Annotated in this window: 59 protein-coding genes and 1 tRNA gene (2 of these 60 running past the window's edge); 40 read left to right on the top strand and 20 right to left on the bottom strand. The window is 63.0% G+C overall.

The features are described from left to right. Together FJ940_RS08490 and FJ940_RS08485 are read left to right on the top strand one after the other, a co-directional pair. Positions 1–226, top strand: the 3' end of a protein-coding gene (locus FJ940_RS08490) for a GntR family transcriptional regulator (protein WP_140547575.1). It extends 440 nt beyond the left edge of the window; 226 of the gene's 666 nt are visible here — the last part of the coding sequence; its start codon lies beyond the left edge, outside the window; the stop codon is at positions 224–226. Between the two features lie 130 nt (positions 227–356). After that, a complete protein-coding gene (locus FJ940_RS08485; RefSeq protein WP_246670991.1) occupies positions 357–590 on the top strand; it encodes a DUF982 domain-containing protein in 234 nt (77 codons plus the stop codon). Between the two features lie 27 nt (positions 591–617). Here the strand turns inward: FJ940_RS08485 and FJ940_RS08480 are convergent, their stop codons facing one another. Together FJ940_RS08480 and FJ940_RS08475 are read right to left on the bottom strand one after the other, a co-directional pair. Then, a complete protein-coding gene (locus tag FJ940_RS08480) occupies positions 618–764 on the bottom strand; it encodes a hypothetical protein (protein WP_140494066.1) in 147 nt (48 codons plus the stop codon). A gap of 80 nt (positions 765–844) precedes the next feature. After that, positions 845–1888, bottom strand: coding sequence for an aldo/keto reductase (locus FJ940_RS08475; protein WP_140560568.1), 1044 nt, complete (start codon positions 1886–1888; stop codon positions 845–847). Between the two features lie 239 nt (positions 1889–2127). Here FJ940_RS08475 and ppk2 point away from each other — a divergent pair, with 239 nt between their 5' ends. Then, positions 2128–3048, top strand: a complete 921-nt coding sequence (gene ppk2, locus FJ940_RS08470; RefSeq protein ID WP_140656126.1) for a polyphosphate kinase 2 — start codon at positions 2128–2130, stop codon at positions 3046–3048. Between the two features lie 90 nt (positions 3049–3138). On the opposite strand, the gene FJ940_RS08465 is transcribed toward ppk2, so the two are convergent. From FJ940_RS08465 to FJ940_RS08455, 3 genes are all read right to left on the bottom strand, one after another. After that, complete coding sequence (locus FJ940_RS08465) at positions 3139–3786, bottom strand: dihydrofolate reductase family protein (protein ID WP_140494060.1); 648 nt, start codon at positions 3784–3786, stop codon at positions 3139–3141. A gap of 243 nt (positions 3787–4029) precedes the next feature. Further along, a complete protein-coding gene (gene hemB / locus FJ940_RS08460; protein ID WP_140494058.1) occupies positions 4030–5061 on the bottom strand; it encodes a porphobilinogen synthase in 1032 nt (343 codons plus the stop codon). Between the two features lie 88 nt (positions 5062–5149). Then, positions 5150–5980: a DUF2066 domain-containing protein gene (locus FJ940_RS08455; protein WP_140494056.1), complete on the bottom strand. Its 831-nt coding sequence runs from the start codon at positions 5978–5980 to the stop codon at positions 5150–5152. Between the two features lie 193 nt (positions 5981–6173). On the opposite strand from FJ940_RS08455, the gene FJ940_RS08450 reads away from it, so the two are divergent. The 13 genes from FJ940_RS08450 (at position 6174) to FJ940_RS08390 (ending at position 18772) form a co-directional block, all read left to right on the top strand. Next, positions 6174–7217, top strand: a complete 1044-nt coding sequence (locus FJ940_RS08450; RefSeq protein ID WP_140494054.1) for an enoyl-CoA hydratase/isomerase family protein — start codon at positions 6174–6176, stop codon at positions 7215–7217. Further along, positions 7214–7636, top strand: coding sequence for a DUF6163 family protein (locus FJ940_RS08445; protein WP_140494052.1), 423 nt, complete (start codon positions 7214–7216; stop codon positions 7634–7636). Before FJ940_RS08450 ends, FJ940_RS08445 begins: the two co-directional genes overlap by 4 nt. A 237-nt stretch (positions 7637–7873) precedes the next feature. Further along, the gene (locus FJ940_RS08440) at positions 7874–8389 is read left to right on the top strand and encodes a winged helix DNA-binding protein (RefSeq protein WP_013896002.1); all 516 of its coding nucleotides are present in this window, start codon (positions 7874–7876) and stop codon (positions 8387–8389) included. A 349-nt stretch (positions 8390–8738) separates the two neighbouring features. Beyond that, the gene (locus FJ940_RS08435) at positions 8739–9992 is read left to right on the top strand and encodes a murein L,D-transpeptidase (RefSeq protein WP_140494050.1); all 1254 of its coding nucleotides are present in this window, start codon (positions 8739–8741) and stop codon (positions 9990–9992) included. 163 nt (positions 9993–10155) lie between these two features. Beyond that, positions 10156–11796, top strand: a complete 1641-nt coding sequence (locus FJ940_RS08430; protein ID WP_140494048.1) for a Na+/H+ antiporter — start codon at positions 10156–10158, stop codon at positions 11794–11796. Positions 11797–11977: 181 nt separating this feature from the next. Beyond that, a complete protein-coding gene (glyA, locus tag FJ940_RS08425; RefSeq protein ID WP_140494046.1) occupies positions 11978–13291 on the top strand; it encodes a serine hydroxymethyltransferase in 1314 nt (437 codons plus the stop codon). A gap of 81 nt (positions 13292–13372) precedes the next feature. Further along, positions 13373–13957 carry a hypothetical protein gene (locus FJ940_RS08420; RefSeq protein ID WP_140494043.1) on the top strand — a complete coding sequence of 195 codons (585 nt, stop codon included), beginning with the start codon at positions 13373–13375 and terminating at the stop codon, positions 13955–13957. 139 nt (positions 13958–14096) lie between these two features. Next, positions 14097–14576 carry a transcriptional regulator NrdR gene (gene nrdR, locus FJ940_RS08415; RefSeq protein ID WP_010915593.1) on the top strand — a complete coding sequence of 160 codons (480 nt, stop codon included), beginning with the start codon at positions 14097–14099 and terminating at the stop codon, positions 14574–14576. Further along, positions 14573–15703, top strand: coding sequence for a bifunctional diaminohydroxyphosphoribosylaminopyrimidine deaminase/5-amino-6-(5-phosphoribosylamino)uracil reductase RibD (ribD, locus tag FJ940_RS08410; RefSeq protein WP_181165168.1), 1131 nt, complete (start codon positions 14573–14575; stop codon positions 15701–15703). The genes nrdR and ribD overlap by 4 nt, the downstream gene beginning before the upstream one ends. Before the next feature lie 11 nt (positions 15704–15714). Continuing rightward, on the top strand, positions 15715–16332 hold the full coding sequence (locus tag FJ940_RS08405) for a riboflavin synthase (RefSeq protein ID WP_140515697.1): 618 nt from the start codon (positions 15715–15717) through the stop codon (positions 16330–16332). Between the two features lie 237 nt (positions 16333–16569). Then, a complete protein-coding gene (gene ribH / locus FJ940_RS08400; protein ID WP_140494037.1) occupies positions 16570–17064 on the top strand; it encodes a 6,7-dimethyl-8-ribityllumazine synthase in 495 nt (164 codons plus the stop codon). Next, the gene (gene nusB, locus FJ940_RS08395) at positions 17061–17561 is read left to right on the top strand and encodes a transcription antitermination factor NusB (protein ID WP_140521777.1); all 501 of its coding nucleotides are present in this window, start codon (positions 17061–17063) and stop codon (positions 17559–17561) included. The genes ribH and nusB overlap by 4 nt, the downstream gene beginning before the upstream one ends. Then, complete coding sequence (locus tag FJ940_RS08390; RefSeq protein WP_140494033.1) at positions 17558–18772, top strand: MFS transporter; 1215 nt, start codon at positions 17558–17560, stop codon at positions 18770–18772. The genes nusB and FJ940_RS08390 overlap by 4 nt, the downstream gene beginning before the upstream one ends. A gap of 14 nt (positions 18773–18786) precedes the next feature. Here the strand turns inward: FJ940_RS08390 and FJ940_RS08385 are convergent, their stop codons facing one another. After that, on the bottom strand, positions 18787–19359 hold the full coding sequence (locus FJ940_RS08385; RefSeq protein WP_140494031.1) for an NADPH-dependent FMN reductase: 573 nt from the start codon (positions 19357–19359) through the stop codon (positions 18787–18789). Between FJ940_RS08385 and FJ940_RS28415 the strand changes: the two genes are divergently transcribed. The 5 genes from FJ940_RS28415 (at position 19276) to FJ940_RS08365 (ending at position 23418) form a co-directional block, all read left to right on the top strand. Beyond that, positions 19276–19485 (top strand): hypothetical protein, encoded by a 210-nt coding sequence (locus FJ940_RS28415; RefSeq protein WP_181165181.1) that lies wholly within the window; start codon positions 19276–19278, stop codon positions 19483–19485. The genes FJ940_RS08385 and FJ940_RS28415 overlap by 84 nt on opposite strands. Before the next feature lie 79 nt (positions 19486–19564). Further along, entirely contained in the window at positions 19565–20476 is a 912-nt protein-coding gene (locus tag FJ940_RS08380) for an ABC transporter substrate-binding protein (RefSeq protein WP_140494029.1), read from the top strand. A gap of 97 nt (positions 20477–20573) precedes the next feature. Beyond that, positions 20574–21737 (top strand): ABC transporter permease, encoded by a 1164-nt coding sequence (locus FJ940_RS08375; protein WP_140656123.1) that lies wholly within the window; start codon positions 20574–20576, stop codon positions 21735–21737. Further along, entirely contained in the window at positions 21734–22672 is a 939-nt protein-coding gene (locus FJ940_RS08370; RefSeq protein ID WP_140656120.1) for an ABC transporter ATP-binding protein, read from the top strand. The genes FJ940_RS08375 and FJ940_RS08370 overlap by 4 nt, the downstream gene beginning before the upstream one ends. Beyond that, positions 22669–23418: an ABC transporter permease gene (locus tag FJ940_RS08365; RefSeq protein WP_140494023.1), complete on the top strand. Its 750-nt coding sequence runs from the start codon at positions 22669–22671 to the stop codon at positions 23416–23418. Before FJ940_RS08370 ends, FJ940_RS08365 begins: the two co-directional genes overlap by 4 nt. A 25-nt stretch (positions 23419–23443) precedes the next feature. Here FJ940_RS08365 and FJ940_RS08360 read toward each other — a convergent pair whose 3' ends face one another. Then, positions 23444–23776, bottom strand: coding sequence for a hypothetical protein (locus tag FJ940_RS08360; protein ID WP_246670992.1), 333 nt, complete (start codon positions 23774–23776; stop codon positions 23444–23446). Between FJ940_RS08360 and FJ940_RS08355 the strand changes: the two genes are divergently transcribed. Together FJ940_RS08355 and FJ940_RS08350 are read left to right on the top strand one after the other, a co-directional pair. Further along, complete coding sequence (locus FJ940_RS08355) at positions 23757–24257, top strand: DUF2165 domain-containing protein (RefSeq protein ID WP_140494019.1); 501 nt, start codon at positions 23757–23759, stop codon at positions 24255–24257. The two genes, FJ940_RS08360 and FJ940_RS08355, sit on opposite strands and share 20 nt — an antisense overlap. A 230-nt stretch (positions 24258–24487) precedes the next feature. Next, positions 24488–26629, top strand: a complete 2142-nt coding sequence (locus FJ940_RS08350) for a sodium-translocating pyrophosphatase (protein ID WP_140521791.1) — start codon at positions 24488–24490, stop codon at positions 26627–26629. Between the two features lie 243 nt (positions 26630–26872). On the opposite strand, the gene FJ940_RS08345 is transcribed toward FJ940_RS08350, so the two are convergent. After that, entirely contained in the window at positions 26873–27388 is a 516-nt protein-coding gene (locus FJ940_RS08345; protein WP_140656117.1) for an outer membrane protein assembly factor BamE, read from the bottom strand. A 114-nt stretch (positions 27389–27502) separates the two neighbouring features. Here FJ940_RS08345 and FJ940_RS08340 point away from each other — a divergent pair, with 114 nt between their 5' ends. The 7 genes from FJ940_RS08340 (at position 27503) to FJ940_RS08310 (ending at position 32358) form a co-directional block, all read left to right on the top strand. After that, positions 27503–28051 carry a ubiquinol-cytochrome C chaperone family protein gene (locus tag FJ940_RS08340; protein ID WP_140494013.1) on the top strand — a complete coding sequence of 183 codons (549 nt, stop codon included), beginning with the start codon at positions 27503–27505 and terminating at the stop codon, positions 28049–28051. After that, complete coding sequence (locus FJ940_RS08335; protein WP_140515709.1) at positions 28048–28596, top strand: DUF177 domain-containing protein; 549 nt, start codon at positions 28048–28050, stop codon at positions 28594–28596. The genes FJ940_RS08340 and FJ940_RS08335 overlap by 4 nt, the downstream gene beginning before the upstream one ends. Before the next feature lie 119 nt (positions 28597–28715). After that, positions 28716–29786 (top strand): phosphate acyltransferase PlsX, encoded by a 1071-nt coding sequence (gene plsX / locus FJ940_RS08330; protein WP_140494009.1) that lies wholly within the window; start codon positions 28716–28718, stop codon positions 29784–29786. A 9-nt stretch (positions 29787–29795) separates the two neighbouring features. Further along, positions 29796–30767: a beta-ketoacyl-ACP synthase III gene (locus FJ940_RS08325; protein ID WP_140494008.1), complete on the top strand. Its 972-nt coding sequence runs from the start codon at positions 29796–29798 to the stop codon at positions 30765–30767. A 100-nt stretch (positions 30768–30867) separates the two neighbouring features. Beyond that, positions 30868–31191, top strand: coding sequence for an integration host factor subunit alpha (locus FJ940_RS08320; protein ID WP_140494007.1), 324 nt, complete (start codon positions 30868–30870; stop codon positions 31189–31191). A gap of 224 nt (positions 31192–31415) precedes the next feature. Then, positions 31416–31955 carry a MerR family transcriptional regulator gene (locus tag FJ940_RS08315; protein WP_140494005.1) on the top strand — a complete coding sequence of 180 codons (540 nt, stop codon included), beginning with the start codon at positions 31416–31418 and terminating at the stop codon, positions 31953–31955. 100 nt (positions 31956–32055) lie between these two features. After that, positions 32056–32358: a hypothetical protein gene (locus tag FJ940_RS08310; RefSeq protein WP_140515713.1), complete on the top strand. Its 303-nt coding sequence runs from the start codon at positions 32056–32058 to the stop codon at positions 32356–32358. Positions 32359–32640: 282 nt separating this feature from the next. Here FJ940_RS08310 and FJ940_RS08305 read toward each other — a convergent pair whose 3' ends face one another. After that, positions 32641–32823 (bottom strand): hypothetical protein, encoded by a 183-nt coding sequence (locus tag FJ940_RS08305; protein WP_140521795.1) that lies wholly within the window; start codon positions 32821–32823, stop codon positions 32641–32643. A gap of 220 nt (positions 32824–33043) precedes the next feature. After that, entirely contained in the window at positions 33044–33655 is a 612-nt protein-coding gene (locus FJ940_RS08300) for a hypothetical protein (protein ID WP_140521797.1), read from the bottom strand. Between the two features lie 285 nt (positions 33656–33940). Here FJ940_RS08300 and FJ940_RS08295 point away from each other — a divergent pair, with 285 nt between their 5' ends. Further along, positions 33941–34225: a helix-turn-helix transcriptional regulator gene (locus FJ940_RS08295; protein ID WP_140656114.1), complete on the top strand. Its 285-nt coding sequence runs from the start codon at positions 33941–33943 to the stop codon at positions 34223–34225. 138 nt (positions 34226–34363) lie between these two features. Beyond that, positions 34364–34825 carry a YbaK/EbsC family protein gene (locus tag FJ940_RS08290; RefSeq protein WP_140521801.1) on the top strand — a complete coding sequence of 154 codons (462 nt, stop codon included), beginning with the start codon at positions 34364–34366 and terminating at the stop codon, positions 34823–34825. A gap of 46 nt (positions 34826–34871) precedes the next feature. Here FJ940_RS08290 and FJ940_RS08285 read toward each other — a convergent pair. After that, positions 34872–34948, bottom strand: a tRNA-Pro gene (locus FJ940_RS08285). 389 nt (positions 34949–35337) lie between these two features. On the opposite strand from FJ940_RS08285, the gene FJ940_RS08280 reads away from it, so the two are divergent. From FJ940_RS08280 to FJ940_RS08270, 3 genes are all read left to right on the top strand, one after another. Then, positions 35338–36735, top strand: a complete 1398-nt coding sequence (locus FJ940_RS08280) for a cytochrome B6 (RefSeq protein WP_140521803.1) — start codon at positions 35338–35340, stop codon at positions 36733–36735. 23 nt (positions 36736–36758) lie between these two features. After that, complete coding sequence (locus FJ940_RS08275; RefSeq protein ID WP_140521805.1) at positions 36759–37361, top strand: DUF4142 domain-containing protein; 603 nt, start codon at positions 36759–36761, stop codon at positions 37359–37361. Between the two features lie 117 nt (positions 37362–37478). Continuing rightward, on the top strand, positions 37479–37988 hold the full coding sequence (locus FJ940_RS08270; RefSeq protein WP_140493990.1) for a DUF892 family protein: 510 nt from the start codon (positions 37479–37481) through the stop codon (positions 37986–37988). Between the two features lie 80 nt (positions 37989–38068). Here the strand turns inward: FJ940_RS08270 and FJ940_RS08265 are convergent, their stop codons facing one another. The 4 genes from FJ940_RS08265 to FJ940_RS08250 all read right to left on the bottom strand — a co-directional run bounded on the left by FJ940_RS08265 (position 38069) and on the right by FJ940_RS08250 (position 42672). Beyond that, positions 38069–39343 (bottom strand): O-antigen ligase family protein, encoded by a 1275-nt coding sequence (locus tag FJ940_RS08265; protein WP_140656111.1) that lies wholly within the window; start codon positions 39341–39343, stop codon positions 38069–38071. Then, positions 39340–40875, bottom strand: a complete 1536-nt coding sequence (locus FJ940_RS08260) for an undecaprenyl-phosphate glucose phosphotransferase (protein ID WP_140656108.1) — start codon at positions 40873–40875, stop codon at positions 39340–39342. The genes FJ940_RS08265 and FJ940_RS08260 overlap by 4 nt, the downstream gene beginning before the upstream one ends. Positions 40876–40968: 93 nt before the next feature. Next, a complete protein-coding gene (locus FJ940_RS08255; protein WP_140560586.1) occupies positions 40969–42099 on the bottom strand; it encodes a glycosyltransferase family 4 protein in 1131 nt (376 codons plus the stop codon). 9 nt (positions 42100–42108) lie between these two features. Next, complete coding sequence (locus tag FJ940_RS08250) at positions 42109–42672, bottom strand: polysaccharide biosynthesis/export family protein (protein WP_140493982.1); 564 nt, start codon at positions 42670–42672, stop codon at positions 42109–42111. Between the two features lie 253 nt (positions 42673–42925). Here FJ940_RS08250 and FJ940_RS08245 point away from each other — a divergent pair, with 253 nt between their 5' ends. After that, the gene (locus FJ940_RS08245; RefSeq protein WP_140656105.1) at positions 42926–45175 is read left to right on the top strand and encodes an exopolysaccharide transport family protein; all 2250 of its coding nucleotides are present in this window, start codon (positions 42926–42928) and stop codon (positions 45173–45175) included. Between the two features lie 46 nt (positions 45176–45221). Here FJ940_RS08245 and FJ940_RS08240 read toward each other — a convergent pair whose 3' ends face one another. Further along, positions 45222–46448: a GNAT family N-acetyltransferase gene (locus tag FJ940_RS08240; protein WP_140515724.1), complete on the bottom strand. Its 1227-nt coding sequence runs from the start codon at positions 46446–46448 to the stop codon at positions 45222–45224. An 88-nt stretch (positions 46449–46536) separates the two neighbouring features. Between FJ940_RS08240 and FJ940_RS08235 the strand changes: the two genes are divergently transcribed. Further along, on the top strand, positions 46537–47595 hold the full coding sequence (locus FJ940_RS08235) for a polysaccharide deacetylase family protein (RefSeq protein ID WP_140656102.1): 1059 nt from the start codon (positions 46537–46539) through the stop codon (positions 47593–47595). A 17-nt stretch (positions 47596–47612) separates the two neighbouring features. Here FJ940_RS08235 and FJ940_RS08230 read toward each other — a convergent pair whose 3' ends face one another. Further along, positions 47613–47828, bottom strand: coding sequence for a DUF2842 domain-containing protein (locus FJ940_RS08230; RefSeq protein ID WP_140515728.1), 216 nt, complete (start codon positions 47826–47828; stop codon positions 47613–47615). Positions 47829–48012: 184 nt separating this feature from the next. Between FJ940_RS08230 and FJ940_RS08225 the strand changes: the two genes are divergently transcribed. Continuing rightward, complete coding sequence (locus FJ940_RS08225) at positions 48013–49101, top strand: COX15/CtaA family protein (RefSeq protein WP_140515730.1); 1089 nt, start codon at positions 48013–48015, stop codon at positions 49099–49101. Positions 49102–49183: 82 nt separating this feature from the next. On the opposite strand, the gene FJ940_RS08220 is transcribed toward FJ940_RS08225, so the two are convergent. From FJ940_RS08220 to speB, 3 genes are read right to left on the bottom strand one after another with little or no spacing between them, the layout of a single operon-like run. Beyond that, positions 49184–50026: an aminoglycoside phosphotransferase family protein gene (locus FJ940_RS08220; RefSeq protein ID WP_210239458.1), complete on the bottom strand. Its 843-nt coding sequence runs from the start codon at positions 50024–50026 to the stop codon at positions 49184–49186. Continuing rightward, positions 50023–50949, bottom strand: a complete 927-nt coding sequence (gene argC, locus FJ940_RS08215) for an N-acetyl-gamma-glutamyl-phosphate reductase (RefSeq protein WP_140515734.1) — start codon at positions 50947–50949, stop codon at positions 50023–50025. Before argC ends, FJ940_RS08220 begins: the two co-directional genes overlap by 4 nt. A gap of 30 nt (positions 50950–50979) precedes the next feature. Beyond that, positions 50980–51987 carry an agmatinase gene (speB, locus tag FJ940_RS08210; protein ID WP_140515736.1) on the bottom strand — a complete coding sequence of 336 codons (1008 nt, stop codon included), beginning with the start codon at positions 51985–51987 and terminating at the stop codon, positions 50980–50982. 123 nt (positions 51988–52110) lie between these two features. Here speB and FJ940_RS08205 point away from each other — a divergent pair, with 123 nt between their 5' ends. Beyond that, positions 52111–53319 carry an acyltransferase gene (locus FJ940_RS08205; RefSeq protein WP_140515738.1) on the top strand — a complete coding sequence of 403 codons (1209 nt, stop codon included), beginning with the start codon at positions 52111–52113 and terminating at the stop codon, positions 53317–53319. 96 nt (positions 53320–53415) lie between these two features. After that, positions 53416–54409, top strand: the 5' portion of a protein-coding gene (locus FJ940_RS08200; protein ID WP_140515740.1) for a glycerophosphodiester phosphodiesterase family protein. The gene runs 65 nt beyond the window's last position; the window shows 994 of its 1059 coding nt (coding positions 1–994); it begins with the start codon at positions 53416–53418; its stop codon lies off the right edge, out of view.

Genomic DNA, 54409 nt, shown 5'->3' with positions numbered 1-54409 from the left:
CAGGCTTTCGCGCGCCCGTTGGCTGGAGGTACGCGATGGAGCGGCCCTTGGCCGCGCGTGGGCCGAACATCACGCCGTCCTGGCCGCCGTGCGGAGCGGCGATGCACAGGAAGCCGCGCGCTTGCTCTCGGAGCATATCGTGGGCAGTCGCGACCGTCTGTTGACGTCGCTGGCCAATGATCGCCGCGGCCTTCGCGCCAGGGGATTTGCCGTCGTGGCGGCATAATGCGGCCTGCAGGGCAGGCCACTCGCCGCCGAAAAAAGGACCACCGGCCCCGAGCCCCACTTTCGGCCTCGCTTCGCGGACGCCGATGGCGTAGGACCGGGCGATGGAAAACAACCGATTTGAAGTACCCGTGACCGTCAAATCAGTCACGGCGGGAAGTACACAGCTCTTACGCTCGGCCCGCGAGGCTTCCGACTATCTCATGAACAGCTGGCCCGGCAAGCGCACCCCCAAGCATCGCGCGGCGCTGCAGGCCTGCCACGATGCGCTGGCCGGCGACAAGCCGGCCATGAACGCAAGGCGCGCCTTTATCGCGGCGGCGCGTGAAGTGGACGTCTTCGTCAGCGACAAGGCGCCGGCCTGATCCAGGCCGGATTGCCGCCGCGCGCCGTCATTCCTCTGTTTCAATCTCGGCGTCAGTCTCGGGTTTCTGACGCTCCCGCGCCGCAGCCTTGGCCGCCAGCTTTTCGGCCTTCTTGGCCGCCTTCTGGCGATCGCGTTCTTTGCGTTCCTGATCGTAATTTGGTGCTCGTGCCATAGCGGCTCCTTTTTTGCTGTTCTTGTGGGCTGACTACGCGTCGTTCGCCTTCCGACGTCTCGGAGCCGGCACCAGGGTTCCTATAAGCTGCTTCGGTCGATCACAAGGTCGGCGGCGCCGAAACGCTCCTTTGCCGTCAGCTGCTGATGCCAATAGGGATAGAGCAGGGGCGGGCGGCTGACCGCGTCGAGGCGATCACGTTCTTCGCCGGCCAGCGTCAGGCTGGCCGCCGCGATATTGTCCCTGAACTGGGCCTCGTTGCGCCCGCCGATCACAAGCGAGCTGATAGCCGGCCGGCCAAGCAGCCAGGCAAGCGCCACCTGTGCGGCGGACACACCGCGGGCCTTGCCGATTTCGACCAGCACATCGACGATCCGCCACAGCCGGTCCTCGTCGCGGATTGGCGGTTCGGACCAGCCGGCGACCTGGCGCGCGGTCGGGCTGTCACGGTGATACTTGCCCGACAGCAGGCCTCCCGCCAGTGGGCTCCACACCAGCACGCCCAATCCCTGGTCGACCGAGATCGGCAGCAGCTCGTATTCGGCTTCGCGTGCTTCGAGCGTGTAGTGGATCTGCTGGGTGACGAAGCGCGGCTGATGGCGGGTGTCACTGATGGAGAGCGCCTTCATCACCTGCCAGCCGGAATAGTTGGAGCAGCCGACATAGCGGATCTTCCCCTGGCCGACCAGCGTGTCGAGCGCGGCGATGGTCTCTTCGAGTGGCGTCACGCCGTCCCATTCGTGCAGGAAATAGATGTCGATGACGTCGGTCTTGAGCCGCTTAAGGCTTTTCTCGCATTCGCGGATCAAATGATGGCGCGACAGGCCTTCGTCATTGGGACCGTCGCCGATGCGCATGCGCGCCTTCGAGGCGATCAGCACGTCGTTCCTGCGCTTGCCGCCGAGTGCCTCGCCGATGATCTCCTCCGACAGGCCGTCCGAATAGACATTGGCCGTGTCGATGAGATTGATGCCGGCATCGATGCACAGATCGATCATGCGCTTCGCCTCGGCGAGATCGCTGTTGCCCACAGCCGCGAACGGGCCGGCGCCGCCAAAGGTCATGGTGCCCATCGTCAGCGCCGAAACCTTCAGGCCGGAACGGCCGAGAGTGCGGTATTCCATGTCAGTCCTCGCGATTGAGAAGAATGGCCCGATCAGGTTGCTGGATTTGTAGGACAATCCGTGCGGCTTGTCGCCCTCCGGCCCCAGCACACCGATGAGCGGCCGTGGCGTGCCCCTGCAATAAAACCGTCATTGCCGGCCTATACTCAGTCGATCAGGGCGTTGCGCGCCGCCGTCAGGACGCGACCAGTGCGCCCGGTCGTTGCCGGAGGCGGCAGCTTGCAGATGGAGGAACACCGATGAATGAATCCATACCCAAGTCCGGCGCCCGGGACTGGCTGGAAGCCGAACTCGCCGACACGCTCGACGAGGACTATGAACTGGAGATGTCGGAACCGGCGCTGTCGCTGGAGATCGCCAGGATCTACAAGAACGCGCATCCGCCTTCTATCGACCGCATGCAGTATTTTCGCGACCTGATCGGGCTGCAATCCGAGCTGATCAAGCTGCAATCCTGGGTCGCCTACCACAAGAAGAAGCTTGTGGTGATCTTCGAAGGCCGCGATTCGGCTGGCAAGGGCGGCGTCATCAAGCGCATCACCCAGCGGCTCAACCCGCGGATCTGCCGCGTCGTGGCGCTTCCGGCACCGACCGAGCGAGAGACGTCGCAATGGTATTTCCAGCGTTATGTGCCGCAGCTGCCGGCCGGCGGCGAGATCGTTCTGTTCGACCGCTCCTGGTACAACCGTTCCGGCGTCGAGCGGGTGATGGGTTTCGCTGGGCCCGATCAGGTGGAGGAATTCTTCCGTGACGTGCCGGAGTTCGAGCGCATGCTGGTCCGTTCGGGCATCACGCTGGTCAAATACTGGTTCTCGATCACCGACGAGGAACAACAGATGCGCTTCCTGATGCGCATCCACGATCCGATGAAGCAGTGGAAGCTGTCGCCGATGGACCTGCAGTCGCGGGTGCGCTGGGAACAGTACACCAAGGCCAAGGAAGAGACCTTCGCCCGTACCAACATTCCGGAGGCGCCCTGGTTCATCGTCGAGGGCAACGACAAGAAGCGCGCCCGGCTGAACTGCATCGACCACCTCTTGCAGCAGGTTCCCTATGAAGAGGTGCCGCACGAGGAGATCACGCTGCCCGAGCGGGTCTTCAATCCCGAATACGAGCGCCAGGTGCTGCCGCGCGAGCTCTACGTGCCCGAGAAGTATTGAACGAGAGTTTGTCCTTCTCCCCGTATAGTGACGGGGAGAAAGGATCTGCACCAAGGGTTGCCAATTCCCACTGTCGCAGACAACTAATTCCTAAGTCCGCTTGATGACGACATGCGTGGCAAGCGGCGTCGCTACTTGTTCGCTGCACGCGTAGCCGAGCTTCGGCATATCAATCCCGGCGAAGAGGTGCTCGCCGGAGCCGAGCAGCACCGGCGAGATCGCCAGATGCATCTCGTCGATGAGCCTCTCCTGGAGGTACTGCCGGATGGTGGCGACGCCGCCGCCGACCCGCACATCGCTGCCATTGGCCGCTGCCCTTGCCTGCTCGAGCGCCGAATGGATGCCATCCGTAATGAAGTAAAAGGTCGTGCCGCCCTCCATGACGATCGGCTCGCGCGCATGGTGGGTCAGCACGAAGACCGGCACATGATAGGGCGGGTTGTCGCCCCACCAGCCCTTCCAGTTTTCGTCAGGCCATTCGCCGCGGATCGGCCCGAACATGTTGCGGCCGAGGATCCAGGCGCCGACATTCTCGAAGCTGCGCGCCGCGAACGCCTCGTTGATATCGGTTGTGCCGTCATCGTCTCCGAGCACCATCTTGCGGAAGGTGCGGGTACCGATCATCCATTTGTGCAGGGCTTCCCCACCGACGCCGAGCGGGTTTTTCAAATCCTGGTCGGGACCGGCGCCGTAACCGTCGAGCGACAAGGTGAATGCGTTGACGCGAAGTCTGGACATGGAAAGCCTCCTCAGACCAGTTGTATTTTGCAAGCAGTTACTTTCTAGCAAACCGATTGCAAATTGCAAGTAGTATTTTCCGCGATCGAAAAGATGCATATCCGTACTTCGCCTATGCGATGTCCAGAGTGTTGCCTGATGGTTGGTGCGGATGCCAAAATGGCGGTTGCCGAGACAGCCGCTATACCGGCTCATTTGCCGGTGGGTCCATGAAGAGCATATGGTTTGAAGGCGCTGGGGAAACTATGCTCTCAGCATCTCCGCCACCTCAGGGGCGAAATAGGTCAAAATGCCGTCGCAGCCGGCGCGTTTGAAGGCAAGAAGCGATTCCAGCATGACCTTTTCGCCGTCGATCCAGCCATTGGCGCCCGCCGCCTTGATCATCGAATATTCGCCCGACACCTGGTAGGCGAAGGTCGGCATCGCAAATTCGTCCTTCAGCCTGCGGATGATATCGAGATAGGGCAGGCCGGGCTTGACCATCAGCATGTCCGCGCCTTCGGCCAGGTCCTGCTCGGCTTCGCGCACCGCTTCGTCGGAATTGGCGTGGTCGATGTAATAGGTCTTCTTGTCGCCCTTGAGCAGGCCGGCCGTGCCGACCGCCTCGCGGTACGGCCCGTAGAAGGCGGAGGCGAATTTCGTCGCATAGGACATGATCGCCACGTCCTGAAAACCGTTTGCGTCGAGCGCGTCGCGGATGGCTCCGATGCGGCCGTCCATCATGTCGGACGGCGCGATGATGTCGGCGCCGGCCGCTGCTTGTATGACGGCCGCCGCGGTTACCTGTTCCACCGTCTCGTCATTGACGATGAGGCCGTCGCGCAGGATGCCGTCATGACCATGGCTGGTGAACGGGTCGAGCGCGGCGTCGGTGATGACGCCGATCTCAGGCACCGCGTCCTTGATCGCGCGCGTGGCGCGGTTGATGACGTTGTCGGGGTCGAGGATATGCGAGCCGGTCTCGTCGCGCAGCGAAATGTCCACATTGGGAAAGGTGGCAAGCGCGGGGATGCCGAGCTTCGCCGCGCGTTCGGCCTCCTTGACGGCAAGGTCGATCGACAGGCGGAAGACGCCCGGCATGGCGGCGATCGGCTCGCGCACTTGTCTGCCGTCGACGACGAAGATCGGCCAGATCAGGTCGTCGACGGAAAGCCTGTTCTCCTGCACCAGGCGCCGCGACCAGTCGGCCTTGCGCATGCGTCGCAAGCGGCGGCTGCCGGTGATGTCGTCGACGCTGCGCGCGCCGGCAGGTTTTGCGGGGGTGAATCTGTTCATCGCCAAAACTCTCGTTTGGCCGGCTTTTATCACGCACCCGTGGTGCTGACCAATGCGACACGTTTGTGCCAGCAATCCGGCCGGGTCCTTATTCGGGTTGCCCGTTGCCCGAAAGGATCTGCGCCGCACCGCGCATGCCGACACGGAACGCCTCGTCGAAGCCGACGCCGCGCACTTGCCAGGCGTAGGTCTTGCCGGCCTTCGCCAGCCGCCAGTCGGCGATCCAGCCCAACTCCTTGTCGCTCCAGACGATGCTGCCGGAAAGCGCTTGGTCGGCGCCGGCCATTTTCGCAACCGTGTCCAGCTTCGCCATGTCGGCCTCGCGCATGATCCTGTCGTCCAGCCCCGCCTTCGACAGCAGCGCTGCCGTTGGGAAGGTTACCTGCATGGCAACCGGCGCGGCGGCATTGCCGAACGACTCGCGCATCAGCACGCCGCGCTCGTCATCGGCATCGAGCGCGAAATGCTTGACGCCGCGCTCGGTCGACAAGAACACCGCCAGCCGTGGCCTTTCGGTCAGCCATGGCCTGCTGCCGAGCGAAGCCAGCACCGGATCGATCATCGCCGGGCTGTACTGGCAGTAGAGATTGTGAGGCCGATCATACGTGCCCTGATCGTCATGGTTGGGAATGCCTTCCATGCGATCGCGGTAGCGAAAGGCCGCCACGAAGCTGCCGGCCTTGTCGCGCAGCGCCGCCATCTCCGGTTTCGCCGGCAGGCGCTGGTCGCCGGAAACCCGGACCAGAACCGCGTCGAGGCAACGTTTGAAGCCGGCCTGGCGGTTCTTCTCGTACCGACCGTTGACGATGGTCTGCGACTGGTAAAGATCGGCGAGGCTTGCCGCCAGGGTCGGTTGCAAAGCCAGGCAAATGATGATCAGCCCGATCGTCATCGGCACGAGGCGCGCAAATCCAGCCATGAGCAACACCCCGTTGGAAACCCGCTACAGCTGCGCAGTCGCCGTGGTTCTCGGCGTTGCGGCCACAACGGCTCTTTTAGCACTAGGCTCCGGCACGAGCCAAGACGCGCTGCCGGCATGCCGGCATTGACGCGGCCATGGGCCACGCTTTAGCACTTCAGTCCCGGCGGAGCGGGGGAGGGATTCTTTCACGATGGATTTTGGCGGAGGCGACGAGATCCGCTTCGAACATCTGGGCCGGGCCGGCATCGTCACGTTGACGCGGCCGCGGGCACTCAATGCGGTCACGCACGGCATGGTCAATGCACTCGCCAAGGCATTGCACGCTTGGGAGCGGGACTGGAGCGTCGACGTCGTCGTCGTCAAGGCCGAGGGTAGGGCGTTTTCGGCCGGGGGCGACATTCTCCACATCTATGAGGCCGGCCGGGCCGGTAAGCCGCCTGTCGAGTTCTTCGCCGACGAGTATCGGCTGAACGCCCAGATCGCGCGTTTCAAAAAACCCTATGTGGCGCTGATCGACGGCATCGTCATGGGCGGCGGCGTCGGCATCTCCTTTCATGGATCGCACCGGGTGATGACGGAAAATGCGCAGTTCGCCATGCCGGAGGTGGGTATCGGCTTTTTCCCGGATGTCGGCGCCAGCCATCTGCTGCCCGATCTTGGAGGTTCCTTCGGCATGTACCTGGCGCTGACCGGCAATCGTATCCGCTATGGCGACGCGTTGTGGTCCGGGCTGGCCACGCATACGATCAAGGCGCAGGACCAGGCTGGCTTTCTCGACCAGCTCGCCGCCACCGGCGATCCCGAATCGGTGCTGCGCGGCTTCTTCATCCCGGCGAAGCGCGAGACGGACAGGCAGGTGCTGGAGGCGATCGCCCATCACTTCGCGCAGGCGTCGCTTGCCGATATCATCGGCAGCCTGGAGCAGGCGGCAGGGAGCGATGAGTTTGCGGCAAGGACGCTGGCGACGATCCTGACGCGCTCGCCGACCAGCCTTCGTGTCGCCTGGCGCCAGATCACTGCCGGCCTGACGCTGCCGATGGATCAATGCATGAAGATGGAGTTCCGCATCCTCAACCGGATGCTCGCGGGCCACGATTTCTACGAAGGCATACGCGCCACCATCATCGAAAAGGGTTCCAAGCCGCAATGGCTGCCGGCAACCCTCGATGCGGTCGACGACGCGGATGTCGATGCCTATTTTGCCTCGCTCGGTGAACGGGAACTCGCGCTATGAGTGAGGTGACGTCCAGACGCGTCGTGCTTCAGCCTTCAGGGGTGGAGGTTATCTTCGCCTGGTTCCAGCGAATCATATCAGGATACTGCCTGCTGTTCGGTATCCTGTACTGGATCAGGCTTATCGGCTTCTATCCCGGCTCGCTGTGGCGCTTCGACCTGATGCCGGTCCACTGGCAGGTGGCAGCGGTGATGCTCGCCGTGTTTTTTCCCTTTGCCGCAGCCGGCCTATGGATGCTGGCTTCCTGGGGGCCGGTGATTTGGTTCATCTGCGCCGCGACGGAGATCGTCATGTATGCCGGCTTTCCCGAACTCTTCGGCCGCCGCCCGCTCATCGTCGTCTCGCATGCGGGGGTGGCGCTGCTCTATGTCGTTTTCCGCCTCGTCATCTATCTGCAGAAGCGGTCGCCCCGGACCTGAAGCCGGCACGCGCCGCCGGCGATCCGGCGGATCGGATTTCGCCCTGAAATCATTGGCTAAATCTTTAGGTTAATTATCCTTGCTCGAGTGACCGTTCGTTAAGCGTCTTGCGAAACCTATTACCGGTAAGCTCTTGTTAGCCTTGGCGTTTAAGTCGAATTTTATGAGTATTCGATAGTGTCGCGATCAAGGTGAAAAACAAAAAATCACCAGGGCGACAAACGAGAGGCAAAGACAATGATCAATTCGCGTCCGGCGGCAAAGACCGCCAACGTTTCCGACGATCGCCGCGAGGCAATCCGTTCCCTTTACATGGAATCGCTCCAACTGGTCGAGCGCCTGCACCGCCGTCTGCTCGACGTGATCAAGGACGAGTTCGACCGCAATGGCCGTTCCGACATCAACGCCATCCAGGCGCTGCTGCTCTTCAACATCGGCAATTCGGAGCTGACTGCCGGCGAGTTGCGCTCGCGGGGCTACTATCTCGGCTCGAACGTCTCCTACAATCTCAAGAAGCTTGTCGATCTCGGCTTCATCAACCACCAGCGCTCGCGCATCGACCGTCGTTCGGTCCGCGTCTCGCTGACGCCGAAGGGCAACGAGGTGGCGGACGTGGTCGCCGGTCTCTATGAGCGCCATGTCGGCTCGATCGAGCAGGTCGGCGGCATCAACACCGATGAATTCAAGCAGATGAACCGCGCCCTCCAGCGCCTCGACCGCTTCTGGAACGACACCATCGCTTACCGGATGTAAGCCACATCCCCAATCAGAAGCCGCGCCACAGAAGCGCGGCCGCAACAGCGACCTCCAGTCAGGGCCGGTGCCGAAAAGCATCGGTCTTTTCTTTTCGTTGCGCTGGCCGAAGCAAATTGCGGGCCAAGGCCACGTTGCCGCCATATTCCAATGGAACCGAAGATGACAGTGATGCTGTGGTGAAGACCATGAGTTCACCCGCAGCCGCGTAGCCTTGCGCGTTTTCACACCGAGGTGATGCGGACCATGGTTGGCTAATTGTTAAGATTGCCAATTTTAGAGTGCGGGCGAGATCGCCCGATGATCAACGCAGCAAGTGTTCGAACTGCTACAAATGTCTGGAACGTCCATGAGAACCAGCCGCCGTTTCTTCCTTTCCGGAGCCTCCGCGCTCGCAGCCGCCGTTGTTGCCGGCCGCGCCAGCGCGCAGGATGTGATCGGGGACATCCTGAAGTCCTCGGCGCGCGGCAACTGGGACGATCAGTTCGACGCCCGCGCCAGCGCAGGCGGCAAGGTGGCCTCGACGCTGCCGATCTTCAGCCCGCAGACCGTGGCCTTCACCGAGCAGGCTGTGGCGCAGTACCAGAACATTGTCGGGCAGGGCGGCTGGGTCGAGGTTCCCGCGACCAAGAAACTGCAGCTCGGCGTCGACGATCCCGATGTCGTGCCGCTGCGCAAGCGCCTGATGGTCGCCGGCGACCTGTCGCAGAGCGCCGGCATCTCGACGGCCTTCGATTCCTATGTCGACTCGGCGGTCAAGCGCTTCCAATTGCGCCACGGCCTGCCGGCCGACGGAGCGCTGGGCAAATATACCTACGCGGCGATGAACGTTTCGGCGCAGATCCGGCTCGGCCAGTTGCAAACCAATCTCCAGCGATTGAAGGAGAAGGCGGGCACGCTTGGCAGCCGTTATGTGCTGGTCGATATTCCGGCAGCGCAGGTCGAGGCGGTCGAGAACGATCGCGTCGTGCTTCGCCATACCGCGATCGTCGGCAAGATCGATCGCCAGACACCGATCGTCAATTCCAAGATCAACGAGATCATCGTCAATCCATATTGGAACGCGCCGGTGTCGATCGTGCGCAAGGACATCATCCCATTGATGCGCAAGGACCCCGATTATCTCAAGAACAGCCATATTCGCCTGTTTGCGCCAGACGGCAGCGAAGTCGATCCGATGAATGTGGACTGGTCGACCGATGACGCGGCCAAGTACCGTTTCCGCCAGGACCCCGGTTCGGACAACGCCATGGCGTCGGTGAAGATCAATTTCCCGAGCCCGGACGGTGTCTACATGCACGATACGCCGCAGCAGAGCCTGTTCGGCAAGATGATGCGCTTCGATTCCTCGGGTTGCGTGCGCGTGCAGAACGTGCGCGACCTCGTCACCTGGATCCTGCGCGACACGCCCGGCTGGGACCGTCAGCATTTCGAGGCTGCGATCAAGACCGGCGAAAACACGCCGGTCCAGGTCACCAACCCGGTGCCGGTGCATTTCCTCTATCTCTCGGCCTGGTCGACGGGCCCCGGCGTCGTCCAGTTCCGCGACGACATATATGGCCTCGACGGAAACAACGAGCTGCAGATCACTTCGTCGCTCTAAGCGATTGATTATTCAGGGAAAAGGCCGCTCTTGAGCGGCCTTTTTCTGTCGCCGCCGCTAGGCCGTTCACACCGCCGCTGACCTCCAACTCTGCGTAGGCGCGCTCCGGCTGGACGAAGCGCGGGCGATTGCGCATGGTCGGCAAAACTGCCGGAATCGGACCATGCAAGTTGCCGTCTTCATCCTCGTCGTGCTCGTCCTAGTGGCGCTTTCCGGTGCATTGGTGCGGCTGGTGCGGGTGCCGCTGCCGGTGCTGCAGATCGCCATGGGTGCTGCGCTGGCCTGGCCGGCGCGCGGGCTGCATGTCGAGATCGATCCGGAACTGTTCCTGCTCGTATTCATTCCGCCGCTTCTGTTCGCCGATGCCTTTGCTGCGCCCAAACGCGAGCTTGTCGCCTTGCGTGGCCCTATCCTCGACCTTGCCATTGGACTGGTCTTCTTCACCATCGTCGGATTTGGCTACGCCTTGCATTGGCTCGTGCCCAGCATCCCGCTCGTCGTCGCTTTCGCGCTCGCCGCGGTGCTGTCGCCGACCGACGCGGTGGCGGTGTCTTCCATAGTCGACAGGAACATCGTTCCGGCGCGGCTGATGCACATATTGGAAGGCGAGTCGCTGCTCAACGACGCGTCGGGTCTGGTCATGTTCCGCTTTGCCGTGGTGGCGGCATTGACCGGCAGCTTTTCCTTTGCCGCGGCCTCGCTGAGCTTTCTCTATGCCGTGGCTGCCGGCATCCTCGCCGGCATGGCGGCGCTGTTCGTTGCCGCCAAGGCGCTGCAACTGCTCAACCGCATCGGCGGCGTGCCGGCGGAGGCGCAGGTTCTGGTCATGATCCTGGTGCCTTTCGTCTCCTATCTCGGCGCCGAGCATATCGGCGCCTCGGGCATCCTGGCGGCGGTCACCGCCGGCCTGTTGACCGGAGTTTCCGGCATGTTCCGCTTTCTCGGTGTCTCGGCGCGCATGCAGACGATGTCGCTGTGGTCGACGCTGTCCTTCGTCTTCAACGGCGCGCTCTTCATTCTGCTTGGCCTGCAATTTCCCGATATCATCCGTAAGGTGCCGCCGGAGTTGTCCAGCCGGCACTGGATCATCGAGCCGGTGCTGACAGTCCTGCTGCTGACCCTTTGCCTGATCGGCCTGCGTTTCCTGTGGATATGGATCGGCGACATGGCGGGCGCCATGGCGGCGCGGCTCGGCAAGCGAAAGGCCGAGCCGTTCGGCCTGCGCGTGCGGCTCGCCGGATCGGTCGCCGGCGTGCGCGGAGCGATCACGTTGGCCGGTATCCTGTCGCTGCCGCTCACCTTGCAGGACGGCTCGCCGTTCCCGGCCCGCGACGTGGTGATCTTCCTCGCCGCCGGGGTCATCATCTGCTCGCTGGCCATCGCCAGCCTCGCGCTGCCGAAGATCGCTCGCGGGCTGGTCGAACCGGGCGAGGACCCGGCAGCGGCCGAGGAGCGCCGGGCGCGGGTCGGCGCAGCCAATGCGGCGATCGCCAGGATCGAGAGCATCGCCAATGAGGCAGGCGAGGGCGGGGCCGTCGAGGCACGGCTCGCCGTTGCCGACAGCATCGTCGCCGGCTACCGGCGCCGCATCGCCGCCTCCGACGAGGCCGACGAAGCGCGTGCCGAGGCGCGTGAGGCGAGCCGTCTGGAGCTTGAACTCAGGGCGGCCGGCATAGAAGCCGAGCGCGCCGCGCTACGCGCCATGTTTCTCAGCCGCGAGATCAATGACCATACGATGCGGGCGCTGTTTTCCGAGATCACCTTGACCGAGGCTCTTCTGAAGCAGCGGCGCGACAGGAAATAACGGTTCGCCGCTCTGCTTGCCGCAATCGGGCCAGCAAATTTCGCGCCGCAAACGTGGCGAGGCGAAAACAACTGTGTTAATGGCGCGGCGAACCCAATCCTGTCACACAAAAATGTGCAGGGGTTTGGGACAACGGCATGCGCAAGACAAAACCGACCTCCGGACCTAAGGAATTCAGGCCATGGCAACAGCAGCGGCAGCGTCGAACAAATTCGAATCCTTCTTCGAAACCACGCTGGAAGATGCCGATCCGGAAATTTTCGGCGCGATCCGCAACGAACTCGGACGCCAGCGCCACGAGATCGAACTGATCGCGTCTGAGAACATCGTCTCGCGCGCCGTGCTCGAAGCGCAGGGTTCGATCATGACCAACAAATACGCCGAGGGTTATCCGGGCAAGCGCTACTATGGCGGCTGCCAGTTCGTGGATGTCGCCGAGGAGCTGGCGATCGAGCGCGCGAAAAAACTGTTCGGCTGCAACTTCGCCAATGTGCAGCCCAATTCCGGCAGCCAGATGAACCAGGCGGTGTTCCTGGCTCTCTTGCAGCCGGGGGACACCTTCATGGGCCTCGACCTCAATTCCGGCGGGCATTTGACGCACGGCTCGCCAGTCAACATGAGCGGCAAATGGTTCAAGGTCGTGTCCTACGGCGTGCGCAAGGACGACCACCTGCTCGACATGGACGCCATCGAGAAGACGGCGCATGAGACGAAGCCGAAGCTGATCCTGGCCGGCGGCACCGCCTATTCGCGCATCTGGGACTGGAAGCGCTTTCGCGAGATCGCCGATGCGGTCGGCGCCTACCTCATGGTTGATATGGCCCACATCGCCGGCCTCGTCGCCGGCGGCGTGCATCCCTCGCCGCTGCCGCATGCCCATGTGGTGACGACCACCACGCACAAGTCGCTGCGCGGCCCGCGCGGCGGCATGATCCTGTGCAACGACGAGGAGATCGCCAAGAAGATGAACTCGGCGGTGTTCCCCGGCCTGCAGGGCGGACCGCTGATGCATGTCATCGCCGCCAAGGCGGTTGCCTTCGGCGAGGCGCTGAAGCCGAGCTTCAAGCTCTATGCCGAGAGCGTCGCCGCCAACGCCAAGGCGCTGGCGTCCAGCCTACAGGAGACTGGCCTCGACATCGTGTCGGGCGGCACCGACAACCACCTGATGCTGGTCGACCTGCGCCCCAAGAATGCCACCGGCAAGCGCGCCGAGGCAGCGCTTGGGCGCGCCAACATCACTTGCAACAAGAACGGCATCCCCTTCGACCCGGAAAAGCCCTTCGTCACCTCCGGCGTGCGGCTCGGCACGCCCGCCGGCACAACGCGCGGCTTCGGCCAGGCCGAGTTCCGCGAAATAGGCAAGCTGATCGCCGAGGTGCTGGATGGCCTCAAGGCCGCCAATTCCGATGAGGGCAATGCCTCGGTCGAGGCCGCGGTCAAGGCCAAGGTCGTGGCGCTGACCGATCGATTCCCGCTCTACCCTTATCTCGGTTGACCTCGCGCCACGCGTCATCTCTTATCCGCCAGCGGCGCGCCGACCCCCGATCGGTCGACGCGCCGAACTGGAGACCAGACGATGCGTAATTTCCGTCCCGCCATCCTTGGCGCCCATGGCTTGCTGGCCGTTTCCCTGACATTGCCCGGGACTGCCCTTGCGCAGACCGCCCCTGAAGTGCCCGCCACCGCTACCTTCGGCAGATGGACAACCATCGTCGATACGCTCGACACCGGGCAGGATGCGCGCAAGACCTGCGCCGCTTCGACTGCCTTTTTCGATGCCAGCGGCAATTCGGGCACGCTGACGCTGTCGATCTCGAACGGCGACGCCATGCCGCCGGACGCCTACCCGGCCATCATGCTTATTGTCGACAACCGGAACCTGCCCACTGGCAAGAAGATCGCCGCGACTTTTGGTGATCCTGGCGTCAAGGTTTCCGCCACCGTCTATTCGAACGATGCCGTGAACGGCCGTCCCAGCTGGACGGTCGACAACCAGCCCAAGACCAGTCTCGCGCTCTTGCGAGCCATGCGCAAAGTCACCTCGCTCGATGTCGCTTTCGGCAAAGAGGCTTTCGCCAGCATTCCGATGGACGGCTTCACTAAAGCCTACCGCAACCTCGGCACATCATGCGGCTTTCCGACCAAGGACGTTGCACCCTAGCCAAGCGCGCGAAGGCGGGTGCTGGCAATCTGCCTCGCGGCTCGCTATCTCTGACGCGAAAGGGTCTGCGTGCCTTGCCATCGTGGCAAAAGGCTCTAAGCCTTTTCGCCTCACCAGATTCGTGAACCCAAGGCTCTCAATGCGCTGTCCCTATTGCCAGTCCGAAGATACGCAGGTGAAGGATTCGCGCCCCGCCGAGGATGGCGCGGCGATCCGCAGGCGTCGCGTCTGCCCCGATTGCGGCGGCCGTTTCACCACCTTCGAGCGCGTGCAGTTGCGCGACCTCGTCGTGGTCAAGAAGTCGGGGCGAAAAGTGCCTTTCGACCGCGACAAGCTCTTGCGCTCCGTCGAGATCGCGGTGCGCAAGCGCAATGTCGATCCCGAGCGCATTGATCGTGCCGTGACCGGCATCGTGCGCCAGCTGGAAAGCTCCGGCGAGACCGAAGTGGCCTCGGGCGAGGTTGGGCGGCTGGTCATGGAAGCGCTGAAGTCGCTCGACGACGTCGCCTACGTCCGCTTCGCCTCGGTCTACCGCAATTTCCGCGAGGCCAAGGATTTCCATGAGCTGCTGGGGGAATTGAAAGGCGACGAGGACAAGAGCGAAGAGGACGCTGGCTGAGCATGGCGGAACACAGCGAGGCCGGACAGGCAGCCCTTGACCGCCGTTTCATGGCAGCCGCACTCAGACTGTCGCGCAGGAATGCGGGCCGGACCTCAACCAATCCTTCCGTTGGTACACTCATCGTGCGCGACGATGGCTTGGGCCCGATGATTGTCGGCACCGGCGTCACCGCTGTCGGCGGCCGCCCGCATGCCGAGACCGAGGCGCTCGCCGAAGCGGGCGAACTGGCGCGCGGCGCCACCGCCTACGTCACGCTGGAGCCTTGCGCGCATCACGGACGCACGCCGCCTTGCGCCAACGCTCTGGTCAATGCCGGCATCGCGCGCGTCGTTGGCGCCGCCAGCGACCCCGATCCGCGCGTGTCAGGCCAAGGCTACGCGATCCTGCGCACCGCGGGCGTCGATGTTGTGGAGAATGTCCTGGCGGCGGAGGCCGCCGAGCAGATGGCCGGCTATCTCATTCGATCGCTTAGGAAACGGCCGGAAGTGACTCTCAAGCTAGCGCTTTCCAGCGACGGCAAGATCGGCATGGAAGGTGTTGGGCAGGTGTCGATCACAGGCGACATTGCGCGCCGTGAAGTCTATCTAATGCGCGCCGAAGCCGATGCCATCCTGATCGGCATTGGCACGGCGCTGGAGGACGACCCGGCGCTGACGGTGCGCTTGCCGGGATTGGAGAACCGGTCGCCGGCGCGCATTGTGCTCGACAGGCAGATCAGGCTGCCTGAGACTTCGAAACTGGTGTCCGGTGTCGACAGGGTGCCGCTCTACGTCGCGGCTTGCCTGGAAGCCGATCCTCTGCGGCGGGCAACGCTCGAACGCGCCGGCGTGCGTTTCATCGGCACCGAGACGCATGAAGGCGGCGTGGCGCTGCCGGAACTGCTCGAGGATCTTGCTGCGCTCGGTATGGCCAGCGTGCTGGTCGAAGGTGGAGCCAAGGTGGCCAGCGCCTTCCTGTCGGAGGGCCTGGTCGACCGCATCGTGCTGTTCCGAGGACCGGAGGCGATTGGCAAGGGGGGCATTGCATCGCCCATCGATGCCAACCATGTCCCGGCGGGATTTCGCAAACTGCGCGAGATGCGGTTCGGCGAGGACAGCTACGCCGAGTGGATAAGAGACTTTTAGGATCAACACCGATGTTTACCGGCATTGTTACCGACATAGGCACCGTCGCGGCCGTCAAGCCGCTGCGGGAAGGCGTGGGATTGCGTATCGACACCGCCTATGATCCCGAAACCATCGCCATCGGCGCCTCGATATCATGCGGCGGCGTTTGCCTTACCGTGACGGCCTTGCCCGACAGCGGCTCGAACGCGCGCTGGTTCGAAGTCGAGGCCTGGGAGGAGGCGCTCCGGCTGACGACGGCGATGGGCTGGAAATCGGGCACGCGGATCAATCTGGAGCGGGCGTTGAAGATCGGCGACGAGCTTGGCGGCCACATCGTGTCGGGCCATGTCGACGGTACGGCCGAGATCGTCGAGCGCAAGGATGAAGGCGACGCCGTTCGCTTCACGCTGGAAGCGCCGCGCGGGCTGGCGAAGTTCATCGCGCCGAAAGGCTCCGTCGCGCTCGACGGTACCTCGCTCACCGTCAACAAGGTGGAAGGCACCCGCTTCGACGTGCTTCTGATCCACCATTCGCTGACCGTCACCACCTGGGGTGAGCGCCAGGTCGGCGACCGCGTCAATCTCGAGATAGACACCATGGCCCGCTATGCGGCCCGCCTGGCGGAAGCGGCGAAAGAGGGGCTTTGAGCATCGCCGAGCTGTTCATGAGGAACTAGCGGTGATGGAAAACAGGAATTCCAAAGTGCAAGCGCGGCTGGGGTGGCCGATGTAGATGCTGGCCGAGTAGTGGCCCACGCCATTGTTGCCTGGGCTCAAAGCCTCGCTACAGACTGTCCGATCTCGGTACCCCGTCCCAATGAGGCAATCTTGTGCTTGCGATCAATCCGGCTTCGGCCTAAGTCACCGGCGATCCCGGAGACATTTATGGCTGGCACATCCCAACACGGCAAAGCGTTCATTCGCCCGAAGAAGAAGGCCCACCTTCTCGTTATCGAGGCACGCTTCCACGACGATCTTGCCGACGCGCTGCTCGAAGGCGCGACGAGCGCGCTTGACGAAGCGGGTGCGACCTACGACGTCGTCACCGTTCCAGGTTCGCTCGAAATTCCCGCCGTCATTACCTTCGCGCTGGACGGCGCGGCGGAAGGCGGCATGAACTATGACGGCTTCGTCGCGCTTGGCACCGTCGTCCGCGGGGACACCTATCACTTCGATATCGTCGCCAATGAATCCAGCCGCGCACTGATGGACCTGTCCGTGCAGGACTCGGTCTGTATCGGCAACGGCATCCTGACCACGGAAAACGACGCGCAGGCCTGGACGCGAGCCAAGCGTTCGGAGGGCGACAAGGGTGGCTTTGCCGCGCGCGCGGCGCTGACCATGATCGCGCTCAAGGAACGACTGGGAGCGCGATCGTGAGCGACCCCGCTTCGCCCGGACAGCCCACGGTGCGCCACGCCAACAAGCGCGGCGCGGCGCGGCTTGCCGCCGTGCAGGCCCTCTATCAGATGGATGTCGCCGGCAGCGGCGTCTTCGAGATCACTGCCGAATACGAAGCGTTTCGCCTTGGCAAGGAAGTCGATGGCGCGCTTTACCGCGAGGCGGATGCCCAATGGTTCCGCGCCATCCTCACCGGTGTCGTCGAGGACCAGAAAACCATCGATCCGGTTATCCGCCAGGCGCTGACCGATGACTGGCCGCTGTCGCGCCTCGATTCGACACTGCGCGCAATCCTGCGCGCCGGTGTCTACGAACTGATAAAGCGCGAAGACGTGCCGGTGGCGGTGATCGTTTCCGAATACGTCGATATCGCCAAGGCTTTCTACGAGGAAGACGAGCCGAAGCTGGTCAACGCCGTGCTCGATCGCGTCTCCCGTCGGGTGCGTGGCGAGGGACGCGGCAAGGACGCTTCATGACGGCGGTCGCCATCGAGGCGGCCAGGGAGGCGCGGCGCACCGCGTTGATCCTCGCCGCCTCGCAGGCGATCATCGGTTCGGCAGCGCCCATCGCCATCTCCATGGGCGCGCTTGCCGGTCAATATCTGCTCGGCCCGGACAAGTCGCTGGCGACGGCGCCGATCACCGGCTTCAATCTCGGCGTGGCACTCGGTGCGCTGCCGGCGGCGGCCATCATCCGCGCCATGGGCCAGCGCGGCGGCTTCATGACCGGTACGATCGTCACCGCGCTTGGCGGTCTGGTCGCGACGCTGGCACTCTTCCATGGCAGTTTTTGGCTGTTTGCCTTCGGCCTGACGGTGATCGGTGTCGGTGGCGCCTTCGTCCAGCAGTTCCGCTTTGCCGCCGCCGACAATGCGCCGCCGCAGTTCAAGGCGCGCGCCATCTCCTTCGTGCTGGCGGGCGGCATCATCACCGCCATTCTGGGACCGCAGATCGTCATCTTCACCCGCGAGTTGTTCGCACCGGTGATGTTTGCCGGTTCGTTCGCATCCATCCTGGTGCTAGCCGCCGTCGGCGCGGCGATCCTGTCATTGCTGCGCCTGCCGGCGAGGGCCGCCGCCGGCGGAACGGAAATTGCCGGCAGCGATGCCCGGCCCTTGGCCGAGATCGTCACGCAGCCGCGTTTCGTCGCGGCACTCTTCTGCGCGGTCGGCAGCTATGCCCTGATGAGCTTCGTCATGACCGGCGCGCCGCTCGCCATGGTCGGCTGCGGCCTGTCGGAGGACGATGCGACGCTCGGCATTTCGTGGCATGTCATGGCAATGTTCGGGCCGAGCTTCTTCACCGGATCGCTGATTCATCGCTTCGGTGCTGAACGCATTGTCGCGGTCGGCCTCCTGCTGCTGATCGGCTGTGCGGTCGTCGCGCTGTCCGGCTTGGCGCTATGGCAATTCTGGACGGCGCTGATCCTGCTCGGCCTCGGCTGGAATTTCGGCTTCATCGGCGCCACGGCCATGGTCGCGGCAAGCTACCGGCCTTCCGAAAAGGGCAAGGTGCAGGGGTTCCACGACTTCGTCCTGTTCGGCTCCGTGGCCTGCGCCTCGCTGATGTCGGGCATGGTCTACAATGCCTGGGGCTGGACCATGCTGAACTGGATGATCTTTCCCGTCACCGTGCTATGCTTCGTCGCGCTCGGCGCGCTGAGGATTGCGAGCTTGCGTCTGGCTTGACGCCCAATTTGAATTTATGCGTCCGGCGGCAGAACCTGAAGCACTCGCGCTATGAACATGTGAAACTCAGCCATGTAGTTGCGCAGGAAGTCCTCAGTGGATTCGACCGTCACCTCGCCGTCGTCGGTGATCAGCCCCGGCGTGAACTGTATGTAGGCTTCAGGCGCGTTCATCTGGGGCGAATTGCAGAAACTCAGAACGCTTCGAAGGCTTTGTTGGGCGACGGCGGTCGCGATGGCGCCCGGCGATGTTCCGATGACAGCCGACGGTTTGCGCGCGAACGAATTCTTGCCGTAGGGCCGACTGGCCCAGTCGATTGCGTTCTTCAATCCACCAGGGATCGAGCGGTTGTACTCCGGGGTGACGAACAATACGGCCTGGACGGAGGCGATCGCCTTTTTGAAATCCCGGGCTGCCGGTGGGAAGTCGGCGTCATAGTCGTAGCTGTACAGTGGCAGATCCTTGAAGGCGATTTCGGTCATGTCGAGTTCGGGAGGGGCAAGTTGAACGAGCGCCTTCGCGAGCTTGCGGTTGATGGATTCCCGGGCAAGACTGCCGATGAGGTAACCGACTTTGTGTATGGCCATGACACGCTCTCCGTGTTTGCCACCCGCACCCTCACCGCATTATCCGCCAGATGGCAGCAGATCGCCAGCGTCGCGTCGCAATTGGCCTTCCGAACAAAAATATTGCGTCTGTACCACTTGTTATGAAACCGTGTGCCCCGACGAGACGTTGGAGCCGTGCTCATATGCGGCACCGAATTCCGGTTCACAGCAAGGGATTTTCACAATGTTTTCAATCAAGCTTCTGGCTGGCGCGGCGCTCGCGCTCGGCATCACGGCGGCATCGGCGAATGCTCAGGTGGTTGTTTCCTCAAAGATCGACACCGAGGGCGGCGTGCTAGGCAATATCATCCAGCTCGTCCTCAACGCCAACAACATCAAGACCACTGACCGCATCCAGCTCGGCGGCACGCCGGTAGTGCGCAAGGCGATCACCGCCGGCGAGATCGACATCTATCCCGAATACACCGGCAATGCCGCCTTCTTCTTCGAGAAGGCCGACGACCCGGTCTGGAAGGACGCCGCCAAGGCCTATGAGACGGCCAAGAAGCTCGATTACGACGCCAACAAGATCGTCTGGCTGTCGCCGTCGCCGGCCAACAACACCTGGGCGATCGCACTGCGCAAGGAGGTGGCCGAAACCAACAAGCTCGCCACCCTGTCCGATTTCGGCAAATATGTCGCCGGCGGCGGCAAGGTGGTGCTCGCGGCCTCGGCCGAGTTCGTCAATTCAGCCGCGGCCCTGCCGGCGTTCCAGACCACCTACGGCTTCACGTTGAAGCCTGACCAGTTGATCACGCTCTCCGGCGGCGACACGGCCGCGACCATCGCGGCGGCAGCCAACCAGACCAATGGCGCCAACGCCGCCATGGTCTACGGCACTGACGGCGGCATCGCGCCCTCCGGGCTGGTCGTGCTCGACGACGACAAGGGCGTGCAGCCGGTCTACCAGCCGGCGCCGATCATCCGCGAGGCGGTGCTGAAGGAGCATCCCGAGATCGAGACGTTGTTGAAGCCGGTCTTCGCCAAGCTCGACCTCATCACGCTGCAGGAACTCAACGGCCGCGTCCAGGTCGGCGGTGAGCCGGTCAAGGGTGTGGCGGAAGACTTTTTGAAAAAGAACGGGTTCTTGAAGTAGACAGCGCTTGGCTGACCGTGATGCTGGCCTTGCGCAGAGTTCACAATTCTGCAACTGCATTGCGTTCTGGTGACGCCGCTCTGCGCAGATGCGCCCCATGACCCTCCGCTTCGACAAGCTCGGCGTGGTCATCGCCGCGATCGCTGCCTATGCGGCTTTCGTAGCACCCTTCGCCACGTTCCGCGCCAATCGCATCGTGCCCGGCCAGGCGCGCTCGATCGTAGAGGCACTTCCGGCACTGGCCGGCCCGCTGCTTTTGGCCATCGTTGTCACAGCCGCGCTTGTCGCGCTGCTGAAAACGCCGCTCGTCCTGCGCCTTGCCGCGAGCGTGATCACGCTGGCGGCTCTCGCGCTGTTGATCGGCGTCACCGGGACATTCCTGACCCCGGCAGGCAATACCTTCGCGCGCGTTTCGCCGGCCTCCGGGTTTTGGCTGCTGATCTTTGCCTTTACCCTCCTGCTGGCCGACGTGCTGACGAGAATGAACCTGTCTCCCTGGTCACGTGTCGGCGTGCTTGTCGTTGCCGCGCTCGCCATCGGGCTGCTGCTCATATCGGGATCCTGGGACAGCCTTTCGATCCTCAAGGAATATTTCAACCGTGCCGACAGTTTCTGGGCCGAGGGCGCCAAACATGTCACGCTGGCGCTTGGTTCGCTGGCGGCGGCGGTGATACTGGGCCTGCCGCTTGGCATCCTGTGCCATCGCGTCGAGCGCCTGCGCGCCGGCGTGCTCAACGTGCTCAACATCGTCCAGACCATTCCCTCGATCGCGCTGTTCGGCCTGCTGATCGCGCCGCTCGGCTGGGTGGCGGCGCATGTGCCGGGAGCGGCCGCGCTCGGTATCCGCGGCATCGGAACGGCACCTGCGTTCGTGGCGCTGTTCCTCTATTCGCTGCTGCCGGTCGTCGCCAATACCGTGGTCGGCCTTGCCGGTGTGCCGCGTGCCGCCAATGACGCGGCGCGCGGCATGGGCATGACGGATCGCCAACGCCTGTTCGGCGTCGAGTTTCCGCTGGCCTTCCCAGTGATCCTCACCGGTATCCGCATCGTGCTTGTGCAGAACATCGGCCTCGCCACCATCGCCGCCCTGATCGGCGGCGGCGGCTTCGGCGTGTTCGTGTTCCAGGGCGTCGGCCAGACCGCGATGGACCTGGTGCTGCTTGGCGCCGTGCCGACGGTTGCGCTCGCCTTCGCTGCTGCCATCATTCTCGACGCGGTGATCGAAATGACCTCAACCAAGCGCAGGGCGGACCCCGCATGATCGAGATCGAAGGCATTACCAAGCGCTACGATGCGACCACGGTGGTCGATGAAGTCTCGATGATCATAGAGCCCCGCACCCTTTGCGTCATCGTCGGCACCTCGGGCTCCGGCAAGACGACGCTGCTTCGCATGATCAACCGGCTGGTCGAGCCGACTTCCGGCGTCATCAAGCTCGACGGCGCCGACAACCGCTCGGTGCCCGGCTACGAGCTGCGGCGCAGCATCGGCTACGCCATCCAGGGCCACGGCCTGTTCCCGCACCGAACGGTGGCGCAGAACATAGCCACCGTGCCGGTGCTGCTTGGCTGGGATAAGGATCGCATCAAGGCGCGCGTCGACGAACTGATGACGCTCTATCAGCTCGACCCGCAGGCCTACGGCCCGCGCTACCCGCACGAGCTCTCCGGCGGCCAGCAGCAGCGCGTCGGCGTCGCCCGCGCGCTCGCGGCCGAACCCAATGTGCTGTTGATGGACGAGCCGTTCGGCGCGCTTGACCCCATAATCCGCACCAAGGCGCAGGAAGACCTTCTTGCGATCCAGAGGCGCTTCGGCACCACCATCATCCTCGTCACCCACGACATGGAAGAGGCCGTGCATATGGGCGACAAGATCGCCGTCATGGATGCCGGCAAGCTGGTACAATATGCCAGGCCGGCGGAGATACTGGCGAGGCCGGCCAGCGGCTTCGTCGAGACCCTGGTCGGCGCCAGCGAAAAACCGTTCCGGCTGCTGTCGCTCGGCCGCGTGCGCGACGCAGTCGAAAAGGGCGCGGCGGAAGGTGAGGGGATTCCTGGCGACGCCAGCCAGCGCGACGCGCTGGCCGAACTTCTCTGGTCTGGCCGTCCGGCGCTGCCGGTCAAGGATGCCGACGGCAAGCCGCTCGGCCGGGTTACCGTCGACGGCTTGGTGAAGCGTGCGGCGAGGCCGGCATGAAAGCCTGGCTGCCGTTGCTGCTCAGGCTTGCGCTGGTGGTGCTGCTGGTCGCTTTCGTCACCAGTCCCGGCTGGTTCGAGCCGCTGCTCAAGCCGCTGACCGAGAACGGCGCGCCTGTGATCTACAATCAGGGTAGCCTGCTGACACTGATGCTGCTGCACCTGCGCACCGTGCTGATCGCCACGCTCGCCGCCACCATCGTGGCGGTCGCGCTCGCCATCCTGGTCACCAGGCCTGCCGGCGCCGAATTCCTGCCGCTGTCACGCAGCCTGGTCAATATCGGCCAGACTTTCCCGCCGGTGGCGGTGCTGGCGCTTGCCGTGCCGGCGGTCGGGTTCGGCGAGAAGCCGACGCTGATCGCATTGTTCCTCTATGGTCTGCTGCCGATCTTCGAGAACGCGCTGACCGGCCTGACGACGTTGCCCGGCAATGTCATGGAAGCGGCGCGCGGTGCCGGCATGACCGGTTGGCAAAGGCTGCTGAAGGTCGAATTGCCGCTCAGCGCGCCGGTCATCCTCGGCGGCATAAGGCTGTCGGTGGTTATCAGCCTGGCCACCGCCACCATTGGCTCGACGGTTGCAGCGAAGACATTGGGCGAGGTGATCATTGCCGGGCTCTTGTCCAACAATCTCGCTTTCATCTTGCAGGGCGGCCTGATCGTCGCCGCCTTGGCCGTGCTGATCTATGACGGATTATCGGCGGTCGAACGCTATGCCGCGCGGCGCATGGGGCGTCAGGCCGAGTAGGCTTCTGTCCCGGTGCTCCGATCTTTCAACGTCCACTTGAACGGGCAGGGTGGTCGAGCGTCAGTTCGAGTTCGATGCCTTGCTCTTTGCAGATCCAGCGGCGGCAGATGACGGCAAAGTCGTGTTGTGTGCCGGCTTTCACGAGCGAGACAAGATCACCCACGGCGCAATCGCTGCCGAGCTGGAGCGCCTCGACGGGTTCGGCGATGACTTGCTTGCCGGCATAATGTCTTGCGCTGGCCGTGAGCGTAATCAACACCCGCCTGCCAGTTGCGCGATCTTCGGGACTCGGCGATTGATTGGGCCGATGCCCCGATCCTTCAGCAGGAGTTCTTGCCATGACCTTGCGCTTCTCCAAGATCGTCATGTGTCTCTGTCTGGCGGCTTTCGCCTTTCTTGTCGCTTTCGGCAACGTCACCGATTACGGCTCAAACTTCGCCTTTGTCCAGCACGTGCTGAGCATGGACACGACCTTTCCCGGCAACGCGCTGATGTATCGCTCGATCACCAACCCCTCGCTATGGACGACGGGCTACTGGCTCATCATCGCCGGCGAGGCGCTGACCTGTCTGCTCTACCTGATCGCGGCCTGGAACCTGTGGCAAGCGCGCAATGCCAGCGGAGAGGTTTTCAACGATGCCAAGAAATTCGCCGTTATCGCCGCGACGATGGGATTCCTGATCTGGTATCTTGGATTTATGGTGGTGGGCGGCGAGTGGTTCGCCATGTGGCAATCGAGCATCTGGAACGGCCAGCAGAAGGCATTCATGTTCTACATGACCATGCTGGCGGTGCTGATCTTCGTCATCCAGCCAGACGGTGATCTGCGCCAAACCTGAGTGCTGATCCGTGATTTCAATCGATATAAAGCAGCAGCGGCATGGCGACACCTGCCGCCGTCTGGCTCTTTTGGGCGAAAGCCGGGCAAAAACCGAACAATATCTTGACGTTCGCGGCCCTGTTTCGCATACACCGCTGCGAAGAGGGGGATTCCGCGCACGGGATTCCGTCTTTGTCTCAACGGCCCAGGGAGGGGTTCTTTTGGGCCAGCAATCGAGGAAAACCCGGCATGACCATAATTTCCGCCGTCATCGCCTGCGGCCTGCTTTCTGTCCTTTACGCCATCTGGGCGACACGTTCGGTCCTCGCGTCGGACCAGGGCAATGCACGCATGCAGGAAATCTCCGCCGCCATCCGTGAGGGCGCGCAAGCCTATCTGGCGCGCCAGTACACCACCATCGCCATCGTCGGCGTGGTCGTGCTGCTGCTCGCCTGGTGGCTGCTGTCCATCACCGCCGCGATCGGCTTCCTGATCGGGGCCGTGCTTTCGGGCGCGGCCGGCTTCATCGGCATGCATGTTTCGGTGCGGGCCAATGTTCGCACGGCACAGGCCGCTTCCAACAGCCTTGCCGCCGGCCTCGACATCGCATTCAAGTCGGGCGCCATCACCGGCATGCTTGTTGCCGGCCTTGCCCTGCTTGGCGTGTCGATCTACTACCTGATCCTCACCCATTTCATGGGGCTTCAGCCCAATGACCGTATCGTCATCGACTCGCTGGTTTCGCTCGGCTTCGGCGCCTCGCTGATCTCGATCTTCGCCCGTCTCGGCGGCGGCATCTTCACCAAGGGTGCCGATGTCGGCGGCGATCTGGTCGGCAAGGTCGAAGCTGGTATTCCCGAGGATGATCCGCGCAACCCCGCCACCATTGCCGACAATGTCGGCGACAATGTCGGCGACTGCGCCGGTATGGCGGCCGACCTGTTCGAGACCTATGCGGTGACAGTCGTCGCCACCATGGTGCTGGGCGCCATCTTCTTTGGCGGCACCGCGGTTCTGAGTGCCGCGATGCTCTATCCGCTCGCTATCTGCGGCGCCTGCATCCTGACCTCGATCGTCGGTACTTTCTTCGTCAAGCTCGGCTCCAACGGCTCGATCATGGGCGCGCTCTACAAGGGGCTGATCGTCACTGGCCTGTTGTCCATCGTGGGCTTGGGCGTCGCCACCTCGGCCACGCTTGGCTGGGGCGAGGTCGGCACTGTCGCCGGCATGGTCATCACCGGCAAGAACCTGTTCATCTGCGGCCTGATCGGCCTCGTGGTGACCGGTCTCATCGTCGTGATCACCGAGTACTACACCGGCACCAACAAGCGTCCGGTCAACTCGATCGCCCAGGCGTCGGTGACCGGGCACGGCACCAACGTCATCCAGGGCCTTGCGGTCTCTCTGGAATCGACGGCACTGCCGGCCATCGTCATCGTCGGCGGCATCATCTCGACCTATCAGCTCGCCGGCCTTTACGGCACGGCGATCGCCGTCACCACCATGCTCGGCCTTGCCGGCATGATCGTCGCGCTCGATGCCTTTGGCCCGGTCACCGACAATGCCGGCGGCATCGCCGAAATGGCCGGCCTGCCCAAGGAAGTGCGCCACTCCACCGACGCGCTCGACGCGGTCGGCAACACCACCAAGGCGGTGACCAAGGGCTATGCCATCGGTTCGGCGGGCCTCGGCGCACTGGTGCTGTTCGCGGCCTATTCGAACGACCTGAAATTCTTTGCCGCCAATGGCGACAAATATCCCTACTTCCAGGGCATGGGCGAGGTCTCCTTCGATCTTTCCAACCCCTACGTCGTCGCCGGCCTGATCTTCGGCGGCTTGATCCCGTATCTGTTCGGTGGCATCGCCATGACGGCCGTCGGCCGCGCGGCGGGCGCCATCGTCGAGGAGGTGCGCAAGCAGTTCCGTGACGACCCGGGCATCATGGCCGGCACGTCCAAGCCGAACTATGCGCGCGCGGTAGATCTTCTGACCAAGGCGGCGATCCGGGAAATGATCATCCCGTCGCTGCTGCCGGTGTTGGCGCCGCTCGTCGTCTATTTCGGCGTGCTGCTGATCTCGGGCTCGAAAGCGTCGGCCTTTGCGGCTCTCGGCGCCTCTCTGCTCGGCGTCATCGTCAACGGCTTGTTCGTCGCCATCTCGATGACTTCGGGCGGCGGCGCCTGGGACAACGCCAAGAAGTCGTTCGAGGACGGATTCACCGACAAGGACGGCATCAAGCACCTGAAGGGTTCCGAGGCGCACAAGGCCTCGGTGACCGGCGATACGGTCGGCGATCCCTACAAGGACACGGCCGGCCCGGCGGTCAACCCGGCGATCAAGATCACCAATATCGTGGCGCTCCTGCTGCTGGCGGTGCTGGCGCACGGCTGAGCGGCAAAGCTCGACATTGAAAACCCGCGGGGAGCAATCCCCGCGGGTTTTTATTTGACGGCGGTTTTGGAAGGCGGAAAACGAATTTCAACGGCTGCGTCCGCGTCCTGCCGTCGCTGTCTGCCCATCGCCGACGAGCCAGCCTCTCCCGCCCCATGATAACAAAAACCCGTGGGATCGCTCCCACGGGTTTTTGGTCGCCTGAGATGGTGCTGCCATCCCCAAGGGGAGGCGGGTCTGAGATCAGGGAGTGCCGCCGCCGGGAATGCCGGGCGCCAGCTTGCTGGCGCCGTTGATGATCTGGCTGAGGAAGTTCTGGTCCTTGCCGCCAGTCGGCGTGGTGCGCGATATGAAATCGAAGATCTTGCCGTCCTTCAGGCCGTAATTGGCGATCTGGGTGACCCGCCCATCGGCCCCGAAATAGACCGCCAGCACATGCTGATCGATCAGCCGGGGCTTGTCGAAGGCGACATAGCGCTTGCGAGTCTGCGAGATGTAGTAAAAGGCTTCATTGTCGAAGGTCGCCGTCGTCGAGGGCGTGCCGAGCGCGAGCAGCACCTGCTCGCGGCTTGAGCCGACCGGCACCGAATCGATCGCCTGCTGATCGATGACATACCCCTGCGTCAGCGTTTCGCTGGGGTTCAGATCACCGATCATCTTGGAACTGTTGCAGGCCGAAAGCGCCGCAATGATGGCCAGCAGCGAGATCGCGCCAGCGGGCCTGAAAGAGAAGGTCGACTTGAAATTCAGCGCGCGCAACAACAATTCTCCACTATATCGCCGCAACTTGCGCTGGGCCGCAAAACCGGTAAACCAGCTTGCTTGCCGATGCAACAAGGCCAATTCAACAAACGGTCCCCGGAGACCATCCCCATGTTCCAGCGCCTTTTTGGTCGCGAACGCCACGCCAACCGCGCCATCACCGACGCGCTTTACGCACAAATCGTGGCGGCCGCGCGGCAGACCGTATTTTATTCCCACTGGAATGTGCCGGACACGCCGCTTGGGCGTTTCGAAATGCTGTCGCTGCACATGTTCCTGGTCCAGCACCGGCTGCGTGGGGAAGACGGCGTGGCGCAGGAGATCGCGCAGGTGCTGATCGACGAGTTTTTCCTCGACGTCGACCATTCGCTGCGGGAACTCGGCATTGGCGATGTCGGAGTGCCCAAGCGCATGAAAAAGCTGGCGAAGATGTTTTATGGCCGCACCGCCGCCTATGACGACGCATTGGAGCGCAATGATCATGATGGGCTCACCGCCGCCCTTGCACGCAATGTCCGGCCCGACGCCGCGGCCTGGGCGGAAGCGTCACGACTGTCCGACTATGTCGCCGATGCCCGCAATCGGCTGGCCACGCAGCCGTGCCGGGCGATCGTCTCCGGCACGGTGACCTTTCCGCTCGCCCAGGAGGCAGATCGATGAAGCACGCCGATCCGCAAAGTCCGGTATCGTTTTTTGCCAACGTCGCCCGCCTGCCGCAGAAGGGCTTGCCGGTGGTCATCGAGGCCGACGCCACCCAGCGCGCGACACTCGCCGAAGAGCACAGCTTGCTCTCGGTCGAAGCCTACCGTGCCGAATTCCTGGTGACGCCGTGGAAACGCAATGGCGTGAAGGTCAGCGGCCGGGTCGAGGCCGACATCACCCAGGCCTGTATCGTCACGCTCGATCCGGTCGGGGCGCATATCGACGAATCATTCGAGGCTCTGTTCCTGCCCGAGGATTCCAAGCTTGGACGACAGGGATTCGAAGGCGGCGGCGAGATCCTGCTCGACGCGGATGGACCTGACAGTCCCGAAACATTTTCAGGCGACACGATCGATGTCGGGGCACTCGCCGAGCAGTTCTTCGGACTGGCCATCGATCCTTATCCGCGCAAGCCGGGTGCGTCGCTTGATGCCGGCCGCGAGGCCGAACCGGTGGAGAATGAATTTCAGCAGAAACTGCGGTCGCTGTTGGGAAAATCCTGAAAACCTCACCCGCGACGGAAAAGTCGGTTGTGCGAATGTCCAAAACCGCTATTTTCGCCGAACCTTCGCGATCACTAAAACGATCCGCCGCCTAAGCAAAACCGTGAGATGAATACCGCGTGATCAGGATTTCCATCGATGCCATGGGCGGCGATCACGGACCAGCCGTGGTCATTCCGGCGCTCATGACGGTCGCGACCCGCCGTCCCGACGTCCGCTTCGTCATCTACGGGCGGGAGGAGGCCGTACGACCCGAACTGGCCAAATTTCCCAAGCTGGCCGGTGTGAGCGAATTCTTCCACTGCGAGGTGGCCGTCAGGATGGACGACAAGCCGAGCCAGGCACTGCGCCATGGCCGCTGGAAGTCATCGATGTGGAAGGCTGTCGAGGCGGTCAAGTCGGGTACGGCGGACGCCTGCGTCTCGGCCGGCAACACCGGCGCGCTGATGGCGATGTCGAAATTCTGCCTGCGCACCATGGCCACCATCGACCGCCCGGCGATCGCGGCACTTTGGCCGACGCTGCGCGGCGAAAGCGTGGTCCTCGACGTCGGCGCCACCATTGGCGCGGATGCGCACCAGCTCATTGATTTTGCCATCCTTGGAACCGGCATGGCCCGATCGGTCTTCGGCGTCTCGCGGCCCAGTGTCGGCCTGCTCAATGTCGGCGTCGAGGAGATCAAGGGCCAGGAAGAGGTCAAGGAGGCTGGGCGCATGCTGCGTGAAGCCAATATGGCCTCGATGAACTATCACGGTTTCGTCGAGGGCGACGATATCGGCAAGGGCGTGGTCGACGTCGTCGTCACCGAAGGCTTCGCCGGCAACATCGCCCTGAAGACGGCGGAAGGCACGGTGCGCCAGATTGGCGGCTACCTGCGGGCGGCGATGAGCCGTACGCTGATGGCCAGGATCGGCTATATCTTCGCCAAGGGCGCGTTCGATCGCCTGCGCGAAAAGATGGATGTCGGCCGCTCCAATGGCGGCGTTTTCCTGGGGCTGAACGGCATTGTGGTGAAAAGCCACGGCGGCGCCGATTCGGATGGTTTCGCCGCCGCCATCGAACTCGGCTACGATATGGTGCGCAACAATCTGCTCGACCGCATCGAGGCCGACCTGGACTTGTTCCATGCGCGCAATCCGCATGCCCAGACATCTAGGAAATCCGACGTCGTCAGCGACGCAAAGGAATAGGAAAGAACTTTGATCAGATCAGTCGTGCGCGGCATGGGCGCCGCGCTGCCCCGCCGCATCATGAAGAATGCCGACTTTGAAGGCATGGTCGAAACCTCGGACGAGTGGATCGCCCAGCGCACCGGCATCCGCCAGCGCCATATCGCGGCCGACGACGAGACCACCGCTTCGCTGGGTGAGGCGGCGGCGCGCGCAGCGCTCGCCGATGCCGGCCTGACGCCCGGAGACATCGACCTGATCGTGCTGGCGACCTCGACGCCCAACAATACTTTTCCGGCCACGGCCGTCGAGATCCAGAACCGGCTCGGCATGCATCACGGCTTTGCCTTCGACCTGCAGGCGGTATGCTCGGGCTTCGTCTATGCGGTAACCACGGCCGACCTCTATATTCGCGGCGGCTTGGCCAAGCGCGTGCTGGTGATCGGCTCGGAAACCTTTTCGCGCATCCTCGACTGGACCGATCGCTCGACCTGCGTACTGTTCGGCGACGGCGCCGGCGCCCTGGTTCTTGAAGCCGGCGAAGGGGGCGGCAGTATTGCCGACCGCGGTGTGCTAGCGATGAGCCTGCGCTCCGACGGCGCGCACAAGGACAAGCTCTTTGTCGACGGCGGGCCTTCGACGACGGGAACGGTGGGCTACCTCAGGATGGAAGGCCGCGAGGTCTTCAAACATGCGGTAGGCATGATCACCGACGTCATCGAGGCGACGTTTTCGCAGGCCGGCATCACCGCCGACGACCTCGACTGGTTCGTGCCGCATCAGGCCAATAAACGGATCATTGACGCTTCCGCCAGGAAGCTCGGGATAGCCGAGGAAAAGGTGGTGGTGACGGTCAATCTGCACGGTAACACCTCGGCTGCTTCCGTGCCGCTGGCGCTTTCCGTGGCTGTTGCCGATGGCCGCATCAAAAAGGGCGACCTTGTGCTTCTGGAAGCGATGGGCGGCGGCTTCACCTGGGGCGCGGTTCTGCTTCGCTGGTAAGTGCCGGACGGTCCGGTTCGGTCCTTGACCTTGCCGGATCAATTACTTAGGCTCTGCCGCTGTTGTATCGATTTTATGTTTGAGCTGATGGGACGGTCGCATGGGGGGAAAGACACTTACGCGCGCCGACCTTGCCGAAGCCGTTTACCGCAAGGTAGGTTTGTCGCGCACTGAATCGGCCGAACTCGTCGAGGCGGTGCTGGACGAGATCTGCGAGGCGATCGTCCGTGGCGAGACGGTGAAACTGTCGTCTTTCGCGACGTTCCACGTCCGCTCCAAGAACGAGCGCATCGGGCGCAATCCCAAGACCGGCGAAGAGGTGCCGATCCTGCCGCGCCGGGTGATGACCTTCAAGTCGTCGAACGTGCTGAAGAACCGCATCTTGCGCTCCCACCAGAGCGGCAAGGCAAAGGGCGGCAAGTAGGCTCGCTGCAAATGCACGGTTGAAAACAGGCCTTGCGATGATGCCGGGCTTGAATATTGCCTCACAAACCGCTGAAATGAGACCCGATTCGGCAACATGGCCGGATTGGTGTTCCGCGTGATCGTTACGCGCAGCCGGAATGAGCTCCCCTCCTGTCGAGGGAATCTCGTTCGAACGCCGGTTCCCATGTCCCGGGATCATGCTCCAGTGTGAGGATTTCGCCCATGGACAAGAGCCCTGACGCCTTTCGCACCATCAGCGAGGTCGCCGAAGACCTCGATCTGCCGCAGCACGTGCTGCGCTTCTGGGAAACGCGTTTCAACCAGATCAAGCCGATGAAACGCGGCGGCGGCCGCCGCTACTACCGGCCGCAGGATGTCGAACTGATCAAGGGCATTCGCCATATGCTCTACGACCAGGGCTACACCATCAAGGGCGTGCAGAAGCTGTTGCGCGAAAATGGCAACCATTTCCTGGTTGCCATCGGCAATGGCGATATGGCCGCCGTCGAGGCGATCTCGCAACGAAAGCAGGCCGACCAGGTGCCGTTGACGGCGGCAGCGCAGCCGCGCGGCGGAGATGACGAACTGGTTGGCCAGCCGAGGGTCAAGCCCAGCCGCCGTTTCTTCGGTCTTGGCAAGAGCGACGAGGAAGGCCCGGTCCAGCCGGACGCTTCGAAACTGTCGCGGGACAATCGCGCGCTGTTGCAGGAAGCGTTGTTCGACCTCCTCGAATGCAAGCGCCTCCTCGACCAAGTGCGCTGACGGGCAACCGGCCGGCGCCTGAAGAACGGGAACCCGCCTTTGGGTGATGCGTTACGTTTTCTTGAGCAAGACAAGGCTTGAGCAGACAAGGAAACGCATCATGGCATTATTCTCGACCCTCTCGGACGTCGATCTCGACAGGCGGGTCGCTGCACTCTCCAGGGAATTGGCGGCCCTGAAGAAGGCTGCGTCCAGGCGGGGCGGCGCCTATTACGAAGACGGTCGCGACGCGGCGCTTGACACGTATTCCGACCTTGCGGAACGTCTGCACGATGCGTTGCCGGCGATCCGCGAGCGGGGCAGGGCGATCGAGAAATCCGCCCGCGAGCATCCGGCGACGGCCGCGGCGATCGGCTTTGTGGTGCTTGGTCTGGTCGCCAGTCTGCTGTTCAGCCGGCGCTGACCTTTATTTATTCCTCGGTTCCGCTGGATCGGTGCGCGGGCGATTCATGTTGCCCGAAAGTGCACCCGGTTTAGGACAGCGGCACCTGTGGGTGCCACGAAAAAAGGGCCATAGCCCCAGCTTGTCGGTCTGCAGCACGAACAGGGGTTTTTTCGTCAGAGCAGGCGCTCGTTGTAGCGCTGCGAGATCGCGCTGATACGGCGCGTATCCGGAGGAAACCAGGAGAAGACCGGCTTCGAACAAGAAGCCAAAGCCGGTCTTCTCATTGGCAGTCGGTTAAGCTCAGGCCTTCTTGCCCATAACCTTGTGGTGGTGATGATGGTAGTGGTGGCTGCGATGGTGCTTGCGATGATGACGATGATGCTTGTGCATCGGCGCGGCATCAGCGCTGGTCGCGCCGAGGATTGGCATGGTGAATGCAAGTGCAACTGCAAGCCCGAGGGCCGAGAGGAGGGACTTCTTCATGGATATCTTCCTTTTTTCGCAGGCAATCTGAATCAGGCCAACAGCCTGTTCGCCGCGAGCGGGATTACGCTCCCGATTTTTTTCGTCAGTATTTCCCGAATATAGAATTTTGTTTCTGGAATGTGTCTGGCGGCGCAGGCTGTGGGCTCCGCCGACAGGCTGAGCCCACAGCGCCGATGAGCGGGAGAAATTTCGATACGGGGCCGCAGACGCAACCGGCTTACATGGGCGGGACCACGCCATTGTTGCCGACCACGACGCGGTTGGCACTCAGCGTGCCGTCGGCGCCGCGCGTCGCGGTGACCACGACGGGCGCGCCGGGCTTGAGATCGCCCGGCGTGGCCGGCGCGAAGGTGACGACCGGCGTCTTGTCGGGGATTGAGATCTTCTTTGTCTGGCCGTTGTCGTAGGTCAGCGTCACCGCGCGGCCATTCACGTCGGTCACGTCGGCGACGGTGCCGTTGGTCATGCGGCTGTTGGGCTTGAGGTCCCAGGCGCGGTCGCCTTCGCCCGTGCCTTTCAAGGCTGCGGGAAACACCACGACCTCAAGCGCGCCGCTGCCGCCATCGGCCTTCGACAGGGATGCTATGCCGAGGAAATCGCCGAGCTTGATGTCCTTTACCGACGCGCCCGCGACGCCCGATATCTTCCATCCGGCAGCGAGCTTGATCTTATCCATGCCACCCTGGCGGTTTTTCACCGTCAGCTGGGATTGGTCGGAACTGGCCACGACGCCGCGCACCCGCACCGTGTCTGCCGCCGGCGCGCTGGTTGCAGCAAGGCCAAGGCTGGAAAGCGTGCCGAGCACGATCATGATTGTCCGCAATTTCATCGCATCGATCCTTTCAGGAAAATGACAGCCGCGCCGGCAACGTCTTGGGTTTCGCGCCGGCGCAATTGAACCAACGAACGGGGTCGTAAAAATCATCGAGGGACGAGGTGATCAGGTGTTCAAAAGAACTTGATCGAGAGCGGTTGCGAGCGGCGTCCGCCAGGCATGGTTCACGATGCTGTGACGGCCAGTTTGTGACTTGGCAAATCACCCGCAAGCGGGCATGTTCTCGCCGTCTCAGGCAACACCATTTTCATCAAACTCTTTCAGCCAACGGAGTTGCCAATGCCATACAGTGCAAAGCGCGAACCCCTCCCGGAACTGGTTGCCAGCGGAGCCGGGCAAGGCCATAGCGCCGTCAGAACGATTCGGGAAACCAAGGGATACAGTGTCGAGGAGCTTTCCCTGACAACCGGTCTGTCGGTCGACGAAATCGAGGATATCGAGAACGGCAGGACGGCCGATCCGTCGCAACTGCGCCGTATTGCGTCGGCGCTTCGGCTTCCTCAGGAGGCGCTGCTCGGCACGGCCGTGCAGGCGCGGGCCGCGCAAGACCGCCCCGCGCTGTAGCGCCAGTGCCATGCATGTTCGAAAACCCGCCGGGGACCTTGGCGGGTTTTCTGTTTGCCGTGACTGAAGGCTTCGGCACGTGTTTATGGACGCGCCGGCCTAGCTTGCTGCTTCGTCATTTCGATCCGCGGGGTTTCGATGAGCTTGGAATCCGTTCGTGCCTTCTTTGCCAGCAAGGCGCCTGACATCGACGTGATCGTGACTGACGCGAGTTCGGCAACCGTAGCATTGGCTGCGCAGGCGCACGGCGTGTTGCCGGCACAGATCGCAAAGACGATCTGCCTTCGCGTCGGCGAACGCACCATGCTGGTCGTGACCAGCGGCACCGCCAGGCTGGACAATCGCAAGTTCAAGGATCGGTTCGGCAGCAAGCCGCGCATGCTGGAGGCCGCTGAGGTTATCGAGGCAACCAGCCATCCGGTCGGCGGTGTCTGCCCGTTCGGCCTGCCGGCGCCGCTGCCGGTCTATTGCGACGTGTCGCTGCGCGGTTTCGAAGAGGTGGTGCCCGCCGCCGGCGCCACCAACGCGGCGGTGCGCATCGCACCGCAACGCATGGCTGATCTCACCGGCGCCGAATGGGTCGATGTGTGCCAGGGGTAGATGGCGATAGATGAGACGGACTTTGGGGGTAAGTCCTTGTTTAAAATGGTCGGAGTGGCCGGATTCGAACCGACGACCCCTTGACCCCCAGTCAAGTGCGCTACCGGGCTGCGCTACACTCCGGACCGCGCAAAGCCATATATATTCGAGGCTTGGCGCGCAAGCGCTAAAACCGCCTCCGGAAGCAGAACCAACCATCGCCGATAAATCGCGTCAAACCTGACCGGAAGTCCCACGGGCGTTCGCGGGTCGCTCCGTGGACCATGCCATGAGCAAGGCTTCCTTCAGGGTAAATGCCTCCACCTGTCGGGGCTCTCTTGGCCGGGAATTGCTTTCCAAACGTGGCGTCGCCGTTCGAGGCGGGGAAGATGTCGCCCTGCATTCAGAGATGACGGGCCCGGCGATGGCTCAATCCGGTGGCGGAAATAAATTCCCTTTCGCCAACTCCCGCCTTGGAACAAACCGCCCCCGGTCCGGTTTGGCAACCGTCCGGGGAACTTAGGAGGGACGAAATGACCGGCAAACTCCATATCGGCCTTCCGTGCGCGATCATCGTCGCGGCGGCCAGCATCAGTGCGTTCTCGGATCCGCTGCCTCCTGACATCACCTATCGGCCATTGCCGAGCCAGCCCTTTTCCGCGGTGAAAGCCGATGACGAGGCGCAGAAGCCTGGCGTGATGGAGCGTCAGAAGAAGCTTTTGGAGCAACGTTATGATCTGGCTGACCGTCCGATACCGGGCGTGATGATGACCAACGGCAAGAAGCCGGTCCAGGGTGGCGTCAGGGTCAAGCTGGCGGGTGGCTCGACCTGGGACAGGCTAAGCTCGATGAGCCCCGGCGATATTCGTGACCAGGGTCTTCTGCCGGCTGGCTTCCTGCCGCTACCTCATGTCAAGCAGGCTGCCGGAGGCCAAGTGTTTCCCGAGAAGGAAATCCGCGAGATCGGCCGCCAGGAAGGCCGTGATCTGCGCCGCTTCGACGTCGATTTCGATCTTCCCGATCACCTGACGCCCGAATTCCCGCCACCGATTTTCCTGACCACCCACCCTGAACTCGGCGATGTCTCGCGCGGCGAACTGCTTACCATCCGCAATTACTACGAGATCATGAACGGCATCATCACCCCAGTACAGATGGAAGGTTTGCGGCTTCTGCTGACGCCATTCCCGCAGGAAGAGTTCAATCAGACCGAGGACCGCAAGGTCGCTGGCCAGAGCATGGGTGTCGCCTGCCTTGATTGCCATTCCAATTTCAACACTAACGCCGCCTTCCATCAGACACCCGACATCAGGCCGCAGGCGGCGCGCTTCCGTCTCGACACCACCAGTCTGCGCGGCCTCTTCAACCAGCAGATACATGGATCGAAGCGCTCATTGCGGTCCGTGGAGGATTTCACCGAATTCGAGCAGCGCACCGCGTATTTCAATGGCGATCATGTCAGTGCCACCCGCAAGGGCGTCAACCTGCCTGACCGCCCGAACCAGGTGGCGATGATGGCACAGATGCAAAACATCATCGATTTCCCGCCGGCGCCTAAGCTCGATCCGTTTGGCCGCCTCGATCCGGCACTGGCGTCAGCAGAGGAATTGAAAGGGGAAGCGGTGTTCATGGGCAAGGGCCGCTGCTCCCAATGCCACAATCCCCAGACGTCCTTCATGGACAACAACATGCACGATCTGAAGCTCGATCGTTTCTACAAGCCAGGACAGACCGTCAACGACATGGTCGAGCTTCCCGACGGTCCGATCAAGACGTTCACGCTGCGCGGCATCAAGGACACGCCGCCCTATTTGCATGACGGCCGCCTGATGACGCTCGCCGACACGGTCGAGTTCTTCAATCTGGTGCTGGGCACCAAACTCGACCAATCGGAAAAGGACGCGCTGGTCGCCTATCTGCTCGTGCTCTGAGAAAGCTTCCCGAGGAGGTTCGCATGCGTCTACTCGCAACTGTCGTGGGGCTTGCGCTTCTGCCTGCCGCCACCGCCTTCGCCCAGTTCGGCAATCCGGCTGGCATGGCGCCGGACACGATGAAGGAATCTCCCGGCAAGCCAATGCCTCACCAAACCAACTATCAGGACCGGCTGTTCGCGCAGCTTACCGCTGCTGGCGGTCTGGCCGAGGTCCGCTTCGGCGAGCTTGCCGGAAAATCCGAAAATGCCGCGGTGAAAGACTTTGCCCGCAGGATGGTTGACGACCACCAGAGGGCGAACGACAGGCTGAAGTCGCTCGCCGAAGCGGCCAAGATGCCGCTTCCGCCTGGGCTGGATGCCGAGCACGAGGAGATGCGTACCAGGCTGGAAAAGCTTACAGGCGTCGAATTCGATCTGGCTTACATCAGCGGCCAGATCGTCGAGCATCAGAAGACTGTGCAACTCCTTGAATGGGAGATCGGCTCCGGCCAGGATCCGGATGTCCAGCATTTCGCCTCGGATATCCTGCCGGCCGTACTTGAGCATCTGCGAATGGCGCGGGATATCCGCAGCAAGCTGGTGAACCCGGCATTGGCCGATGCCTCGGGCCAGAGCAAGAAGTGACCGTCGCGTCGGCGGCCAATCCGCGCGTCGACAGCCCTCTGGCCGAGCTTGCCATAGCCCGGGCGGAGCCATCCTCTCCGCTCGCGGTTTGGGCGAGCAACCCAAAGGGAGAGCTTCATGACACAATCGCGCGACTGGTTGATACAGTGGCTGAGAGACGCTCACGCCATGGAGGAGCAGGCCGAGACGATGCTCTCCGGGCAACTGTCACGCCTCGAAAGCTATCCGGAACTCGGCGACCGCATCCGTCAGCATCTCGACGAGACGCGGCAGCAGGCCTCGCGCCTCAAAAGCTGTCTTGACCGGATCGGAGAGGGATCCTCCGCGATGAAAGACGCAGGCGGCAAGCTCACCGCCATGGCCCAGTCGATCAGCGGCGTGTTTGCCGGCGACGAGGTGATGAAGGGCTCGCTCGCCAGCTATACTTTCGAGCATATGGAGATTGCCTCCTACACGATGCTCATCGCCGCGGCCAACGCCGAAGGGGAGGCCGAGGTGGCGCGTGTGTCTGAGCAGAATCTGCGCGAAGAGGAGGCGATGGCGGATTGGCTCAAGAGCCATCTCGCCGAGACGACGCAGATGTTCCTGTCTCGCGCCGCGGCCGACAGCGATGCCGCAAAACGATAATCGGGCCTGTCATCGCGTCGAATTTCGCCGGCCATGATCGTGCGACAGCGGCAGCGCGCGCTGCCTGTCGGCGGCGGCGACTATCGAGCCGATAGCGCTCCGCGGTCACGTGAAGCTTTCGGCATCGCCAGCCGTAATTGCCGCTGATGACGGTGTTCCAGCGCGATCGCGCCCCAGACCAATCCGAGCAGCAGATAGACGTGGCGCCAATGGTCGATGTCGATGAAGGTGCCGAGCCCGACATTGCCGATGAAGGCGACATAGGCGCACAGGAGATAGGGCTGCCATGGCCGGTCGCGCAGCAGGATGCGGAATCCGGCACATATCGTCCAGAGGACAAGCGTCAGGAACGATACGAAGCCGAGCCAGCCATAATCCATCAGCATCTTCAGCCAGATGTCGTGGGTGTCCTCGCCGAAGATGGTGCCGAACACCAGAGGCCCGATGCCGAACGGGTGCTCCATCGCCATTTGGAAGCCGATTGCATAGCGGGCGAAGCGGCCGAGGCGGGCGGTGTCGTAGCTCTGTTCGAGATGGGCACGGTTGGAGAACATTTCCGCCACGCCCGGCAGCTGCAGGATGACGATCATGGCGATCGTCAGCAGCGACAATGCCGCGATGGTCATCACCACCACGCGCAGCCGGAACATGCCGCTGTTGCTCTGCAGGAACAGGCAGCCGGTAAGCAGAACGGCAGAGACGGCAAACATGCCCCAGGCGCCGCGCGAGAAGGAGAAGAAGATGCCTGATGTGATGATGAGCAGCGGCACCGCCAGCAGCGGCATGCGCGAGACCGGCCCGGTCAGCAGCAGATAGAGCAGATAGATGCCGGGCAGAACCAGGAACGGCCCGAACACGTTCGGGTCCTGGAAGGCGCCTGCGGCGCGGTCGTATTTGGTGAACATCTCCGCGCCCGGGAAGGCATGGAAATACCCTGCTATGCCGAGCAGCGAAGTCATCACCGCGGATACGACATAGGCAATGAAGATCAGCCGGTAGAGGCTCGGCTGCGTGGCGGTGACCGATGCGAAGAAGACCGCGCTGAAGGCGAGAAACAGCGACACTGCAAGGTAGAGCGGCGTGTTGGCGAGGTCTGACATCTGCGTCATGGCGATCATGCCGCCGATATTCATCGTCACCAGAAGCACCAGCAGCGGCGCGGCCGCGTGCGAAATCCTCAAACCGAAAAGCGCCCAGATGGCGATCAGGCCGGCCATGTAGATCTCGTAAGGAGCCGGCTCGCTGATGACGAAGCCGGAAAGCAGGATGCCGAGCCCGACCGCGCCCGAGGAAATCAGCGCGATCAGCTTCGCATTGACCGCCGCGCGCGGCAGGTCATGGGTGACCGCGCTCAATAGGCGTTTTCCGTGTTGAGCAGCCGAATCGGCGTCAGGAACAGGATCCGCAGGTCGAACAGCATCGACCAGTTCTCGATATAATAGAGGTCGTATTCCGTCCGCATGCGGATCTTCTCGTTGGTGTCCATCTCGCCGCGCCAGCCATTGATCTGCGCCCAGCCGGTAACGCCGGGCTTGACCTTGTGGCGCGCGAAATAGCCGTCGACCACTTCGTTGTAGAGCAGGTTGTGCGACTGCGCGGCAATCGCGTGCGGCCGCGGGCCGACCAGCGACAGCGAACCCAGCAGCGAATTGAAGAACTGCGGCAGCTCGTCGATCGAGGTCTTGCGGATGAAGCGGCCGACGCGGGTAACGCGCGGGTCGTTCTTGGTGACCGTCTGTCTGGCGGTCGGGTCCGACCGGTCGGCATACATCGAGCGGAATTTGTAGACTTCGATCACCTCATTGTTGAAACCATGCCGCTTCTGGCGAAACAGCACCGGTCCCTTGCTGTCGAGCTTGATGGCGATAGCGGTCGCCAGCATCACCGGTGAGAACACGACGATGCCGATCAGGCTGAAAACGATGTCGAAGGCGCGCTTGGCCACCGAATCCCAGTCGTTGATCGGCTTGTCGAAGATGTCGAGCATCGGCACCGAGCCGATGTAGGAATAGGCGCGTGGACGAAACTGCAGCGCGTTCGAATGCGCCGACAGCCGGATGTCGACCGGCAGCACCCACAGTTTCTTCAGCAATTGCAGCACGCGCGACTCGGCGGTCAGCGGGAGCGACACGATCAGCATGTCGATGCGGGCGATGCGGGCGAATTCGATCAGCTCCGAGATTGTGCCGAGCTTGGGATAGCCGGCGACGATAGGCGGCGAGCGTTTGTCGCTGCGATCGTCGAAAATGCCGCAAATGCGGATGTCGTTGTAGGGCTGCCTCTCGACCGAGCGGATCAGGACCTCCGCTGCCTTGCCGCCGCCGACGATGACGGCGCGCCGCTCCATGTGGCCGTCGCGCGCCCAGCGCCGGATCAGCTTCGACATCATCAGCCGCAGGCCGAAGATGAGAATAAAACCGACGGCGAACCAGGTGCCGAACAGCAATCGTGAATAGTTTTCAGATATCTTCATCACGAATGCCGTCAGCGCCATGAGGGCGAACGTGCCGGCCCAGACCAGCAGCAAACGTCCAAAATTGGCGATCGGCCGCATGAGCGAGACGATCTGGTAGCAATCGGTGACGTCGAGCAGCACCACTGCAAGGAACGACGCGGCGGCGATCGTCAGCGGATATTGCCAGGCGAAATAGTTGAAGAAGCCGACAAAGTAGAAATAGACGCCGAGGCCGGAAAGGAACAGCACTGCGAACTCGACCATCCGCAGGACGCCGCTGACCATGATCGGCGACATCGTATCGCGCCGGTATTGCGAGGCGACCTGACGGGCGACATCATTCATGCCGCCCGGCATGCCGCCATCGGTCGGGGTGTCGAGTTTGCGCACAGCCTCTGCCGAAAAGCGGTGCACGGGATCGATCTCGTTCATGGGATTTCCGCAAGCTTCCCCCAGGCAATAGCAAAAGAGAGCTAAGAAACCCTTGAAACAACGCGTGGCTTTGGAAGGGCTTGGGCCGGTGGTTTATTTGGCCAGCGCCGCGAAATACGCTTTCTCGATCTCGGCAGCCATGACATCGGCTCCGAAGCGTGCCTCCAGATCGGCGCGATCGGGCATCAGTTTTCGATAGGCGGCGGGATCGGCCAGCGCTTCGGCGATCTTGTCGGCAAGCTGCAACGGATCAGGTCTGATCAGGGCAGGGGAATCGGCGCCGAAGATCTCCGGTATGCCGCCAACGGCCGTGGCGATCATCGGTTTTCCCGCCGCCAGCGTCTCGAGCACGACATACGGCAATGCTTCGGCGCGCGAAGGAACGACGACCAGCGCGCCCAGCGCAAAGGCATCCCTGGCCGGCATCGGCGGCAGGAAACGCACATTGCCGTCAAGCCCGAGCCGCCTCACTTGCGCGCGGTACCGAGGCAGGTTGTCGCCGTCGCCCACCATGACCGCGCCCAGCGGGCGTCCGAGCCGTGTCCCCGCAAGGGCCAGCGCGTCGATGAAGATGTCGGGTCCCTTGAGGTCACGCATCATGCCGATGTAGAGCAGGTCCACCATTCCGGGCTTCTCCGGAACGGGGTCGAACTCAGCCGCGCGCAGGCCATTGTAGATCAGCGCGTTCGGAATGGGCGCCTCGCCGACCTTCCTGCGATAGGTGCGTCGCTCATAGTCCGAGACGAACAGCAGACAGTCGGTGAAGTGAGCCATGGATCGCTCGAGCGCGAAGAACAGCTTTCCCGTGAACGTGCTCTCGTCATAGTGGAGAGAACCGCCATGCGGCGAATAAAGGCGGGCTACGCGAGACCTTGATACCCGCAACAGTGAGCCGAACAGACGGGCATAGGCGCCACCCTTGGCGCCGTGCCCGTGCAGCACGTCCGGCCGCAATTCCTTGATGATTCCGTAGGTGCGCGAGGCCGAGGCGAGATCGCCCAGTCCGACATGGCGCTGCATCGGCGTGCGATGGATGCCGAGCGCCAGCATGGCCTTCATCCGCTCGAACAGGCGCTCCTCGTATTCCCCGCCTGTGGTCGAATCGCACACGATGCCGACCGAATGGCCGGCGGCGACCTGAGCTTCCGCGAGGTCCCGCACATGCCGAAAGATCCCGCCGACAGGTGAACGAAAGCAATGGACGATCCTGAGTTTGTCCGCCACGTGTGTTCGTCAGAACAGACGTTCACGCACATAGACAGTATCTCCGGGCAGCAGCGGGTCTGACGTGACAACCCGGCCGGTCATCACCTTGCCGTTGATATCTCGGGTGATGTCGACGCTTTCCTGGTTGGCGCGCGGCGTGAAGCCGCCGGCAATGGCGACGGCTTTCTGAACGGTGAGGCCGGGCACATAGGAATACTGGCCGGCGGCGCCCACTTCGCCCATGACGAAGATAGGCCTGTAGCGGTCGATCTCGACGGAAACATCGGGATCGCGCAGATAGCCTTGGCGCAGTTTGTCGGCGATTTCCTTTTCCATCTGCTGGGCGGTGTGGCCGCGGGCCGGCACGGCGCCGACCAGCGGGAAGGAGAGATATCCGGACTGGTCGACACTATAGGTGTTGGTCAGCCCGTCCTGCTCGAACACGGTGACGCGGACGCGGTCACCGGCGCCCAGGCGATAGGGTTGATCGAGCACCTCGTGGAAGGCGGCCGGCGTCGGCCGGTAGCTGGAGCAGCCAGCAAGCATCGACACGGCAAGCAGCGCGCGAAAGAGGGAAGCAGTGCTTTTCATGACAGGACACATACCTTCGACTGGCCGCTGCGGCGTCGCAGCAAACATCTGAGAGCGCGTCCGTTATCGTCCTGTTAGGGTTAATGGCCGGTAAAGGGCGCGATCGATACGGCATCGATCGGCAGGAGTTTTATAACTTTGACGGTTTTGCTTGGCGCCTGCCAGTAAGTCCTGACGGAAGCTTCCTGTGATCTTAACGGCTGAGTTACCATAGTTGTTTACGGTGCATGCGATCCGTATCGGAGTAGGATGCATGTCCGTTCAGTCCACGGCCGCAGACGTTGACGTCGATCTCAGGCAGCTCTTCGCCAGCCTGGCGAGGAACTGGCTGCGAATATTGGTCGTCTCCCTGGTGGTTACCGGGTTGGCGTTTGCGCTCGCTTCGCTGGCAACCAAGCACTACAAGGCCCAGACGCAGGTTCAGATCGATACGCGTGAATCCGTCTACACGCGCCCGGCCGGCAGCAATGACAGCGACAAGCCTATCCTCGATGAGCAAGGCGTCGCCACCCAGGTCCAGATCATTTCGTCCAACGAAATCCTCAAGCAGGTAGCGCAGAAGCTTGATCTGTCGCGATTGCACGAATTCGACGAAACTGTCGATATGTCGCCTCTCAACCGCCTGCTGATCCTGGTGGGGTTGAAGAACGATCCCATGGATATTCCGGTCGACGAACGCGTCCTGAAGAAGATGCGCGAGAAGCTCAACGTCTATGGCGTCGAAAAGACGCGTATCATCGCCATCGAGTTCTCCTCGGAAGATCCCAAGCTCGCGGCTGCTATCCCCGATGCCATTGCTGCCGCCTACATTGCCGGGCAGGGCGCGGCCAAGCTCGAATCCAACACCGCCGCGGCGGACTTCCTGGCTCCCGAGATCGCCGATCTGCAGAAGCAGGTCAGGGATGCCGAGGCCAAGGTCGCCGCCTATCGCGCCCAGTCGGACCTTCTGGTGGGCGGCAACAATTCTGTGCTCGCCACCCAACAACTGGCCGAACTGTCGACCGAATTGTCGCGGGTGCGGGCCAACCGCGCCGCCGCCGAAGGCACCGCCGACAGCGTGCGCAAGGCGCTGCAGAATGGCGGCTCGCTGGATTCGCTGCCCGAGGTGCTGTCATCCGATCTGATCCAGCGCTTGCGCGAACGGCAGGTCGAACTGCGCGCCAACATCGCCGACCTGTCGACGACGCTGCTCGACAATCATCCGCGCATCCGCGCGGCAAAATCGCAGCTAGCCGATCTCGACGCGCAGATCCGCAGTGAAGCTCAAAAGGTGATGAAGGGCCTGGCGATGCAGGCCGATGCCGCCAAGTCACGTGAGAGCCAGCTCGTCGCCGACGTCAACACGCTGAAGGCGGCTTCCGCGGAGGCAGGCGAACAGCAGGTCGGTCTCGATGCGCTGCAGCGTGACGCTGCCGCCAAGCGCCAGCAGCTCGAACTTTACCTGACCAACTACCGCGAGGCGGCTTCGCGCCAGGATCGCAATTACGTGCCGGTCGACGCGCGTGTCATCTCGAAGGCCGTAGTGCCTTCCGAGGCCTACTTCCCCAAGATCGGGCCGATCGTCGGTGCTGCTTTTGCCGCCTCGCTTTTGCTCATGTCGGTGTTCACGCTGCTGCGCGAACTCTTTTCCGGCCGCGCCATGCGCCCGGCCAGCGGCGCTCGCTTCGAGCCGATCGACGAGGTGGCGATGCCGGTCGCGGCCAGGGAAACGACGATCATTCCAGAGTCCGGGCCTGAGCACCACGCTGAGAAAGCGGTGGAACCGGAGATGATGGTGGAACCGGATCTGCTCTCGCCGGCGGAATCTGCCATAGAGGTCGAACCCGCCGCCGGCGCACCGGTCGCCGAAACCGTCCCTGTTGCCGAGGCCGTCCCGGTCGCCAAAACCAGGCCGCGTTCGGTGCTGGGCGAGATCGACGTTGAAAAAGCGGCGGAAAAGCTGATCGCAAGCGGCGCCGCGCGCGCCATCTTCGTGTCGCCCGAAGGTGACGAGGCGGCCGCCTCCGCGATCCTGGTGGCGCGTGAGGTCTCCGACGCCGGCCTGCGCGTGCTGCTGCTCGACCTCACGGCTTCCGGCGCCGCCTCGCGACCGATGCTCGACAGCGGACTGTTCCCGGGCATCACCAATCTGCTCGCGTCGCAGGCGCAGTTCAGCGAAGTCATCCACCCCGACCTCTATTCCGACTGCCATGTCATTCCTGTCGGCACCGCCGATCCGGTTCGCGCCATGCGCGCCGCCGACCGGCTGCCGATCATCATGCAATCGCTGACCACCGCCTATGACCTGGTGGTAGTCGAATGCGGTCCCGCCGACGCCCAAGGCATCAGCCGTCTGGGTGGCGATGCGACCGAAGTGTTCCTCTCCATGCTGGAGCCGGATGATGAGGTGACGCAGGCCGCCGTCAAGCTTATCGAGAATGGCTATCCGGAGTTGACGCTGGTGACCCCGCTCGGCCACGAACCGCCGGGCACTCCGGTGCCGGGAAGGCGCTCGGCGGCTTGAGTCCGATGAGCGGCGCTTGTGGTCATCACGTTGGAAGGTGGGCGGGTTAGCTACCGTCCTCGGCGGGCGCCGGCGCCTGGCCAGCGGCCTTGCGACGCAGCAGCTTGGTCAGCTTCCAGATCGTCGGACTGTTCTTGACGACGGCTTTCAGTCTGGCACTTTGCCGCAGCCCCAGCGCCAGTGCGCGGCCTTTCGACGTCAGCGGAACCAGCACCTCGAAGTGCTGCGTTTCGATATCGCACCATAAACGCTTGTACGGCTCGTCGCCGACCGAGAAATCATAGACGTCGAAACCCGCCTCGCAGGCTTCCTGGATATTGTCGAAGAACAGGAAGTCGCCGGGGCTGGTGTGGGCGAGGTCATCCTCGGCGATCGCGCCGAACTCGCAGATCAGCCGTTTGCCCGAGCGGCTCGATCCGGTCACGGCGCGAAGCTTGCCGGCGACCTCGAGCCCGTGCAGCACGAAGGAGGGCTTATCCTCGGCAAGCGCCTCGGTGAACAGAGCACGGAAGAACGCCCGCACTTGATTGTCGCCGAAGACGTTGGCGATGCCCATCCTGCGGAAGCGGGATTCCTTCATCTCGAAAAAGCCGTCGAGCAGCCGGCCGACCTCGTCCACGGTCCGCGCCTCGATGCGCCGATGGCTGCCGACGGCCTCGAACTTGCGCGTCTGCGAGCGGTGCTTCTTGCGTTTGCGCTTTCCGTTTGCGCGAGAGAGCAGTGCATCGAAACCGCCGACCAGGTCGACGGCGAGCGACAGGTTCGGGCTGTCGAAATAATCGAACGAGGCGAGTGGGTTGGCTACGCCATCGAGGTCGGGCAGCAGGCGTTCGAAGGCGACGAGATCGATGTCGGGGCGAGCCTCGGCTATGGCCGCCAGGGTCGAACGAATAGCCGCACTGTCCGCCCTGGCAAGCCATTGCGGGTCGGCGGCGACGAAATTGCCATTGGCGTGGCGGCCGCCCATGAAGCGCGCAACACGGAATGGCCCATGGCCGACGACCTCCAGCGCCAGTGCGAAAACCGGTCTGCCTTCGCAATTCAGCATCGCCACGACGGGGTCCGGCTCGACCTGCGCGGCCCAGTTGCGGATCCAAACCGCGCTCTGCGCCGGCGCGAACACGGCGGAGCGGCAGAACGCGGCATAGGCCGCGAGCCCATCGGCGGAAGCGGTGGAAACCGACAGCCCAGCCGGCTCTATTGGCGGCACACTGGGCGGGGCTTCGATTGCCGCCAGGCGATTGCCGTCAAATGACGCGGCCGCGTCAACCATACCTCAATCCTTAGGGCGTATTGCTGCCGATTTGGGGGCGCTCAGGCGTATCCGTGCTTGGTTCAGCCTAGGCGCAAAAGGTGAAGGAATGATCGACGGCGGGGAGGCAATCCGAAAGCTGGCGCTCAACGTCGCCCGCTATACCGGCCTCGCACCGCTGGTCAAACCGCTGGTCGGCGGTATTGGCGCCATCCTCATGCTGCACCGCGTTACGGCAAAGCCCGAAAAGCCCGACAGCGTCAACCGTCATCTCAACATTGCGCCCGGCTTCCTCGACGCCATGATTGCCGGCCTGAAGGCGGATGGCTACGCCTTCGTCTCGATGGACGAGGCGGTGGAGCGTATCGCGGCGCGCCGCAAGGGCGGCCAGTTCGCCGCCATCACCGCCGACGACGCCTATCGCGACAACATGACCGAAGCCTTGCCGGTGCTGGAAAAGCACGGCGCGCCGATCACCATCTATGTGGCTCCGGGGCTGATCAACGGCACTGCGGATCTGTGGTGGGACGTGGTCGAGGATCTCGTCAACGCGGGCGATCGCCTGACCCTGACGACGTCCGACGGGCAAACGACGATCGACTGCACCAGCCCGGCCAAAAAGCTCCAGGCCATCGCACGGCTGCACACCTATCTCACCACCGAGGTTCGCGAGGAGGACCTGCGCGCCGTGCTGCGCGAACTGGCGCATGCGAAAGGCGTCGACGCCGGCCGGCCGCGCGTCGACACGCTGATGACCTGGTCGGAGATCCGCGCGATCGCAGCGCATCCGCTCGTAACGATCGGTGCTCATACGATCAACCACAGCAATCTGAAGCGGCTTTCAGAAGCCGACGCGCGGCACGAAATCGTCGGGGTGAAGTCCATCCTGCGAGCCGAGCTGGGCGAGGAGCCGCGCCATTTCGCCTATCCCTACGGCTATGCCAGCGCCGTCGGCTGCCGCGAAGTGGGCCTTGTCCGCGATGCCGGCTACACCTCGGCCGTGACCACCCGTCATGGCGTGCTGCGCGCCGAACACGCCGGCTTCCTGCACGCATTGCCGCGCATCTCGGTCAACGGCCGTTATCAGAACCTCGCCCACATCCGCACCATGCTGTCTGGCGTGACGACGCCGCTCGCCAACGCCGGAAAGATGGTGGTCACCATCTGAGGCCGGCCGGCAACGGTTCAGCGCTTGGGCCGATGCTCCAGCATCAGCCATTTGATGATGCCCATGGCCGGCAGCACCCAGAGCAGGCCGCTTAGCAGGAAGAACAGGAAATGCGTCCACGGGCCCGCCTCGGACAGCCGGGCGACCGCGAAGATCGATGCGACCAGCGCATAGATGATGACAAGCGCCACCAGCAGGAACATTCCGATCAGCTTTTTCAGGCGCACGGGCATGGTTGGCCTCCTGGAGCCGGGGTAAAGTGCGGCCCAGCTCAATGTGTCGGCTTCGCCATAGGCCTTGACGCGAAGCTGTGCAACCCGACAGACGCGGCGCGACGGCGTGCCGCGCCGCCCGGTCTTGCATGCGGGAATGCGATGGTCCACCAATCCGCGACTTCAACCTGCCGGGATAAAATCCATGGCCGCCATTACTGCCGCGCCTTACGAGGCGCGTGACCGCGATCTGCACAACCGCGCGCTGGTGCGCGGCTGGCTCTACGTCGTGCTTCTGGTGCTGTTCGCGCTGGTGCTGGTCGGCGGCGCCACAAGGCTCACCGAGTCCGGCCTGTCGATCACCGAGTGGCAGCCGATCCACGGCGTCATCCCGCCGCTCAACGACGCCGAATGGCAAGAGGAATTCCAGCGCTATCAGCAGATCCCGCAATATGCCGAGCTCAACAAGGGCATGAGCATCGAGGCATTCAAGTCGATCTTCTGGTGGGAGTGGGCGCATCGTCTCCTGGCGCGCAGCGTCGGTCTGGTTTTTGCCTTGCCGCTGCTGTTCTTCTGGGCGGCGCGCCGCATCGAGCGCGGACTGGGGCCGAAGCTGGTCGGCATCCTGCTTCTCGGCGGTCTGCAGGGCGCCATCGGCTGGTGGATGGTTGCCTCCGGTCTGGTCGACCGCGTCTCGGTCAGCCAGTACCGGCTCGCCACCCATTTGACGCTTGCCGCGCTGATCTTCACGGCGACCATGGTCGTCGCGCGCGGCTTGGCGCCGCATTCGGAACCTGCGGCCGATCGTTCGACCCAGAAACTGGCTGGTTTCATAGTGCTTCTGGCGCTGATCCAGATCTATCTCGGCGGTCTGGTCGCCGGGCTCCACGCTGGCCTGAGCTACAACACCTGGCCGCTGATGGACGGCAAGATCATTCCCGGCGATCTGCTGATCCTGGAGCCGGCATGGCGCAATTTCTTCGAAAGCCCCAAGACGGTGCAGTTCGTGCACCGGATCGGCGCCTACACGGTGTTCGTCGTCGCCCTGTGGCACATGATCGCCACGCGTCGCCGTCTGCCCGGTTCAACGCATGCTCGTCGCGCGACGCTGTTGTTTGCCCTGGTGCTGGTGCAGGCCTCCGTCGGCATCGGCACGCTGTTGATGCATGTGCCGCTGCACATGGCGCTGACCCACCAGGGATTCGCGTTGATCGTGCTGGGGTTCGCCGCCGCGCATTGGCGCGGCACCAAGGGCGCATATCCCTTGCCCCACGAGATCGCCCTCGGACGCTGAGTCTCTCCGGTCACATCCAGAACGTTCGACTGCGCCATCGTCTTGTCGCCGTCGAATTCCGCCTGACGCAAGGCGGCACGGATCAGAAGCCGAGCCGTACCGTTCGGATCGCTGCTGCGACCGACAGTTCGCGGTTCTCCTCGATCGCGTTGTCGTCCTCATGGTGCCAGGAAGCCGACAGGCAGCCATAGGCGATGGCGTGATCCAGTATTGCCGCCGGCGTCTGGCTCAGCGTTCGCGCAAAAACTTCAGCCATCCCGGCAATCCGTGGGGGATCGAGACAAAGGTCGTCGCGATCAAGAGGATTGTAGAACATGTTCGCGGCATCGAATCCCGGGTCGCCGAGAACGCCCTTCGGATCTATCGCCAGCCAGCCGCGTGCTCCGTGCATGATGTTGTCGTGATGGAGGTCGCCATGCAGCGGCCTGATATCATGCGGACCACCCAGCAGCCGGTCGGCGATTTCCGCCGCTTCGACATAAAGGCTGTTCCGGCCAACGACACGGTCGGCCTCCGCTTTCTTGAACAGGCTGGAAAATCGTTCCCGAAGCGGCTGCAGGTCGGGCGGAGCGGGGTGATCCGATGGCGAAAACAGCTTTGCCATCACCTCCGCCGCGATTTCCGTGGCGGCCAAATCTCCCTGCTCGGCAAGAACATGCGACAGCATGGTCTCCCCGGCATATTCGAGCAACATGGAATGCCCGTCGCGGCCCAGCAGCCGCACGGCGCCTTCGCCGCGCCGCCAGGCAAGGAAATGCTCGCCGCGCAACTCGTCTGCGACGTCATCGAATGGCTTCAGCGCCTTGACGATCGCCGGCGAGCCGTCCTCGCGCCGCACCTTCCAGATGCGGCTCGAAAAGGTCTCGGCGATGAGCTCGGGCGCGCTGATCTTCCAACGGTCCGGAAATGCCGGTGCCGCCATCAGAGGCCGAGCATCAGGTCCATGTTCTGTACGGCAGCCCCCGATGCCCCTTTGCCGAGATTGTCGTAAACGGCGAGCAGCAGGGCCTGCGCGCGCTTGTCATTGGCAAAGACGTAGAGCTTCATGCGGTTGGTGCCATTGTAGATTTCCGGATCGATCTCCGGAATGCGCTCCAGATGCGCATAGGGCGCCACTTCGACCACGCCGCCCTTGATGGCGGCGAAATGGTCGGCGATGGCTGCATGGAGTTCCGCACCGGTCGGCACATGGTCGAGGCCACCGAGCTGCAGCGGCACCACCGTGATCATGCCTTGCGCGAAATTGCCCACCGCTGGCTGCATGATCGGATCGTGCGACAGTTTCGCATAGGCCCTGAGCTCCGGCACGTGCTTGTGCTGGAGGGTGAGCCCGTAGGGTAGAAATTCAGAGGCGTCCTCGCCCTTGGCGACATAGTCCTCGATCATCGGGCGGCCGCCGCCCGAATAACCGGAGATGCCGTTGACGGTGACCGGGAAATCCGCGGGCAGAAGGCCGGCGGCGACCAGCGGCCGCAGCATCGCGATCGGTCCTTGCGGCCAGCAGCCGGGATTGGCGACGCGTTTTGCCGCCCCGATCTTCTTCGCCTGCTCCTTGTCCATCTCGGCAAAGCCATATTCCCAGCCTTGCGCGACGCGATGCGCGGTCGAAGCATCGATGACTCTGGTGGTCTCGTTGGAGATCAGCGACACGCTTTCCTTCGCCGCATCGTCCGGGAGACACAGGATCGCAACGTCGGCGGCATTGAGGAATTCGGCTCGCGCCGCCGTTTCCTTGCGGCGCTCGGCGGGAATTGAAATGATCTCCAGGTCGCCGCGCTCGGCAAGCAGCGCCCGGATCTGGAGGCCGGTGGTGCCGTGCTCGCCGTCGATGAAGATTCTCGGTTTCATTGGCTGATCAAATTCCCTGATATCGAAAAACTATATGCCGTTGCCTTGATTCACCGCGGCGCCGTTGTGGCTGCCGTTGTTCAGCTCTTCGAGCCGTGCTTTCCGCTCGGCCAGCAGGCCAAGATACTGCATGGCGATCATCGAGCCGGCAATCGCCGTTATATCGGCGTGATCGTAGGCCGGCGCAACCTCCACGACATCGGCCCCGACAATATCGATCTGATTGAGCTGGCGCAGCGTCGACAGGATCTTTGCAGAGGACGGCCCGCCGGCGACCGGCGTGCCAGTGCCGGGTGCATAGGCAGGATCAAGGCAGTCGATATCAAAGGTGAGATAGGTCTTCTTGCCGCCCGTCCTGTCGACGATGGCGTAGGCGATGTCGGATGCACGCATCTCCTCGATCTCATGACCGTAGAGGATCTTGATGCCGAACGTGTCGGGCGCGTGGGTGCGGATGCCGATCTGGATCGAGCGGTCGGGATCGATAATGCCTTCCTTGACCGCGCGGCCGACGAAGGATCCGTGGTCGATGCGTTTGCCGTCATCCTCCCAGGTATCCTGGTGCGCATCGAACTGCACCAGAGCGAGCGGGCCATGGATTGCGGCATGTGCCTTGAGCAGGGGCCAGGTGACGAAATGGTCGCCGCCCAGCGACAGCAGGAAAGCACCTGTCTTCAGGATCTTGGTCGCCTCGCGTTCGATCGTCCCCGGCGTCTTCTGGTGGTTGCCGGTATCAAGCAGACAATCGCCATAGTCGACCACCGCGAGGTGCTCGAACAGATCGCGCGAAAAGGGATATTGCGGATCGTTGTCGAGGATTGCCGAGGCGCGGCGGATCGCCTGCGGCCCGAAACGCGCGCCGGGCCGATTGGTGACGGCGGCATCGAAAGGGATGCCCCAAACCACAGCGTCCGCGCCCTTCACATCCTTCGTGTATTTGCGTCGCATGAACGACAGCGCGCCGGCATAGGTCGGCTCCAGCGAAGCGCCCGTCTTTGAGCGGGCTGTGAAGGCATGGTCGATGTTCTTGTTCGCCATTACGGATCCTTGGTTTTTATCGGGGTGCAACAACTACAGAACCGGCACGCAACATGCCAGTCACAGCTTGGGGAAACGAAACGGCGCGGCCGCGGTGCCGCCGCGAGACAGGATTGTATCATCATGACACAGACCGCGTTTCTTGATTCTCCCCATGGCGCGGCGTCGATCCAGTCCGGCACGGTGGCGGGTGAGCGGTTCCTGGTTCTCGATTCGTGGCGCGGCATCTGCGCCCTGCTGGTTGCGCTGTTCCACTTCCCGACCGCTTCGACGATCTCGCAAAGCGCCTTTGTCGGTTCGTCCTATCTGTTTGTCGATTTCTTCTTCGTTCTCTCCGGTTTCGTCATCGCCAGCTCCTATGGCTGGCGGCTGAACCAGCCGCGGGAGGTCGCACGCTTTGCGCTGGTGCGCTTCGGCCGCATCTATCCGCTGCACCTTCTCATGCTCGCCGCCTTTGCCGGCTTCGAGCTGCTGCGGCTGATGCTGCCGCAGGTGCATGGCGCCGGTGCCGCTCCCTTCACCGGCGGCTTCAGCCTCCAGAGCCTGCTTGCCAACCTGCTGCTGCTCCAGGGGGTCGGCTTCGAGGACCAATTGACTTGGAATGCGCCAAGCTGGAGCATTTCGGCGGAGTTCTTCGCCTACCTGTTGTTCGCGGGAGTGGTCTTCACCGCCGGGGCACGCGCCTGGGTGTGGTTCGTCGCCGCCGCCATCACCGCGCCGCTGTTTCTGCTTGGCTTCTCGACCCACCATATGGATGTGTCCTTCGATTTCGGCTTCATACGCTGCCTGTACGGCTTCTCGCTCGGCGCCTTGCTTGCCTGGTTCCAGCATGATTCCATTGCAGGCGCGCGACAGGCGCTTGCCCGGACCGGCCCGTTGCTGAGCTGGACCCTTGCCGAAATCGTCATGGCGGCTGTCATTGTGCTTTTCGTCGCACTGGCGGGCGACAATGATGCCGGGATCGCAGCACCGCTGGTGTTTGCACTGGCATTGTTTCTCTTTGCTCATGAGGGGGGCTGGATCAGTGTCTTTCTGAGAACCCCACTCATTCTGACGCTCGGCGCGCTGTCCTACTCGATCTACATGGTCCACATCTTCGTCCAGGCGCGCATGATCAATGTCGCCGGCCTGGTCGAGCGCAAGCTCGGCCCCGGTCTTGTCGGCGACATCGTCTTGCGCGGAGAGCCGGCGACCGGCTTCGGCGCCGGCTGGGCGGGGGACGTTGCGATCCTCGTCATGCTCCTTGCCACGATAGGTGTCTCCTGGATTACCTGGCGTTTCGTCGAGATGCCTGCGATGGCCTGGTTCCGCCGACTGTCGAAACGCATCTGAGGCGACATATCGCTGGCAACCGCTAGCCGGCTTCGTTCACCTAGACGTCACGGGCATCGCCTATTCCCGGTTCGATCCGGAATGGAGCGATTCTCGATGCGGACCTTCTGGCCGAGCCTTCTGTTTTCCGTCACGCTGGCGGCTTCCGCCAGCCAGTCAATGGCGGGCGAAACCCGTGCGAGGCAGATCCTCGACCGCTTCGAACATGCCAATCAGTGGCGCGACCACGTCATGGTGGTCGCGCATCGCGCCGGCAGCATGCAGGCCGGCAAGACGCTCTATGCGGAAAATTCGCTCGCCGCCGTCGAAGGCTCGATCGCGATCGGCGCCGAGATCGTCGAGGTCGACATCCGGCGCTCGAAGGACGGCGAGTTTGTAGTCATGCATGACAGCTGGCTTGATCGCACCACAACCTGCAAGGGTGAGGTGGTTAAGTACACGCTGGCCGAACTGAAGAGTTGCCGGCTGGTGATCGAAGGCACGGGCGCCGTAACCGACGAGACAGTCTCGACGCTGCGCGAGATGCTGCTGGCGACCCGGGACCAGATCCTCATCAATCTCGACAACAAGCTCGAGGTTGGGGACCTGTCGGGTATGGTCGCGGTGGCGCGAGATCTCGGCATGGCCGACCAGGTCATCGTCAAGGAAAACCTGTGGAACCAGACCAGGATCGCTACGGTGAAGGCTGCCATGGAAGCGGTCGGCGGCGGCTTCCAGTTCATGCCGATCATCGCCGACGACGCAGTGCATGACGCCGGTTTCGCCGCGACGGTCGACCATGCTTTTGCGCCGCGCGCGATCGAGCTGATCAACTGGCGCGCCGGCGCGGAGACGTTGACCGAGACTGGCGGGCCGCTGTTCAGCACGCGCATGCGCGCGGCCGCGGTGAGGGGCGACTGGCACATCTGGGCCGACACCTACGCCATCGTCAACAAGCCGGGCGGCTTCCTTGCCGGCGGCCGGGGCGATGAACTGGCGGTTCAGGCCAGCCTGCCGCGTGAAGCCTGGGGCTTCTGGGCCGATCGCGGCGCCACCATCATCCAGACCGATGAGCCAAAGGCGGCGATAGGCTGGCTGGCGGCAAATGGGT

This window comes from Mesorhizobium sp. B2-3-7, from assembly GCF_006442695.1.
Classification (GTDB): Bacteria; Pseudomonadota; Alphaproteobacteria; order Rhizobiales; family Rhizobiaceae; genus Mesorhizobium.
The sequence above is the reverse complement of the archived record's forward strand: the minus strand, read 5'-3'. Positions and strand labels throughout refer to the sequence as shown.

Excerpts from the sequence above, each read along its gene's own strand:
- FJ940_RS08480 (WP_140494066.1), bottom strand. The coding sequence starts at position 764 with ATGGCACGAGCACCAAATTACGATCAGGAACGCAAAGAACGCGATCGC.
- FJ940_RS08240 (WP_140515724.1), bottom strand. The coding sequence starts at position 46,448 with ATGGTTGACGCGGCCGCGTCATTTGACGGCAATCGCCTGGCGGCAATC.
- nrdR (WP_010915593.1), top strand. The coding sequence starts at position 14,097 with ATGCGCTGTCCCTATTGCCAGTCCGAAGATACGCAGGTGAAGGATTCG.
- FJ940_RS08370 (WP_140656120.1), top strand. The coding sequence starts at position 21,734 with ATGATCGAGATCGAAGGCATTACCAAGCGCTACGATGCGACCACGGTG.
- FJ940_RS08350 (WP_140521791.1), top strand. The coding sequence starts at position 24,488 with ATGACCATAATTTCCGCCGTCATCGCCTGCGGCCTGCTTTCTGTCCTT.
- FJ940_RS08475 (WP_140560568.1), bottom strand. The coding sequence starts at position 1,888 with ATGGAATACCGCACTCTCGGCCGTTCCGGCCTGAAGGTTTCGGCGCTG.
- FJ940_RS08390 (WP_140494033.1), top strand. The coding sequence starts at position 17,558 with ATGACGGCGGTCGCCATCGAGGCGGCCAGGGAGGCGCGGCGCACCGCG.
- FJ940_RS08335 (WP_140515709.1), top strand. The coding sequence starts at position 28,048 with ATGAAGCACGCCGATCCGCAAAGTCCGGTATCGTTTTTTGCCAACGTC.
- argC (WP_140515734.1), bottom strand. The coding sequence starts at position 50,949 with ATGAAACCGAGAATCTTCATCGACGGCGAGCACGGCACCACCGGCCTC.
- FJ940_RS08445 (WP_140494052.1), top strand. The coding sequence starts at position 7,214 with ATGAGTGAGGTGACGTCCAGACGCGTCGTGCTTCAGCCTTCAGGGGTG.
- FJ940_RS08465 (WP_140494060.1), bottom strand. The coding sequence starts at position 3,786 with ATGTCCAGACTTCGCGTCAACGCATTCACCTTGTCGCTCGACGGTTAC.
- FJ940_RS08455 (WP_140494056.1), bottom strand. The coding sequence starts at position 5,980 with ATGGCTGGATTTGCGCGCCTCGTGCCGATGACGATCGGGCTGATCATC.
- FJ940_RS08355 (WP_140494019.1), top strand. The coding sequence starts at position 23,757 with ATGACCTTGCGCTTCTCCAAGATCGTCATGTGTCTCTGTCTGGCGGCT.
- FJ940_RS08420 (WP_140494043.1), top strand. The coding sequence starts at position 13,373 with ATGCGTAATTTCCGTCCCGCCATCCTTGGCGCCCATGGCTTGCTGGCC.
- FJ940_RS08260 (WP_140656108.1), bottom strand. The coding sequence starts at position 40,875 with ATGAACGAGATCGATCCCGTGCACCGCTTTTCGGCAGAGGCTGTGCGC.
- FJ940_RS08450 (WP_140494054.1), top strand. The coding sequence starts at position 6,174 with ATGGATTTTGGCGGAGGCGACGAGATCCGCTTCGAACATCTGGGCCGG.
- FJ940_RS08230 (WP_140515728.1), bottom strand. The coding sequence starts at position 47,828 with ATGCCCGTGCGCCTGAAAAAGCTGATCGGAATGTTCCTGCTGGTGGCG.
- ppk2 (WP_140656126.1), top strand. The coding sequence starts at position 2,128 with ATGAATGAATCCATACCCAAGTCCGGCGCCCGGGACTGGCTGGAAGCC.
- FJ940_RS08295 (WP_140656114.1), top strand. The coding sequence starts at position 33,941 with ATGCCATACAGTGCAAAGCGCGAACCCCTCCCGGAACTGGTTGCCAGC.
- FJ940_RS08235 (WP_140656102.1), top strand. The coding sequence starts at position 46,537 with ATGATCGACGGCGGGGAGGCAATCCGAAAGCTGGCGCTCAACGTCGCC.
- FJ940_RS08205 (WP_140515738.1), top strand. The coding sequence starts at position 52,111 with ATGACACAGACCGCGTTTCTTGATTCTCCCCATGGCGCGGCGTCGATC.
- FJ940_RS08440 (WP_013896002.1), top strand. The coding sequence starts at position 7,874 with ATGATCAATTCGCGTCCGGCGGCAAAGACCGCCAACGTTTCCGACGAT.
- FJ940_RS08320 (WP_140494007.1), top strand. The coding sequence starts at position 30,868 with ATGGGGGGAAAGACACTTACGCGCGCCGACCTTGCCGAAGCCGTTTAC.
- FJ940_RS08310 (WP_140515713.1), top strand. The coding sequence starts at position 32,056 with ATGGCATTATTCTCGACCCTCTCGGACGTCGATCTCGACAGGCGGGTC.
- FJ940_RS08365 (WP_140494023.1), top strand. The coding sequence starts at position 22,669 with ATGAAAGCCTGGCTGCCGTTGCTGCTCAGGCTTGCGCTGGTGGTGCTG.
- FJ940_RS08280 (WP_140521803.1), top strand. The coding sequence starts at position 35,338 with ATGACCGGCAAACTCCATATCGGCCTTCCGTGCGCGATCATCGTCGCG.
- speB (WP_140515736.1), bottom strand. The coding sequence starts at position 51,987 with ATGGCGAACAAGAACATCGACCATGCCTTCACAGCCCGCTCAAAGACG.
- FJ940_RS08435 (WP_140494050.1), top strand. The coding sequence starts at position 8,739 with ATGAGAACCAGCCGCCGTTTCTTCCTTTCCGGAGCCTCCGCGCTCGCA.
- FJ940_RS08380 (WP_140494029.1), top strand. The coding sequence starts at position 19,565 with ATGTTTTCAATCAAGCTTCTGGCTGGCGCGGCGCTCGCGCTCGGCATC.
- FJ940_RS08270 (WP_140493990.1), top strand. The coding sequence starts at position 37,479 with ATGACACAATCGCGCGACTGGTTGATACAGTGGCTGAGAGACGCTCAC.
- FJ940_RS08225 (WP_140515730.1), top strand. The coding sequence starts at position 48,013 with ATGGCCGCCATTACTGCCGCGCCTTACGAGGCGCGTGACCGCGATCTG.
- FJ940_RS08385 (WP_140494031.1), bottom strand. The coding sequence starts at position 19,359 with ATGGCCATACACAAAGTCGGTTACCTCATCGGCAGTCTTGCCCGGGAA.
- FJ940_RS08250 (WP_140493982.1), bottom strand. The coding sequence starts at position 42,672 with ATGAAAAGCACTGCTTCCCTCTTTCGCGCGCTGCTTGCCGTGTCGATG.
- glyA (WP_140494046.1), top strand. The coding sequence starts at position 11,978 with ATGGCAACAGCAGCGGCAGCGTCGAACAAATTCGAATCCTTCTTCGAA.
- FJ940_RS08305 (WP_140521795.1), bottom strand. The coding sequence starts at position 32,823 with ATGAAGAAGTCCCTCCTCTCGGCCCTCGGGCTTGCAGTTGCACTTGCA.
- ribH (WP_140494037.1), top strand. The coding sequence starts at position 16,570 with ATGGCTGGCACATCCCAACACGGCAAAGCGTTCATTCGCCCGAAGAAG.
- FJ940_RS08290 (WP_140521801.1), top strand. The coding sequence starts at position 34,364 with ATGAGCTTGGAATCCGTTCGTGCCTTCTTTGCCAGCAAGGCGCCTGAC.
- FJ940_RS08405 (WP_140515697.1), top strand. The coding sequence starts at position 15,715 with ATGTTTACCGGCATTGTTACCGACATAGGCACCGTCGCGGCCGTCAAG.
- FJ940_RS08275 (WP_140521805.1), top strand. The coding sequence starts at position 36,759 with ATGCGTCTACTCGCAACTGTCGTGGGGCTTGCGCTTCTGCCTGCCGCC.
- FJ940_RS08340 (WP_140494013.1), top strand. The coding sequence starts at position 27,503 with ATGTTCCAGCGCCTTTTTGGTCGCGAACGCCACGCCAACCGCGCCATC.
- FJ940_RS08315 (WP_140494005.1), top strand. The coding sequence starts at position 31,416 with ATGGACAAGAGCCCTGACGCCTTTCGCACCATCAGCGAGGTCGCCGAA.
- FJ940_RS08430 (WP_140494048.1), top strand. The coding sequence starts at position 10,156 with ATGCAAGTTGCCGTCTTCATCCTCGTCGTGCTCGTCCTAGTGGCGCTT.
- FJ940_RS08245 (WP_140656105.1), top strand. The coding sequence starts at position 42,926 with ATGTCCGTTCAGTCCACGGCCGCAGACGTTGACGTCGATCTCAGGCAG.
- hemB (WP_140494058.1), bottom strand. The coding sequence starts at position 5,061 with ATGAACAGATTCACCCCCGCAAAACCTGCCGGCGCGCGCAGCGTCGAC.
- FJ940_RS08300 (WP_140521797.1), bottom strand. The coding sequence starts at position 33,655 with ATGAAATTGCGGACAATCATGATCGTGCTCGGCACGCTTTCCAGCCTT.
- FJ940_RS08375 (WP_140656123.1), top strand. The coding sequence starts at position 20,574 with ATGACCCTCCGCTTCGACAAGCTCGGCGTGGTCATCGCCGCGATCGCT.